The sequence below is a fragment of the Cupriavidus sp. CuC1 genome (assembly GCF_044627735.1).
Lineage (GTDB): Bacteria > Pseudomonadota > Gammaproteobacteria > Burkholderiales > Burkholderiaceae > Cupriavidus > Cupriavidus ulmosensis.
Map to the genome: position 1 here is coordinate 1 of NZ_JBIUHC010000068.1, position 54367 is coordinate 54367.

At 62.3% G+C, this 54367-nt stretch carries 47 protein-coding genes and 6 pseudogenes; 27 read left to right on the plus strand and 26 right to left on the minus strand.

Going from position 1 to position 54367, the window contains the following annotated elements:
- From ACGLHR_RS26560 to ACGLHR_RS26570, 3 genes are all read left to right on the plus strand, one after another.
- A partial coding sequence (locus ACGLHR_RS26560) for an HAD-IA family hydrolase (protein WP_400097095.1) occupies positions 1–480 on the plus strand: 480 nt, incomplete at its 5' end.
- Between the two features lie 30 nt (positions 481–510).
- A complete protein-coding gene (locus ACGLHR_RS26565; protein WP_318234375.1) occupies positions 511–1800 on the plus strand; it encodes an FAD-binding oxidoreductase in 1290 nt (429 codons plus the stop codon).
- Between the two features lie 75 nt (positions 1801–1875).
- A complete protein-coding gene (locus ACGLHR_RS26570) occupies positions 1876–3495 on the plus strand; it encodes an ABC transporter substrate-binding protein (RefSeq protein ID WP_400097097.1) in 1620 nt (539 codons plus the stop codon).
- A gap of 223 nt (positions 3496–3718) precedes the next feature.
- On the opposite strand, the pseudogene ACGLHR_RS26575 reads toward ACGLHR_RS26570, so the two are convergent.
- Positions 3719–4015, minus strand: a pseudogene (locus tag ACGLHR_RS26575) (ABC transporter); the annotation flags it as partial.
- 254 nt (positions 4016–4269) lie between these two features.
- Here ACGLHR_RS26575 and ACGLHR_RS26580 point away from each other — a divergent pair.
- From ACGLHR_RS26580 to ACGLHR_RS26595, 4 genes are all read left to right on the plus strand, one after another.
- Positions 4270–4926 carry a response regulator gene (locus ACGLHR_RS26580; protein WP_400097098.1) on the plus strand — a complete coding sequence of 219 codons (657 nt, stop codon included), beginning with the start codon at positions 4270–4272 and terminating at the stop codon, positions 4924–4926.
- A 322-nt stretch (positions 4927–5248) separates the two neighbouring features.
- Positions 5249–6364: a porin gene (locus ACGLHR_RS26585; protein WP_400097100.1), complete on the plus strand. Its 1116-nt coding sequence runs from the start codon at positions 5249–5251 to the stop codon at positions 6362–6364.
- A 443-nt stretch (positions 6365–6807) separates the two neighbouring features.
- Positions 6808–8790, plus strand: coding sequence for an acetate--CoA ligase (gene acs, locus ACGLHR_RS26590; RefSeq protein WP_400097102.1), 1983 nt, complete (start codon positions 6808–6810; stop codon positions 8788–8790).
- 221 nt (positions 8791–9011) lie between these two features.
- Positions 9012–9308 (plus strand): hypothetical protein, encoded by a 297-nt coding sequence (locus tag ACGLHR_RS26595; protein WP_400097171.1) that lies wholly within the window; start codon positions 9012–9014, stop codon positions 9306–9308.
- Here the strand turns inward: ACGLHR_RS26595 and ACGLHR_RS26600 are convergent.
- The 3 genes from ACGLHR_RS26600 to ACGLHR_RS26610 all read right to left on the minus strand — a co-directional run bounded on the left by ACGLHR_RS26600 (position 9196) and on the right by ACGLHR_RS26610 (position 11069).
- Entirely contained in the window at positions 9196–9522 is a 327-nt protein-coding gene (locus ACGLHR_RS26600; protein ID WP_400097104.1) for an alanine racemase C-terminal domain-containing protein, read from the minus strand. The genes ACGLHR_RS26595 and ACGLHR_RS26600 overlap by 113 nt on opposite strands.
- A 215-nt stretch (positions 9523–9737) precedes the next feature.
- Positions 9738–10553 (minus strand): GNAT family N-acetyltransferase, encoded by an 816-nt coding sequence (locus ACGLHR_RS26605; protein ID WP_400097106.1) that lies wholly within the window; start codon positions 10551–10553, stop codon positions 9738–9740.
- A gap of 297 nt (positions 10554–10850) precedes the next feature.
- Positions 10851–11069 (minus strand): hypothetical protein, encoded by a 219-nt coding sequence (locus ACGLHR_RS26610; RefSeq protein ID WP_400097108.1) that lies wholly within the window; start codon positions 11067–11069, stop codon positions 10851–10853.
- A gap of 35 nt (positions 11070–11104) precedes the next feature.
- Here ACGLHR_RS26610 and ACGLHR_RS26615 point away from each other — a divergent pair, with 35 nt between their 5' ends.
- The 3 genes from ACGLHR_RS26615 to ACGLHR_RS26625 all read left to right on the plus strand — a co-directional run bounded on the left by ACGLHR_RS26615 (position 11105) and on the right by ACGLHR_RS26625 (position 13120).
- Positions 11105–11857: a cupin domain-containing protein gene (locus ACGLHR_RS26615; RefSeq protein WP_400097110.1), complete on the plus strand. Its 753-nt coding sequence runs from the start codon at positions 11105–11107 to the stop codon at positions 11855–11857.
- Between the two features lie 117 nt (positions 11858–11974).
- Positions 11975–12676 (plus strand): HAD-IA family hydrolase, encoded by a 702-nt coding sequence (locus tag ACGLHR_RS26620; protein WP_400097112.1) that lies wholly within the window; start codon positions 11975–11977, stop codon positions 12674–12676.
- A 99-nt stretch (positions 12677–12775) separates the two neighbouring features.
- On the plus strand, positions 12776–13120 hold the full coding sequence (locus ACGLHR_RS26625) for a cupin domain-containing protein (protein WP_400097168.1): 345 nt from the start codon (positions 12776–12778) through the stop codon (positions 13118–13120).
- Positions 13121–13272: 152 nt separating this feature from the next.
- Here the strand turns inward: ACGLHR_RS26625 and ACGLHR_RS26630 are convergent, their stop codons facing one another.
- From ACGLHR_RS26630 to ACGLHR_RS26650, 5 genes are all read right to left on the minus strand, one after another.
- On the minus strand, positions 13273–14439 hold the full coding sequence (locus tag ACGLHR_RS26630; protein ID WP_400097114.1) for an NAD(P)/FAD-dependent oxidoreductase: 1167 nt from the start codon (positions 14437–14439) through the stop codon (positions 13273–13275).
- Positions 14436–15836: an FAD-dependent oxidoreductase gene (locus ACGLHR_RS26635; protein WP_400097115.1), complete on the minus strand. Its 1401-nt coding sequence runs from the start codon at positions 15834–15836 to the stop codon at positions 14436–14438. The genes ACGLHR_RS26630 and ACGLHR_RS26635 overlap by 4 nt, the downstream gene beginning before the upstream one ends.
- Complete coding sequence (locus ACGLHR_RS26640; protein WP_318234364.1) at positions 15833–16207, minus strand: (2Fe-2S)-binding protein; 375 nt, start codon at positions 16205–16207, stop codon at positions 15833–15835. The genes ACGLHR_RS26635 and ACGLHR_RS26640 overlap by 4 nt, the downstream gene beginning before the upstream one ends.
- A 51-nt stretch (positions 16208–16258) precedes the next feature.
- The gene (locus tag ACGLHR_RS26645) at positions 16259–17662 is read right to left on the minus strand and encodes an aspartate aminotransferase family protein (protein ID WP_400097117.1); all 1404 of its coding nucleotides are present in this window, start codon (positions 17660–17662) and stop codon (positions 16259–16261) included.
- A gap of 193 nt (positions 17663–17855) precedes the next feature.
- Positions 17856–18746: a GNAT family N-acetyltransferase gene (locus ACGLHR_RS26650; protein ID WP_400097119.1), complete on the minus strand. Its 891-nt coding sequence runs from the start codon at positions 18744–18746 to the stop codon at positions 17856–17858.
- A 267-nt stretch (positions 18747–19013) separates the two neighbouring features.
- Between ACGLHR_RS26650 and ACGLHR_RS26655 the strand changes: the two genes are divergently transcribed.
- The gene (locus tag ACGLHR_RS26655; protein ID WP_400097121.1) at positions 19014–20633 is read left to right on the plus strand and encodes an ABC transporter substrate-binding protein; all 1620 of its coding nucleotides are present in this window, start codon (positions 19014–19016) and stop codon (positions 20631–20633) included.
- A 167-nt stretch (positions 20634–20800) separates the two neighbouring features.
- Here the strand turns inward: ACGLHR_RS26655 and ACGLHR_RS26660 are convergent.
- The 5 genes and pseudogenes from ACGLHR_RS26660 to ACGLHR_RS26680 all read right to left on the minus strand — a co-directional run.
- Positions 20801–20981: pseudogene (locus ACGLHR_RS26660) on the minus strand (aminotransferase class III-fold pyridoxal phosphate-dependent enzyme); the annotation flags it as partial.
- A 138-nt stretch (positions 20982–21119) separates the two neighbouring features.
- Positions 21120–22601, minus strand: coding sequence for an NAD-dependent succinate-semialdehyde dehydrogenase (locus tag ACGLHR_RS26665; RefSeq protein WP_400097123.1), 1482 nt, complete (start codon positions 22599–22601; stop codon positions 21120–21122).
- A gap of 25 nt (positions 22602–22626) precedes the next feature.
- Entirely contained in the window at positions 22627–24270 is a 1644-nt protein-coding gene (locus ACGLHR_RS26670) for an ABC transporter ATP-binding protein (protein WP_400097125.1), read from the minus strand.
- Positions 24270–25154, minus strand: a complete 885-nt coding sequence (locus ACGLHR_RS26675; protein ID WP_400097127.1) for an ABC transporter permease — start codon at positions 25152–25154, stop codon at positions 24270–24272. The genes ACGLHR_RS26670 and ACGLHR_RS26675 overlap by 1 nt, the downstream gene beginning before the upstream one ends.
- 31 nt (positions 25155–25185) lie before the next feature.
- Positions 25186–26142 carry an ABC transporter permease gene (locus tag ACGLHR_RS26680; RefSeq protein WP_400097128.1) on the minus strand — a complete coding sequence of 319 codons (957 nt, stop codon included), beginning with the start codon at positions 26140–26142 and terminating at the stop codon, positions 25186–25188.
- Positions 26143–26957: 815 nt separating this feature from the next.
- Here ACGLHR_RS26680 and ACGLHR_RS26685 point away from each other — a divergent pair.
- The 3 genes from ACGLHR_RS26685 to ACGLHR_RS26695 all read left to right on the plus strand — a co-directional run bounded on the left by ACGLHR_RS26685 (position 26958) and on the right by ACGLHR_RS26695 (position 29369).
- Positions 26958–27836 (plus strand): GNAT family N-acetyltransferase, encoded by an 879-nt coding sequence (locus ACGLHR_RS26685; RefSeq protein WP_400097130.1) that lies wholly within the window; start codon positions 26958–26960, stop codon positions 27834–27836.
- 5 nt (positions 27837–27841) lie between these two features.
- Positions 27842–28780 carry a 2-hydroxyacid dehydrogenase gene (locus tag ACGLHR_RS26690; protein WP_400097170.1) on the plus strand — a complete coding sequence of 313 codons (939 nt, stop codon included), beginning with the start codon at positions 27842–27844 and terminating at the stop codon, positions 28778–28780.
- A 94-nt stretch (positions 28781–28874) separates the two neighbouring features.
- Positions 28875–29369: an Lrp/AsnC family transcriptional regulator gene (locus ACGLHR_RS26695; RefSeq protein WP_400097132.1), complete on the plus strand. Its 495-nt coding sequence runs from the start codon at positions 28875–28877 to the stop codon at positions 29367–29369.
- Here the strand turns inward: ACGLHR_RS26695 and ACGLHR_RS26700 are convergent.
- The 3 genes from ACGLHR_RS26700 to glaH form a co-directional block, all read right to left on the minus strand.
- Positions 29333–29926: a helix-turn-helix domain-containing protein gene (locus ACGLHR_RS26700; RefSeq protein ID WP_400097133.1), complete on the minus strand. Its 594-nt coding sequence runs from the start codon at positions 29924–29926 to the stop codon at positions 29333–29335. The genes ACGLHR_RS26695 and ACGLHR_RS26700 overlap by 37 nt on opposite strands.
- Before the next feature lie 926 nt (positions 29927–30852).
- The gene (locus ACGLHR_RS26705) at positions 30853–32091 is read right to left on the minus strand and encodes an alpha-hydroxy acid oxidase (RefSeq protein ID WP_400097135.1); all 1239 of its coding nucleotides are present in this window, start codon (positions 32089–32091) and stop codon (positions 30853–30855) included.
- A 66-nt stretch (positions 32092–32157) separates the two neighbouring features.
- Complete coding sequence (gene glaH / locus ACGLHR_RS26710) at positions 32158–33087, minus strand: glutarate dioxygenase GlaH (protein WP_400097137.1); 930 nt, start codon at positions 33085–33087, stop codon at positions 32158–32160.
- 51 nt (positions 33088–33138) lie between these two features.
- On the opposite strand from glaH, the gene ACGLHR_RS26715 reads away from it, so the two are divergent.
- Complete coding sequence (locus tag ACGLHR_RS26715; protein ID WP_400097139.1) at positions 33139–34095, plus strand: LysR family transcriptional regulator; 957 nt, start codon at positions 33139–33141, stop codon at positions 34093–34095.
- Between the two features lie 189 nt (positions 34096–34284).
- Here ACGLHR_RS26715 and ACGLHR_RS26720 read toward each other — a convergent pair whose 3' ends face one another.
- Positions 34285–35580 carry an MFS transporter gene (locus ACGLHR_RS26720; RefSeq protein ID WP_400097140.1) on the minus strand — a complete coding sequence of 432 codons (1296 nt, stop codon included), beginning with the start codon at positions 35578–35580 and terminating at the stop codon, positions 34285–34287.
- Positions 35581–35980: 400 nt separating this feature from the next.
- On the opposite strand from ACGLHR_RS26720, the gene ACGLHR_RS26725 reads away from it, so the two are divergent.
- The gene (locus ACGLHR_RS26725; RefSeq protein WP_400097142.1) at positions 35981–36196 is read left to right on the plus strand and encodes a hypothetical protein; all 216 of its coding nucleotides are present in this window, start codon (positions 35981–35983) and stop codon (positions 36194–36196) included.
- A 196-nt stretch (positions 36197–36392) separates the two neighbouring features.
- Here the strand turns inward: ACGLHR_RS26725 and ACGLHR_RS26730 are convergent.
- A pseudogene (locus ACGLHR_RS26730) lies at positions 36393–36509 on the minus strand (transposase domain-containing protein); the annotation flags it as partial.
- 391 nt (positions 36510–36900) lie between these two features.
- Here ACGLHR_RS26730 and ACGLHR_RS26735 point away from each other — a divergent pair.
- A complete protein-coding gene (locus tag ACGLHR_RS26735; RefSeq protein ID WP_400097144.1) occupies positions 36901–37896 on the plus strand; it encodes a Bug family tripartite tricarboxylate transporter substrate binding protein in 996 nt (331 codons plus the stop codon).
- 242 nt (positions 37897–38138) lie between these two features.
- On the opposite strand, the gene ACGLHR_RS26740 is transcribed toward ACGLHR_RS26735, so the two are convergent.
- Together ACGLHR_RS26740 and ACGLHR_RS26745 are read right to left on the minus strand one after the other, a co-directional pair.
- Complete coding sequence (locus tag ACGLHR_RS26740; RefSeq protein ID WP_400097146.1) at positions 38139–38699, minus strand: RBBP9/YdeN family alpha/beta hydrolase; 561 nt, start codon at positions 38697–38699, stop codon at positions 38139–38141.
- Between the two features lie 9 nt (positions 38700–38708).
- Positions 38709–39620 (minus strand): TauD/TfdA dioxygenase family protein, encoded by a 912-nt coding sequence (locus ACGLHR_RS26745; RefSeq protein ID WP_400097148.1) that lies wholly within the window; start codon positions 39618–39620, stop codon positions 38709–38711.
- A 131-nt stretch (positions 39621–39751) separates the two neighbouring features.
- Between ACGLHR_RS26745 and ACGLHR_RS26750 the strand changes: the two genes are divergently transcribed.
- On the plus strand, positions 39752–40795 hold the full coding sequence (locus tag ACGLHR_RS26750; RefSeq protein WP_400097149.1) for an AraC family transcriptional regulator ligand-binding domain-containing protein: 1044 nt from the start codon (positions 39752–39754) through the stop codon (positions 40793–40795).
- Between the two features lie 114 nt (positions 40796–40909).
- Here the strand turns inward: ACGLHR_RS26750 and ACGLHR_RS26755 are convergent.
- Positions 40910–41005: pseudogene (locus ACGLHR_RS26755) on the minus strand (DDE-type integrase/transposase/recombinase); the annotation flags it as partial.
- Between the two features lie 217 nt (positions 41006–41222).
- Between ACGLHR_RS26755 and ACGLHR_RS26760 the strand changes: the two are divergent.
- The 3 genes and pseudogenes from ACGLHR_RS26760 to ACGLHR_RS26770 form a co-directional block, all read left to right on the plus strand.
- Positions 41223–42203, plus strand: coding sequence for a quinone oxidoreductase family protein (locus ACGLHR_RS26760; protein ID WP_400097151.1), 981 nt, complete (start codon positions 41223–41225; stop codon positions 42201–42203).
- Between the two features lie 223 nt (positions 42204–42426).
- A complete protein-coding gene (locus tag ACGLHR_RS26765; protein WP_400097153.1) occupies positions 42427–43419 on the plus strand; it encodes a Bug family tripartite tricarboxylate transporter substrate binding protein in 993 nt (330 codons plus the stop codon).
- A gap of 33 nt (positions 43420–43452) precedes the next feature.
- A pseudogene (locus ACGLHR_RS26770) lies at positions 43453–43605 on the plus strand (DDE-type integrase/transposase/recombinase); the annotation flags it as partial.
- 209 nt (positions 43606–43814) lie between these two features.
- Here the strand turns inward: ACGLHR_RS26770 and ACGLHR_RS26775 are convergent.
- Positions 43815–44003 carry a transposase DNA-binding-containing protein gene (locus tag ACGLHR_RS26775; RefSeq protein ID WP_400097155.1) on the minus strand — a complete coding sequence of 63 codons (189 nt, stop codon included), beginning with the start codon at positions 44001–44003 and terminating at the stop codon, positions 43815–43817.
- 390 nt (positions 44004–44393) lie between these two features.
- Here ACGLHR_RS26775 and ACGLHR_RS26780 point away from each other — a divergent pair, with 390 nt between their 5' ends.
- From ACGLHR_RS26780 to ACGLHR_RS26790, 3 genes and pseudogenes are all read left to right on the plus strand, one after another.
- Positions 44394–45449, plus strand: coding sequence for a 3-keto-5-aminohexanoate cleavage protein (locus ACGLHR_RS26780; RefSeq protein ID WP_318233728.1), 1056 nt, complete (start codon positions 44394–44396; stop codon positions 45447–45449).
- A gap of 188 nt (positions 45450–45637) precedes the next feature.
- Positions 45638–45793: pseudogene (locus tag ACGLHR_RS26785) on the plus strand (alcohol dehydrogenase); the annotation flags it as partial.
- A 363-nt stretch (positions 45794–46156) separates the two neighbouring features.
- The gene (locus ACGLHR_RS26790; protein WP_400097157.1) at positions 46157–47362 is read left to right on the plus strand and encodes a porin; all 1206 of its coding nucleotides are present in this window, start codon (positions 46157–46159) and stop codon (positions 47360–47362) included.
- Between the two features lie 290 nt (positions 47363–47652).
- Here ACGLHR_RS26790 and ACGLHR_RS26795 read toward each other — a convergent pair whose 3' ends face one another.
- From ACGLHR_RS26795 to ACGLHR_RS26805, 3 genes are read right to left on the minus strand one after another with little or no spacing between them, the layout of a single operon-like run.
- Entirely contained in the window at positions 47653–48303 is a 651-nt protein-coding gene (locus tag ACGLHR_RS26795) for a TetR/AcrR family transcriptional regulator (RefSeq protein WP_400097159.1), read from the minus strand.
- 12 nt (positions 48304–48315) lie between these two features.
- Positions 48316–49302, minus strand: coding sequence for a Bug family tripartite tricarboxylate transporter substrate binding protein (locus tag ACGLHR_RS26800; protein ID WP_400097161.1), 987 nt, complete (start codon positions 49300–49302; stop codon positions 48316–48318).
- Positions 49303–49350: 48 nt separating this feature from the next.
- The gene (locus ACGLHR_RS26805; protein WP_400097163.1) at positions 49351–50919 is read right to left on the minus strand and encodes a class I adenylate-forming enzyme family protein; all 1569 of its coding nucleotides are present in this window, start codon (positions 50917–50919) and stop codon (positions 49351–49353) included.
- Positions 50920–51111: 192 nt separating this feature from the next.
- Between ACGLHR_RS26805 and ACGLHR_RS26810 the strand changes: the two genes are divergently transcribed.
- The 3 genes from ACGLHR_RS26810 to ACGLHR_RS26820 are packed head-to-tail and all read left to right on the plus strand — an operon-like array spanning position 51112 to position 54175.
- The gene (locus ACGLHR_RS26810) at positions 51112–51840 is read left to right on the plus strand and encodes an SDR family oxidoreductase (RefSeq protein WP_267602711.1); all 729 of its coding nucleotides are present in this window, start codon (positions 51112–51114) and stop codon (positions 51838–51840) included.
- A 7-nt stretch (positions 51841–51847) separates the two neighbouring features.
- The gene (locus tag ACGLHR_RS26815; RefSeq protein WP_400097165.1) at positions 51848–53044 is read left to right on the plus strand and encodes an acyl-CoA dehydrogenase family protein; all 1197 of its coding nucleotides are present in this window, start codon (positions 51848–51850) and stop codon (positions 53042–53044) included.
- Positions 53045–53053: 9 nt separating this feature from the next.
- Positions 53054–54175, plus strand: a complete 1122-nt coding sequence (locus ACGLHR_RS26820) for an acyl-CoA dehydrogenase family protein (RefSeq protein ID WP_400097167.1) — start codon at positions 53054–53056, stop codon at positions 54173–54175.
- Positions 54176–54367 lie beyond the last annotated feature (192 nt).

A 54367-nucleotide genomic window follows, 5' to 3' on the forward strand; every position in this document is an offset into this window, starting at 1 on the left:
TTCGGATATGGCACCCCTCATCCGGGCGCCAGAGGGACTTCAACCCTCCTGAACAACGCGCTGCTCAGCGCACACTATGACGCCGTGCCGACGTGGGGCCCGCATGAGGATGTGCCCGCCGGCCTAGCCAAGGTGGCCAAGGAGATTCCGCTGGTGATCCTGTCGAACGCTGCTGACGCCCAGATCCAGAAGAATGTGGCCATGCTCGGCGCGCCGTTCCACCGCGTCTACACCGCGCAGCAGGCCCAGGCCTACAAGCCACGGCTGAAGGCGTTCGAGTACATGCTCGATTCGCTGGGCTGCAATCCCGAAGACGTGCTGCACGTATCGTCGAGCCTGCGCTACGACCTGATGTCGGCCGACGACATCGGCATCGTCAACAAGGTATTCGTGAACCGCGGCCATGGCCCGGGCAACGCGGCGTACCGCTACATCGAAATCCAGGATATCGGCGGCCTGCCCGGCGTCGTCGGCCTTTGAATTGAGCCTCCACAGTTCCGTCCCCACACCATGAAGCTTGATTCCTACTGGAACGATTCGGTGCCGACCCTGGCACTGGATGCGCACGACCTGCCGCCGCAGGTCGATGTGGCCATCGTCGGCGGCGGCTTCACCGGGCTTTCGGCGGCGCTGGCGCTGGCCCGGCGTGGGGCCAGCGTGGTGGTGCTGGAAGCCGGGGCCACCGTGGCGCCCGAGGCCTCCGGGCGCAATGGCGGCCATGTGAACAACGGGCTGGCGGTGGACTACGCGGAGCTGGCTGCCAGGGTGGGCGTGGAACGCGCCCGCAGCTGGTACCACGCCTATGACGACGCCGTCGATACCGTGGCGCGCATCGTGCGCGACGAGGGCATTGCCTGCGACTTCCTGCGCAATGGCAAACTCAAGCTCGCCACCCGGGCGCACCAGATGGAAGCGCTACGGCGCAGCGCCGAGCGCCTGGTCGCCGACGGCGTGGACACCGACGTGGAAATTCTCAGCGCGGCGCGCGTGCGTTCCGAGGTGCAGAGCGAGCGCTTCCATGGTGGCCTGCTGTACAAGCGCAGCGGCCAGATGCATATGGGCCGCTTCGCGCAAGGCCTGGCCGTGGCCGCAGAGCGCCACGGCGCACAGATCCACACTGGCACCTGCGTGAGCCGCATTGAACGCGTGCAGGGGCAGGTGCACCGCCTGCACACCGCGCGCGGCACGGTGCTGGCCCGGCAGGTGCTGCTCGCCACCGGGGCTTCGCGCCACGGTGGCTACGGCAGCTTCGGCTGGCTGCGCCGGCGCATCGTGCCGATCGGCAGCTTCATCGTGACCACGGAGCCGCTGGGCGCCAAGCGTGCTAATGCACTGCTGGCCAGGCGCCGCACCTATGTCACGGTGGCGAACATTCATCATTACTTCCGGCTCACGCCCGACCACCGCCTGGTGTTCGGCGGCAGGGCGCGCTTTGCCATTTCCAGTCCGCAGCAGGATGCAGCCAGCGGAGAGATCCTGCGCGCCGGCCTGGCCGAGATCTTCCCGCAGCTCGGCCAGGTCAGGCTTGACTATTGCTGGGGCGGACTGGTCGACATGACGCAGGACCGCCTGCCGCATGCGGGCGAGCGCGACGGCCTGTTCTACTCCATGGGCTACAGCGGCCACGGCACGCAGATGTCGGTGCACATGGGCGAGCGCATGGCCGCGGTGATGGCCGGCGACGCGGCAGCCAATCCATGGCGCGACCGGGACTGGCCCGCCATTCCCGGGCACTTCGGCCCGCCGTGGTTCCTGCCGGCGGTGGGGCTGTACTACCAGCTCAAGGACCGGCTTGCCTGAGCTTTGCGCACCAACCGTCTTTTACGCCGCGAGCACCTTGTTTCCCTCTCAGATTAATCAGGAGCACAACCAACCATGAACGATAGCGGTAACGAGTGCGAGAACCTTGTCGGCCCCTGCGAGAGCCTTCGTGTGATGGATCTGCTCAAGCGCGGCGCGACGCGGCGTGACGTGCTGGCGATGTTGCTGGCGGGCGGCATGCAAGCCACGCTGGCCGGCAGCCTGGCCGGTGTGGCCGTCAACGCGCATGCGCAGACGCCGAAGCGTGGCGGACGTATCCGCGTGGCAGTCGCCACGGCAGCAGCCTCCGATACGCTCGATCCGGCCAAGCAATCGAACCAGAACGACTACGTGCGCTGCAATATGGTCTACAACGGGCTGACCTCGCTCGATAGAAGCCTGACGCCGCGGGCTGCCCTCGCCGAGTCGTTCAACACGACCGATGCCAAGACCTGGGTCTTCACGCTGCGCAAGGACGTGACCTTCCACGACGGTAAAGCGTTGTCTCCGGCCGACGTGGTCTATTCGATCATGCGCCACAAGGATCCCGCCACCGTTTCCAAGGCCAAGGTCCTGGCCGAGCAGATCGAGAGCGTGAAAGCCACCGGCCCGAACGAGGTCACGGTGGTGCTCACCAGCCCCAATGCCGACCTGCCGGTGATTCTGGGCACCTTTCACTTCCTCATCGTCAAGGACGGCACCACCGACTTCAGTGCCGGCATCGGTACTGGACCCTACAAGATCAAGGAATTCAAGCCGGGCGTGCGCACGCTCGTGGTGCGCAACAGCGCCTACTGGAAGCCCGGCAAGCCCTATCTCGATGAAATCGAGTTCGTTGGCATCGCAGATGACAGTGCGCGTGTCAACGCGCTGCTGTCGGGCGGCATGGACCTAGTGGCCTCGGTCAACCCGCGCTCCGTGGCCCGCGTCAAGGGTACGCCTGGCTTCGGCGTCCTCGTCACGCAATCGGGACAATACTCAGACCTGATCATGCGCAAGGACGTGGGTCCTGGCGTGAGCCCGGACTTCTTGATGGGAATGAAGTACCTGCAGGACCGCGAGCAGATGAAAAAGGCGATCGCGCTCGACTATGCGGTGGTCGGCAACGACCAGCCGATTGACCCCACCAATCGGTTCTTCTTCAAGGAACTGCCGCAGCGACCCTTCGACCCGGAAAAGGCGAAGTTTCATTTCCGCAAAGCGGGCGTGACGGGCAAGGTGCCGGTGGTGACCTCGCCGGCCGCCATGTATTCGGTGGAGATCGCGATGGTGATGCAGCAGACTGCGCAGCGTGTGGGCCTGGAACTCGACATCAAGCGCATGCCTGCTGACGGCTACTGGTCGAACCACTGGCTCAACAGCCCCGTGGGCTTCGGCAACGTCAACCCGCGCCCCAGCGCCGATACCATCCTCACGCAGTTCTTCAAGTCCGATGCGCCCTGGAACGAATCGCGCTGGAAGAGCCCCAAGTTCGACCAGCTGCTGCTGGAGGCGCGGGCTGAGACCGATGCCGGTAAACGCAGGCAGTTGTATGCCGACATGCAGACCATGATTCATGCGGAAGCCGGCGTCGGTATCCCGTTGTTCCTGGCCAGCATCGACGGACATTCGTCGAAGCTCAAGGGCTTGTCGCCGATTCCGCTGGGTGGGCTGATGGGCTATTCGTTTGCGGAGAACGTCTGGCTGGATGCCTGATCTTGGAGGGGGCCTTGCTGCCCCTCTCACGCTTGGGGGAGAGGGAGCACACAAGCGGTGAGGTAAAGGTCGTGGATTTGCCTCGCTACTTCTTAGCGCCTTTCAGAGATTTGTCAGCTTTGGGCCGGCGCAAGCCGGCCGCTTTGCATTGTAAAAGCCCCTGCGGCAAGCCCGTCATCTGTTCCCGGCCGGCGCCTGCTGGCACCGCGCCGGCCGGCCGGCGCTATCGCGAAGCCGCGATCCCGCCTCTGCTATGCAGATCGACTTCATCGATCCAGCCGCGGCGCAACTCGGGCACCGAGCGCGCCAGCAGCGCGTAGTAGGGGCGGTGCGGCCCGCGGTCGTAGTCCGCGTGCGCGACCTGGGTCAGCTTGCGGCCATGCTGCATCACCACGATCTCGTCGCAGATTGAGCGCACGGTGTGCAAGTCGTGGCTGATGAAGAGGTATGAGACGCCGAACTCCTTGCGCAGCACTGCCATCAGGTCCAGGATGGCCGCGCCGACCACGGTATCTAGCGCCTATAGCTGCGTCCCGGATGCAGCAATTTTGTCCTATCGGACGCTGGCGAATCATCGCATCATGATTTTCTCTTTTCGCCCGGCACTGCTACGACTGCAATGACATACGCGACGACCCTGCACGATGTTGACGACACGCCAGCCCTGGCCGTCCTGGACAATCTGAGCGGTGGCGAGCGCGGCGAACCGCTCGTCGGCCTTGTGGACCGTGCAAAAGGATGCTGAAAGATTTGAGGGCGCCTGGTCTGCCGGCAATGAGCACCAAAACTACCGCCGTGATTGCCGACGATCATCCTGTGGTGCTCGCCGGACTGGCGCCGTACTTGGCCCGTCAAAGCATTGACGTCATCGCCATCGCGGATAGCGGCCATGGGCTTCTCGAGGAACTGAAGAAGCATGCACAACGACTGCCGGATATCGTCATTACCGGCTATGACTATGGTGGAGAGATCGACGGGTTGCGCTTGATAGAACGGCTACATCGGCTGTACCCGGAGGTGAAGATCGTAGTCTTCACAGGGGCGCGTCCAAATGGTCTGGTTCATGAATTGCTGGCGAAAGGTGCCGACGCGTTTGTCGCAAAATCGATGTGTCTGCAGTTCGTGGCGGATGCATGCCAAACGGTCCTCTCAGGCGCCAAATACATCGACCCGACTACCGAGGGATTGTTGGTTGTCGCAACCCACCATTGCGATGACCCGTGCGACGATCGTCTCAGCCCACGCGAACGTGAGGTTTTTCGCTTGCTGGCGCAAGGCTATCCGCTGCAGGAGATCGCACGGAAATTCCGGCGCAGCGTCAAGACGATCAGCGTTCAGAAGTGCTCGGCCATGAGCAAGCTCGGGCTGCGAAATGAGATAGAACTGGCTTTGTATCTGGTCAAGCACAGACGGGAGACGACCCCGTCCTGACGACAGCGCTGCGGCTAGCAACCGTTGCTGTGAAAAAAAGGGAGCTGCCCAAGAGCAGCCCCCGGAGGGCTCTACCGCAAAACCATGGAAAGTGTCGATATGTGCTGATGAACATACACGCGACAGCAGAGCGCCCTCACATCTTAAGTGGATAGTTGAATGATGGAAATAGGCGACGGCCTAAAAGAAAATTTAGATCGAATACCAACATCCTAGTTCAACTAGGGATTGTGAATTGTTTAAAAAACGATGCAGAATTTGCGTCGCCACAATTCGAGCCAATGCGAATGGGCTACTTACCCTTCTTCGAGGAAATAATCTCATGAAATTCAAACTGTCGGCCCTTGCGACCGCCTTGCTGGTGGTTCCCAGCGCGTATGCGCAATCGAACGTCACGCTGTATGGTGTTGCCGATGTGGGCATTGAATACCTGAACAAGGCCATTGCTTCAACGGGTACCGTACCTGCCAGCGCCCAGGGCAACAATCTATGGGCCTTGCAATCGGGCAACCAATCCGGATCGCGCTGGGGGTTGCGCGGCGTAGAAGACCTGGGTGGCGGTCTGAAGGGCCTCTTTCTGCTGGAGAGCGGATTCAACCTCGATACCGGCACCTCGGGGCAGGGTGGTCGTCTCTTTGGACGCGGCGCCTATGTTGGCCTGCAGAACCAGTGGGGCCAGCTTACGCTAGGTCGGCACACGACGCCGTTCTATGACTTTGGCGTTACCTACGACCCGATGTCGATCGCGAGTCGCTATTCCATCGGTGCACAAGACCCGTTCATGGGCGGCGCGCGTGCCGACAACTCTGCCAAGTATATGGGGACGTTCGGCGGCCTGAGCGTGACTGCCCTCTATAGCTTCAACAGCAGCAACCAGGAAGTCGCCGGCAATTTCACCAACGGGCGTGAGTACTCGTTTGCTGTGAACTATGCCGCAGGCGGATTCGCCGTTGGCGCCATTTACGACCAGTCGAACCGGTCGGCAGCCACGGTTCTGTCGACCAATAGTCTGATCACACGGACCGCAGTCGCCGGGACATACACTTTCGGTCCTGCCAAGCTCTACGGCGGTTACCGATATGCTCACGCGTTCAACGGTGCCACCCTGCCTGGCGTTGCGCTGACCAACACAGTGTCGAACCTCGGTTGGGTTGGCGTTGGCTACCAGGTATCGCCAGCGCTGTCGGTCAGTGGTTCCGCCTACTATCAGAACCTGCGTCAGTCGAACGCCGGCAACCCGTGGCAGTTCGTTGCGTTGGTTGACTATGCACTATCGAAGCGCACGGACCTTTACACCACGTTGGCGTATGCACTGAATCGCGGCAAGTCGAACCTGGGGGTGAATGGGTTCAATGACCAGCTGGGTGCGAGCAGCGAAGCCGTGCAGCCGGGTGCAAACCAGTTTGGCGCTGTTGTTGGCATCCGCCACAAATTCTAAGCTTATAAGTCCGTCCGTGCAGACCCGGGGCACGTCCGGGTTTCTGATGCAAATCCGTCCTGGCTCAGGGTTGCCAGGCCTGGAGCACCATCCATCCCGGGACGGTTTCGCATTGGCCGCCTGCCTCCGCATCATGTCAGACACAGAGGCGCAGCGCCAGGCGGCCAACGGCGGGCGAGAAAGCACCGGAAATTGCAAGTTCCAAGCGTATTCGGCAGGTTCTGCCAGAGCTGCGATGCGATACTTCATCCCGATCGCAAGCCTGCTCTCGCTCTTCATATCGAGGGGATACAAAGTACGTACCGCCGTAGCCGACAGTCATCACTATCGTGCGCCGCGCCGATCCGCTCGTCGCCATGATTCCCTTTAGACATCGCTACTGGTGATACCAGATCCTCTGGATCATCGGTTGAAATTTTTCTAAAACGCTCAGAGAAACAGCCATGTCCGACATCGCCCACCCGAAACAGGAACCCGAGCTTTTCAACCCGTCTGCGCTGTTTGTCAACAACGCGAACATTTCCGGCATGGAAGGCTACCGGGCGATATGCGCCGCAGCCGAAGAAAATTACGAAGGTTTCTGGGCTCGGCATGCGCGCGACCACATCAGCTGGCATAAGCCGTTCACCAAGACGCTGAACGAGGAGCAAGCTCCGTTCTATCGTTGGTTCGAGGACGGTGAGCTCAACGTTTCGTACAACTGCCTGGACCGGAATCTCACGAACGGCAATGCCGAAAAGACGGCGATCCTCTTTGAAGCCGACGACGGCCACGCCACGCGAATCACGTATGCGCAGCTGCACGCAAGGGTCTGTCAGTTGGCTAACGGTTTGCGGGCACTTGGCATCGGCAAGGGCGATCGCGTGGTCATCTACATGCCGATGTCCGTCGAAGGCATTGCCGCCATGCAGGCGTGCGCGCGCATCGGTGCGGTGCATTCCGTAGTCTTTGCCGGCTTCTCGGCCAAATCCCTGCACGAACGGATCATCGATGCCGGCGCGGTGGTGGTGATCACCGCCGACGAGCAGGTGCGCGGAGGCAAGCATCTGCCGTTGAAGTCGATTGTCGACGAAGCCCTCGACTTGGGCGGTTGCGACAGTATTAGCAACGTTATCGTTTACAAGCGCACCGGCGCCAGCATCGCTCTCGTCCCCGGACGTGACCTCTGGCTAGATGCGCTGATCGCCGACCAGAGCACGACCTGCGAGCCGGAATGGGTCGATGCCGAGCATCCGCTGTTCATCCTCTACACCTCAGGTTCTACCGGGAAGCCCAAAGGGGTGCAGCATGCATGCGGTGGCTATCTGCTGTGGGCGATGCTGACGATGAAGTGGACGTTCGACATCAAGCCTTCCGACGTATTCTGGTGCACAGCCGACATCGGCTGGATCACCGGCCACACCTACATCGCCTACGGGCCGCTTGCGGGGGGCGCGACCCAAGTGGTTTTCGAAGGTGTGCCGACCTACCCTAATGCCGGTCGCTTCTGGGACATGGTCCGCAAGCATCGAACCACGATCTTCTATACCGCCCCGACGGCGATCCGCGCGCTGATCAAGGCTTGCGACAGGGACCCGGCGCTGCATCCGAAGCTGTACGATCTGTCCAGCCTGCGCCTGCTCGGCACAGTAGGGGAGCCGATCAACCCGGAGGCGTGGATGTGGTACTTCGACAACGTTGGCAATAGAAAATGCCCCATCGTCGACACCTTCTGGCAAACCGAAACCGGCGGGCACATGATCAGCCCGTTGCCTGGCGTGACGCCGTTGCTGCCAGGCTCCTGCACGCTGCCGTTGCCGGGAATCATGGCCGCAGTGGTCGATGAAGTTGGCAACGAACTGCCGCACGGGCAAGGCGGCATCCTGGTTTTCAAGCGCCCGTGGCCGTCCATGATTCGTACGGTCTGGGGCGATCCGGAGCGGTTCAAGGCAAGCTATTTCCCGCAGGAGCTGGGCGGCAAGCTTTACCTGGCAGGTGACGGCGCGGTACGCAGTGAATCGACCGGCTACTTCAGCATTACCGGTCGCATCGACGACGTGCTCAACGTTTCCGGGCACCGCATGTGCACCATGGAGATCGAATCGGTGCTGGTCGCTAACCCGCACGTCGCCGAGGCCGCGGTGGTGGGCAAGCCGGACGATACCACCGGCGAGGCCATCTGCGCCTATGTCATGCTGAAGGGCGCCCGGCCCCAGGGCGACGAAGCGCAGCGGATCGCCAGGGAGTTGCGCGACTGGGTCGCCAGGCAGATCAGTCCGATCGCCAAGCCCAAGGAAATCCGTTTTGCCGACAACCTGCCCAAGACCCGCTCGGGCAAGGTGATGCGCCGGCTGCTGCGCGCAATCGCCAAGGGCGAACCGATCACGCAGGACCTGTCGACCCTTGAGGATCCTGCGATCCTGGAGCAACTCAGGCAAGCGCAGTAATCGGGCAATTCGACCGGCGATCCGCACACTGTGCGAGGCTGCCTGTCAATGCACATTTTTTAGAAGGCGACTATACAAGGGGGCTCAGGAGTTGATGATGGAGTTTACGATCAAGGTCGGGCACTGCAACCATGATCTGAAAGTAGTTGAAATGCTGAACACTGGAAAAATCGAGCCCGACACGGAGGTCTGCAATGTCGCCTAAGCGACGATGGACGGCAATGCAGCAGCGCTACCCTTTGCTCGGTGAATTCGGGTACATCGACATGATGCTCAATTCATCCATGCATCCCAGGACTCAGCATCGCGTCCTGGACTGCGTCGAGGAACAGCGCGTATGGGAGCAGCCGGGATCGCCGGGCATCGGTATCACCCGTTTCGGTCGCTTCGAGCACTCTTGCTGCGTCACGTTCGCAGGCAGCCGCCATCACGCCATGTACTACGTGTGCCAGAATAGCCGCTATCGCATGGAAGAAGCGCCGACATTTGTATCAGAGTTCCATGCAGGCGATGAGTAGCCCACCTCATGCTGCCGGCAAGGCTGACAGACCCGGGTGCAACGATGCCGATGCGCCGCGTGTCCGGCGCAACGTAGCGGGAGCCATAGCTCATCGATTGGCCGGCTCGTAGTTTCTGCACGGCCAGGATCTTGCTCTGCAATGTCATCGCCGCCTGCAGTCCCTGGCCCTGCACGTCCTGCCAGCTACCCGAGGGGGACGCGCCATAGAGCATGACTGCAGCGCGCACCTATTCCATGCGGCTGTCAGCATGCCAAAGCGTGCCGGCAGAATTCGCCACGCTGATCTCCCCTGGCAGGCCGCGCGTCGTTGTGCGAAAAACCTCCAACTGCGTCGCTGATGCCCGTAGCGCCGTCAGCGTCCGAGAAGTGGGTCATGTGTGTAATCGAACGAACCGCCTCGATGGCCCTGCGCATGCGTCGACGTAGCTCAGCAGAGCGCCTGGCTGATGATGGCAAACTGCTTGAGCGCGCTATCCGCCGTCGGTACGCCATGACGCGCCATCGCCACGACGATATCCACCTGCACCAGTCCCGCCTGCGCGAGCCAGTCCTGCAGGGCGCTCGTTCCCGTGACATCCACGCGCACGAAAGACCCGGTGTAGGCGCTAGACCAGCAGGCAATCAAGGCTTTCGCGCGTTCGCTATCGGAGGCCACCACCGGCCCGATTGCATTGCCCCGCCCGAAGCGGCGCATGACCGAGAATCCGACCGCTTCCCCATTGCGCTCCAGCACCATCGTCTCACCCACGGCGAGCAATGACTTCAGCACTTCGCCGCGCGACATGCCAGTTGCGCGATTCCCGAGTTCGACGATCGTCTCGATATCGCCTGGCTCGAGCGGACGCAGCGATTCTCCTGCGGCCAGTGCCACCGGGTCGACGGCATTCATCGTGCCCTGATGCTGATTGATGGTGCCGGTCGCGACGAAGCCGAGGCGCTCATACAGCGGCTGTCCGGCGGGGGTTGCGTTCAGCAGTGTGCAGCGGTCGCCAAGCGCTTCCAGCACCAGGCGCATCAACCCGCTGCCGACGCCCTTGCCTTGATGCGACGGCGACACGATGATCATCCCAAGCGATGCTTGCTGTCCCTGCTTCCAGCAAAGCCCGGTGCCGATCACCACCCCGGCTTCCTCCGCGACGAAGCCAGTACCTAGACGAAGGACAAATTGCCAGTCTTCAGCACGATGCGGCCAGCGCAAGGATTGCGACAGTTCATATGCGGCGGGCACGTCCTCTTCGCTCATGGCGCGGTAGGTGACTGGAGCATGGATAGCGTGGCTTGGCATGGTGTCTTCCTTTAAAGTAAGCCGAATCTTCAATACGTCTGGCAGGACTACTGACTGAAGCCATCTTGCCACAGTGTCCTTCCCGCTTTACGGCGCCAATGCGATTCCACAGGATCGTCTGGCAGCCGCTTTGTCGCGCGGCGCTTATGCCGTTCGGCCGGCGCCAGACCGCAGAAGTTGCTACGCCCGCGCTCCTGCAAAGGGCTTACGGGATGCAGTCCGCGGATCCCCCCCCAGGGCATCGGCCGGCGCCTATCACAGCAGCGAACTGTTCGGGATGCAGCAAGTTATGCTGAACGGCACGTTCAATGCCGCTGTTTCTATGCTTTGACACTGTCCAAACGCAATACTCCCGAGGCTCGATAGTGCTGTAATGCTGTTCAGGGCGTAGGCGACGCCAGCGCGGACACGATCCATGTCGGGCAACGCCTGCGCCGAGAGAGTTTTTCCTTTTTGAGGGCTTGCGCGGCTCATGGCAGCGTAATCCTCGTTTCATCGCGAGAACAGTCATGTCAAGTTTGCAGCAGGGCATCACCGAGCGCGCCACGCCGGCTACATTTGTCGATTTGCGTGCGTTTGCGCAGGACCATTCCCTCGGTGTTCCCTTCACCGACGCTTCCGGGGAAGACGACTTCCTTTCCCGGCGTCGCATGCTGGACTTGCCACCGGGACCGGTAACGGTCGGCGTTATCACGCTGGACGGCGGGAGCGGGCTGGTCAAGGCACAGCCGGCGGATGAGTTCATCATCGTCTGCGAGGGCAAGCTGACACTTACCCAGCAGGATCGCACGATCGTGCTGGGTCCGGACAACAGCGCCGTGCTGTTGCATGATGCCGAATTCGTCTGGTCCGCTGAATGCCCGGTGTCGATCCTGTTCGTGCGCTACCAGTACAGCAGTCCTGGTGCGCGCGCGCTGCTGCCGATCGCGGAAGGGCCGGTACTGGAACCGTCCAGCGCGCCTGCGGCCGAGTTGCTGCTCACGCCGACTCCCGCTTGTCGCAACTACACGGACTATCGTTCTGAGGACGGTCAGTTCGTCTGCGGCACCTGGGATTCGACACCCTACCATCGCCGCGCGATGTTCTATCCCCACTACGAACTGATGTACCTGTTGGAGGGCAGCGTGACGTTTGAAGATGAAACCGGCCGTAGCGGAACGTTCTCGCGCGGCGATATCTTTCTGGTCGAACAGCATGCGCGGTGCAGTTGGGATAGCCGCGAGCAGGTGGCCAAGGTTTATGTGATGTTCCGTCCGGCGTAGTTCGTACTGCGGGCCGTTGACGTTCACTGGTGGTCTCCGCTTCACCGTGAAGCTTTGCCCGCAGGCAGTCATGCCTGTGGGCTTTTTTTGTCTCTTTCTTACTAGCAGAGGTTCTTCATGGCACTCAAAGACTTCAAAGTACTTACATTTGACGTGGTTGGCACGCTGATTGACTTCGAGGGCGGGATGCTGGACTACTTTCGTCGCGCTGTTCCCGACAGCGCCATCAGCGATGAGGATTTCCTCGCCGCCTATCGCCGCACGCGCGCCGCTGACAAGACGATGTGGTATCCCGATGACCTGGAACGTTGCTGGCACCTGATGGCGCAGAGCCTGGGCTTGCCCGATTCCGACGAACTCGCACGCGGACTGCGGGACTCCGTGGTCCACTGGAAGGCGTTCCCGGATTCGGTCGAGGCACTGAAGCGACTGCGCAAGCATTTCAAGCTGGTGGCGATGACCAACGCGCAGCGCTGGGCGCTGTCCCACTTCGAGAGGACGCTGGACTTCCCGTTCGACGACACCGTCACCTGTGACGATGCCCTGACGGAAAAGCCCGACCCGCAGTACTTCGCCTATGCGCGTGGCCGCTATGACGCCAAATGGGGTTACAAGCAACAGGACAACCTGCACGTGGCGCAGAGCCAATACCATGACATCGGCGTTGCCAGAAAGCTCGGCCTGAAGACCTGCTGGATCGAACGCCGTCATGCGCAACCGGGTTTTGGCGGCACCATGGAAGTGCCGGAGCTGACCAGGCCGGACTACCACTTCCATTCGCTGGCGCAACTGGCGGATGCGGTCGAGGGCAGCGAGTAACGCGTTCTCGCGCCGGGGCGGTGTGCAAGTCGCACCGCCCTTGTCCATCGCTTATCTTTCCCGCCCCGTTTCCGCTCTCACTCTTCTGACCTCCATCCCATCACCATCATTCCGCATTCCGCCTCTTGCGGCGACTTCACCGACGACGGCCCTGTCGGCAGACCGCTAAGCCAACCGCCGTGCCATGCCCGCAGCTTCGAAGTTGATCTGGAGGGAGTCGGACAAAACCGGACCGGCTTGTGGGAATGCACAGTCGGCTCCTACGAGCGGCAAGTAGCGCAAGCCGAAGTCATGCACATCCTTGCGGGTGAATGCCTGTTTACACCGACGGGCGGCACGCCGATCCGGATCAAGACCGGAGACACGCTGTTCTTCCCGGCCAACACGACCGGCATCTGGGAGATTCTGGAACCCCTGCGCAAGGTCTATGTGATCTTGCAGTGATCGGCACGCGAGCGAGGATCCGGTGTCTATGAAAATCGCTGGGTCCCCGCTTTCGCGGGGACGTCGCAGGCATAACTGAACGGCATTGCTCCGTCGTTCCCGCACAAGCGGGAATCCGATGACTTTCACAGGCGCCTCGCTTTCGGTGCGGGTCAGACTACCTCCTGCAACACCTGCGCACGGGCAAAGCGCCCTATGGCATAGGGCTCCAGCGGAATCGAGGTACTTCCCGTGGCGATCAGTTCGGCCATGGTTTCGCCCACGCCGGGGCTGATCGCAAAGCCCTCGCCATTGAAGCCGAAGGCGTAATGCAGGCCAGGCACCGTGGCGCTGGGGCCCATCACCGGCTGCCAGTCGGTGGTATAGCCTTCGATACCGCTCCACACGCGAATCAGCTGCACATGCTCGAAGGCCGGCACGAAACGGCGCAGCTCGCGCAGCTGGCGCAGCACGTTGTCGGGCTTCACGTAGGCGCGAATGCTGTCGGTATACGCCGGCCCCTTGAGGCCGCCGCCGAAGACGATGTTGCCGCGTGAGATCTGGCGGAAGTACAGGCTCTCATGCTCGATCGGCGTCGAAACGCCGATGGAAGGGCCGATGGCATAGGGTAGGGGCTCGGTCACGCCCATCTGCGGGCCGCGCGCGTCCATTGGCACGGCTTCGCCGAACTGCTCGGCCATGCGGTTGGACCAGGCGCCGCAGGCCACCAGTATCTGCGGCGCGCGAAAGCGCCGACCATCGGCGGTGTGGGCAACAAAGCCATTGGCGTCGCGCTCCACCCGCATCACCTCGGCATGCTCGACGATCTGTGCGCCGGCGCGACGCGCGGCGCGCGCGAAGGCCGGGCCGGCCAGGCGCGGGTTGGCATGGCCGTCCTGCGGCGAATACGATCCCGCCACCACGCCGGGCGCGAAGATGCCCCAGCGCTGGCGCAACTGCTCGGCGCTGAAGAGCTGCAGGTCTAGCCCGAGCGGCTTCACGTCGCGCGCGTGTTGCTCGATTATGGCGGCCTGCTGTTCGGTGTAGCACACGCGCAAGTGGCCGTACGGGACGAACTCGAGGTCCTCGCCCAGCAGTTCCTTCACACGCCCCCAGACGGCGCGCGCGCGGTTGGCCAGTGGCATCTGGTGCAGCGCGCGTCCCTGGCGGCGCACATTGCCGAAGTTGGTGCCGCTGGCCTGGCGCCCGACCAGCTCACGCTCCAGCAGCACGACCGAGAGGCCATGCTGGCGCAGGAAGAAGGCGGTGGTCGTGCCCATCAGGCCGCCCCCGAGCACCAGCACATCGGCGTCGTGCGTCTTGGTTGCCGTGCTGCTCATGGCTGCACCTCACGTGTATTCATCATCAGTGGCTTGACCGGCGCCTGCGAACGCAGGCGACCGACTTGTTCGATCGGGATGGCGCAGGCCTGCGCCACGATCTCGGCCGCGGCATGGCCGCAGAAGCGGCCCTGGCAGCGGCCCATGCCAACGCGGCTGAAGGCCTTGGCCCGATTGACTTCCTGGGTGTCCAGTTCGGTCACGCAGCGGCGCAACTCGCCCACGGTCACGGCTTCGCAGCGGCATACCACCGCGGCATCGGGCAGTGCGGCGGCCTGCGCGTGCGGCCACGGGAAGGCGCGCGCCAGTCCTTGGCGGAAGCGGTCCATCTGGTCGAGGGTGCGGCGCAGCGCAGCCGACTCCGCGGCGTATAGCGAGCGACCCCGCTCATGCCCCAGGTCGGCCAGCGCCGCCAGCGCCGCGAGCCGGCCCGCGGCCTCGGCGCCATCGGCACCGAGGATGCGGGCGCCGTCGCCGGCCAGGTAGACGCCGCGCGTGCTGCTGCGGCCGTCCACGTCGATGCGCGGCAGCCACTGGCGGCTCACGGGTTCGAAGGCGAATTCGCAGCGCGCGAGGTCGGCGAGTTGGGTCTCGGCGCGCAGGTGCCAGCCCAGGCCCACGGCGTCGCACGCAAAGCGCTGCTCGCGCCCGCGCGCATCGCGCACGGCCACGGCTTGCACGCCAAGGCGGTCGTCCCCGTCGATGACCAGCGGCGTCACACCCTGCAGCACCGGTACGCCGGCCGCCTTGAGCGCGCGGATCAGTCCGAGCCCGCGCAGCGCGAGGCGCGGGCGTGCCAGCAGCCCGGCGACGGCACCCCAGGATTTATTGGCGGGGGACGTGTCAAGTACGGCCGCCACGCGCGCGCCAGCCTGCATGTACTGCGAGGCCACCAGGTAGAGCAGCGGCCCGCTGCCCAGGAAGACGACCTGCGCTCCGATGGCACAGGCCTGGGCCTTCAGCGCGATCTGCGAAGCGCCCAGGCTGTAGCAGCCGGCGCGGTGCCAGCCGGGCACCGGCATGAGCCGGTCGGTCGCGCCCGAGCACACCAGCAGTGCGTCGAAGGGCAGCGTCTGCGGCTCGTCCCCGCACACGACATGCAGTTCACCCTCGGTCAGGTTCCACGCCAGCGTGTTAGGCCGGTAGTCGATCCGCGCGCGCAGTGCGTCGAAATCGCGGTGCAGCGCCTGGGCCTTGTCGGCCTCGCTGCCGTAGAGCTTGGCGTAGGAGCGTTTGAAGCCCTCGGGCTGCCGGCGATAGATCTGGCCGCCGTCGCGCCGGCCTTCATCGACCACGGTAGGGCGCAGCCCGGCCTGCACCAGTGCCTGGGCCGCGCGTACGCCGGCGGGGCCTGTGCCGACCACGACGATGCGGGGCAATGCTGACGGCGCGCTCATGTGGCGGCTCCTGGCGCGTGGCGCGCGAGCGATTCCTGCAGGTCTTGTGTCACGGGCCAGTGGTGCGCGGCCGGTCGGGTCAGCACCTCCATGCCGGCCTCGGCAAGCGTGGAACAAGCGCGCAGGCGCTCGCCGGCAGGCGTCCATACCCAGCAGTCCTGGCAGGCGCCCATCAGGCAGAACCCCGCGCGCGGGCCGTCACCGAACTCGCTGTCGCGTAGGCGCCGGCCATTCAGCAGCAGCGCGACCAGAAGGGTGTCGCCCGCCAGTGCGGTGGCACTGTGGCCATCGATGTGCAGTGTGATGGTGGGACGGTCGGATTCTGCCAGCCGCATGAATCGCGCGGGCAGTGGGGGAGCGTTGTCGGGCATGGGGCGGCGGCTCGGCGTTGGTTTGGAAACAATGGTCTGGCTGCTGCAATCTCAGCTCGCAAGCGCGGCACGCACTTCGGGCAAGGCCAGTACGTCGTCGAGCGTCTTCTTTACGCGCGCGAACATCAGCTCGAATTCGTCTTCGGTGTACGTCAGCGCCGGGGCAAAGCCGAGGATATTGTCGCCGAAGGCGCGGAACACGACGCCGTTGCGGTAGGCGGTAGCGGCAATGCGATCTGACAGGCCCAGCGATGCGTCGAAGCCGCGCTTGCTGGCCTTGTCGCTGACCAGCTCCAGCGCACCCAGCAGGCCGCGATGGCGCGAGTCGCCCACCAGCGGATGGTTGCGCAGCGCATCCAGCCCGGCTGCGAAGGTGGCCGCGCGACGCTGACCGTTGACCAGGATGCCCCCTTCCTCATACAGGCGCAGGACTTCCAGGGCCACTGCCGCACTGACGGGGTGGGCCGAATACGTGGCGCCGTGACCGATGGGCGCTGCGCCGGGTGCGCCGTCGGCGATGCCAGCATAGACCTGGTCGGAGAGCAGTGTCGCGCCCATGGGGACGTAGCCGGCGGTGAGGCCCTTGGCCAGGGTCATGATGTCCGGGTCGACGTCTTCGGCCTCGCAGGCAAACATGGGGCCGGTGCGGCCGAAGCCGGTGATAACCTCGTCGACCACAAAGAGAATGTCCAGTTCGCGCGCTGCGTCCCGCATGGCCTTGAGCCAGCCCTTGGGCGGTACGATCACGCCGCCCGAGCCCTGAATGGGTTCGCAGAAGAACGCGGCCACATTGTCCGCGCCGAGCTCGGCGACTTTTGCGCGCAGTGCCGCCACCGAGGCGTCGATGATGCCTTGCCCATCGGTGGGATCCACAGCGCGGTAGGGATTGGGCGAGGGGATGTAGTGCTGCGTCGGCAGCGGCAGGTCAAAGCCGCGGTGGAACGCGGGCAGGGCAGTGAGACCCGCGCCCGTCGACGAGGAGCCATGATAGCCGCGCTCCAGCGAGATAAAGTGCTTCTTCGACGGGCGTCCGGTGGCGTTGAAGTACTGCGTGATGAAACGCACGGCCGTATCGACCGCCTCGGAGCCGCCGAGCGTGAGATACACGTGGTTCAGCGAGCGGGGCGTGATCTGCACCAGCTTGTCAGCGAGGCGAATCGCCGGCTCGCTGCTGAAATGAAAGTAGCCGGTGGCGTAGGGCAAGCGGCGCATCTGCTCGGCGGCGGCCTGCACCACACTTTCCTGGCCGTAGCCGACGTTGACGCACCACAAGCCGGCGAAGGCGTCGAGCACTTCGTGGCCGGTGGCGTCGGTCAGCCACGCGCCCCGGCCCGACGACAGCACGGTGGGGCCGCGCTGCTCGTGCGTGCGCCAGGGCGACACAGGGTGGATCAGGTGTGCGCGATCGGCAGCGTCAAGCGCGGCGAGCTGGGGCAGGTCGGTGAGTTGGGTCATGGCAGGGTCCGTTCGCGTCCGTCATTTTCGTCTAATCATGCGCCAGCACAACTGGCTGGCCTTTGCATGAAGCTTAGGGCCGGTGGCACATGGCGTGGTGCTGCATTGAGGGGGCTGAACGAAGTACGCTGCTGTTATGCGGGCCGTGGCAGCAGATTGTTTGGCAGTGCGCTTTCCGCGGCCTGGCGCGGCTTCAGCCCATGGCCTGGGTGACGAGCGCGAACAGCGCCGCGGCGCCCGGCCGCGTGACCAGCGGCGGCGCACCTCGCACCATGGTCGTGGGAACATCCACGCGCGGCAGGCCAATGCTCTCCAGCCATTCGCCCAGGCCGCTGGCGCAGTCGATGTCGATGCGCGTGAAGTTGCCTGCATTTTGGCCGGCCAGGTACGCGACCAGCGCCTTGGCGCCCTTGGCGTCGGGGGCTACCACGGGGCCGATGACATGGCCGCGCCCGAAGCGGCGCACCATGGCGAAGCCGCGCGGCTCGCTCTCCAAGTCCAGCACCACGCAGGCCTCGGCGCTGGTCAGCAGGTCGTCGACCAATGCCTTGCGGGGCATGCCGCGCGCCTGGGTGTCTAGCCGGTGCAGTGCGGCGGCCTCGTTGCGACCCGCGGGGCGCAGGCGCCAGCCGTCGGGCAGGGCGATCAGCGGGGCAGGCTGGGCCGTACCCTGGTGCTGGCAGACCTCGCCAGTGCGCGCAAAGCCCAGTCGCTCGTACAGGCCGCGGCCGTCGGCCGTGGCGTGCAGCAGCACGGTGCAGTCGTCCAGGCCTTCAAGCAGCGCGCGCATCAGCCGGTAGCCGATGCGCCGGCCCTGGCATGCCGGCGTGACAATCACCATGCCGATGGTGGCGTGGCGCTTGCCCCAGCGCCAGCGCAGGGCGGTGGCGATGAGCTGGCCATCGAGTTCGGCCACGATGCCCTCGGCGTGCGCGAACATCTGCTTCCAGTCGGTCAGGCGATGGGGCCAGCGCTGTTCCTGCGACAGGGCGTGGGCCCGCGTCAGGTCGTCGGCGGTCATCGGGCGCAGCACCACGTCGTCGTCGGCAATGGTGTCCCGGGCATGAGGTAGCGGGGAAAACATGGGCGTTGTCCTCGTGGCAAAAGGTTGGCTCCGGCATTTATCTTGGACGACATCGGGCGGTCCAGCCAGAACGAGTTGGGGTTTATCCGAAACTTGCAAGATTCGTCTGCGGGAGGTGCCGGTTTTGCAATTCAATGCGGTAGCGCAGGCGGTAACAGAGAGAAATGCTGAGCTATCATGACTAGCATAAATGACCTGCAGCCATTTGCGGTGTGTCATGACAAGTCCGCGCCTGCCGGCCTTTCCAGACCAACCAGGAGCACTACGATGAGCGAAAGCCGTAAAGAGTTCGAGAACCTTGTTGGCCCGGGCGAGAGCCTTCGTGTGATGGATCTGCTCAAGCACGGCGCGACGCGGCGTGACGTGCTGGCGATGTTGCTGGCGGGCGGCATGCAAGCCACGCTGGCCGGCAGCCTCGCCGGCCTGTCCGTCAAGGCCCATGCGCAGACGCCGAAGCGTGGCGGACGCATCCGCGTGGCGGCCGCCACGGCAGCTGCCTCCGATACGCTCGATCCGGCCAAGCAATCGAACCAGAACGACTACGTGCGCTGCAGCATGGTCTACAACGGCCTGACCTCGCTCGATGGCAGCCTGACGCCGCGGCCGGCGTTGGCCGAATCGTTCAACACCACCGATGCCAAGACCTGGATCTTCACGCTGCGCAAAGGTGTCGCCTTTCACGACGGCAAGGCGTTGTCTCCGGTCGACGTGGTGTACTCGATCATGCGCCACAAGGACCCCGCCACCGCTTCCAAGGCCAAGGTGCTGGCGGAGCAGATCGAGAGCGTGAAAGGCACCGGTCCTAACGAGGTCACGGTGGTGCTTACCAGCCCCAATGCCGACCTGCCGGTGATCCTGGGCACCTTTCACTTTCTCATCGTCAAGGACGGCACCACCGACTTCAACGCGGGCATCGGTACGGGGCCCTACAAGATCAAGGAGTTCAGGCCGGGCGTGCGCACGGTGGTGGTGCGCAACGATGCATACTGGAGGCAGGGAAGGCCCTACCTGGACGAGATCGAGTTCGTCGGTATCGGCGACGAGAGCGCGCGCGTCAACGCGCTGCTGTCCGGCGGCATGGACCTGGTGGCCTCTGTCAACCCGCGCTCCGTGGCCCGCGTCAAGGGTACGCCGGGCTTCGGCGTCCTCGTCACGCAATCGGGGCAGTACACAGACCTGATCCTGCGCAAGGACGCGGGTCCTGGCATGAACCCGGACTTTGTGATGGGGATGAAGTACCTGCAGGACCGCGCGCAGATGAAGAAGGCTATCGCGCTTGACTATGCGGTGCTCGGCAACGACCAGCCGATCGACCCCACCAACCGCTTCTATTTCAAGGGCCTGCCTCAGCGCGCCTTCGACCTCGACAAAGCTAAGTACCATTTGGGCAAGTCCGGCGTGACAGGCAAGGTGCCGGTGGTAACCTCGCCTGCTGCCCTGTATTCGGTCGAGATGGCGACCGTGCTGCAGCAGACTGCGCAACGTGTGGGCCTGGTCCTTGACATCAAGCGCATGCCTGCCGACGGCTACTGGTCGAACCACTGGCTCAACAGTCCCGTTGGCTTCGGCAACGTCAACCCGCGCCCCAGCGCCGACACCATCCTCACGCAGTTCTTTAAGTCCGATGCGCCCTGGAACGAGTCACGCTGGAAAGACCCCAAGTTCGACCAGCTGCTGCTGGCGGCGCGGGCCGAAACCGATACCGCCAAACGCAGCCAAATGTATGCCGACATGCAGTCCATGATCCACGAGGACGCCGGCATCGGTATCCCGCTGTTCTTGGCCAGCATCGACGGACATTCATCGAAGCTCAAGGGCTTGTCACCGATCCCGCTGGGTGGGCTGATGGGCTATTCGTTTGCGGAGCATGTCTGGCTCGAGGCCTGATGGGACAGGGCTGTGCCCTTCTTCGCAAGCGTTCGCTCCTGCGCCCTGGCGGTCAGGCCGGCCATACTTGCCCAAAGTCTCCCGGCCCACTTCAAGTAGCCGGGGGCCGGTTCGCCGGTCCCGGTGAACGCGGGCCTGGTTGCCGGTCAGGGCAATCGCCGCGCGCAATCTTCCTCGAACAGGTCGAGAACCGCCAGCGCGGCGGCGCAGGCCAGCGGATTGCCCCCATATGTACCGCCCAGGCCGCCAGGCGCGGGCAGGGCCATGATCTCGGCGCCCGACCACGCCGGACAGCGGCATGCCGCCGGCCAGGCTCTTCGCCGCCGTGACCAGGTCAGGCTGGATGCCCGCATGCAGGAAGCCGAACATCTTTGTGGCGGGAGGAACAGCAGTTCCTTCGATGGGATGGATGAGGCCTTTGCCGGCAAGCCGCGAAATGCAAACCGGCCGGCTTGCGCCGGCCGCTCGAGAGGAAGAGGAGCGTTATCAGTCCAGCAGCCCCTGGCAGACGTACTTGATATGCATATACTCTTCGAGGCCATGGCGCGACCCTTCGCGGCCGTAGCCGGAGTCCTTCACGCCGCCGAAGGGCGCCGCTTCCGCGGCTAGCGCACCCTCGTTGATACCGACAATGCCCGACTCAAGCGCGTCGGCAAGGCGCCAGATCCGCCGCACATCATTCGAGTAGAAATACGCCGCCAGCCCGAACGGTGTGGCGTTAGCCGCCGCGACCACATCCGCCTCGCTACTGAAGCGCGTAACCGGCGCCACTGGGCCGAAGGTCTCCTCGCAGGAGCAGTCCATCGACGCATCCACATTGACCAGCACCGTGGGCGCATAGTAGTTCGGCCCCGGACACTGCTCGTTGCAGATGCGTTCGCCGCCGACGACCACGCGGGCACCGCGGCTGATCGCGTTCTTGACATGGCGTTCAATCTTGTCGACCGCCCGCGCGTTGATCATCGGGCCGATCTGCGCGGCCGGGTTCGTGGCAGGGGCGACGACCAGTGCGCCGACGCGCGCGGCAAGTTTTTCGACAAAGGCGTCATGCACCTTGTCCTGGACGTAAATGCGGTTCGGGCACACGCAAGTCTGTCCACCGTTGCGGAATTTGGCGGCCATCAAACCATCGACGGCGGCATCGAGATCGGCGTCGTCGAAAACGATAAACGGTGCATTGCCGCCCAGTTCCAGAGACAGCTTTTTCAGCGTATCGGCGGAGCGGCGCGCCAGGTGCTTGCCCACTGGCGTCGAGCCGGTAAAGGTGATCTTGCGCACCCGGGCATCGTCCAGCCATACGTCGACGACTTCGGCCGCCCGTTCGCGAGAGGTGATGACGATATTCAGAACGCCGGGCGGCACGCCCGCCTGTTCGGCGAGCCTCACTAGCGCGAGTGAGGTCAGCGGCGTATCCTCGGCGGGCTTGCACACCACCGTGCAGCCAGCGGCTAGCGCTGGCGCGATCTTGCGCGCGATCATCGCGGCGGGGAAGTTCCACGGCGTGATCGCGGCGATGACGCCAACGGGCTCGCGCAGTGCCAGCATGCGCCGGCCGGGAACAGGCGCGGCGATCACGTCGCCATCGGCGCGCGTGGCTTCTTCGGCAAACCATTCGACATAGCTCGCGGCATAGAGCACCTCGCCTTTGCCTTCGGCCAATGGCTTGCCCTGCTCGCGCGAGATCAGGCGACCAAGGTCTTCCATGTGGCTGACGATCAGGTCGTTCCAGCGCTTGATGATCTGCGCGCGTTGCTTGGCAGGGGTCTTGCGCCAGCCCGGAAAGGCCGCGTGCGCGACATCGACGGCGCGGAGTGCGTCGGCCGCGCCGCTGTCCGGCACAAGGGCAAAGACTTCGTTGGTGGCGGGGTCCGCCACGGACAAGGTGCGGTCGTCGGCGGCGCCACACCATTCGCCGCCGATAAAGTTGCGGCCGGGAAGCAAGGTCTGGTTCTGGAGGGACAAAGGCATGGACAAACTCTCCTTAAGAATGGGATCAGGCGGTGGCAACGGCGCGCACCGCGCCCTCGGTATGCAGATCGACTTCATCGATCCAGCCGCGGCGCAACTCGGGCACCGAGCGCGCCAGCAGCGCGTAGTAGGGGTGGTGCGGCCCGCGGTCGTAGTCCGCGTGCGCGACCTGGGTCAGCTTGCGGCCATGCTGCATCACCACGATCTCGTCGCAGATTGAGCGCACGGTGTGCAGGTCGTGGCTGATGAAGAGGTACGAGACGCCGAGCTCCTTGCGCAGCTCTGCCATCAGGTCCAGGATGGCCGCGCCGACCACGGTATCTAGCGCCGAGGTGATCTCGTCGCACAGGATCAGCTCCGGCTCGGCCGCCAGCGCCCGGGCCAGGTTCACGCGCTGCTTCTGCCCGCCGGATAGGCCGCCAGGCGTGCGCTGCGCCACGCCGGCCGGCAGCCGCACCAGATCGAGCAACTGGCGAATCCGTGCCCGTTTCGCTTCGCCGCGCAGGCCATGGAAGAACTGCAGCGGCCGCGCCAGGATCTCCTCCACGGTGCGTGCAGGATTGAGCGCGGTATCGGCCATCTGGAACACGATCTGGATGCGCCGCAGCTCGTCGTGGCTGCGTTTGGCCACCGTCGGTTTCAGTGGGCGGCCGTCGAACGCGATGCTGCCGCGGCAGGGCGCCACCAGCCCGGCGATCGCGCGCGCCAGCGTGGTCTTGCCCGAACCCGATTCGCCGATGACGCCGATCGCCTGGCCCCGGTACAGCTTCAGGTCCACACCTTCCAGGATCTTCGAGGCCGGCTGGCCATGCGCATCGATGACGCCATAGCCGGCGGACAGATCGCGGACCTCGAGCAGCAGGGGGCTCTTGTCCGGGTCTACCGGTGCGCCCGGACGTTCCGTCGGCCGGGCAGCCGCCAGCAGGCAGCGCGTGTAGTCGTCGGCCGGCTGGTACAGGATCTGGTCGGTCTCGCCCAGCTCGCGCATCTTGCCGTCGCGCAGCACCAGGATATGATCCGCGACCTGCGCCACCACGGCCAGGTCGTGGCTGACATAGACCGCGGTGGTGCGGCGCTCCTGCACCGCGCGGCGGAACACGCGCAGCACTTCGACCTGCGTGGTGACGTCCAGCGCCGTGGTCGGCTCGTCCAGGATCACCAGGTCGGGATCGGTGATCAGGGCCATTGCCGCCATCAGGCGCTGCAACTGGCCCCCGGAGACCTGATGGGGATAGCGCTCGCCAATGGACTCGGGATCGGGCAGCGCCAGCTCGCGGAACAGCGCGACCGCCTTCTTCTCGGCGGCTTTGCGATCCATAAGCCGGTGGATCAGCGCCGGTTCGACCACCTGGTCCATGATGGTGCGCGACGGGTTGAACGAGGCCGCCGCGCTCTGTGCGATATAGGTGATCTCGCGCCCGCGCAGCCGGCGCTGGTCGCCTGGCGACAGGTGCAGCACGTCGGTAGCGCCGACGCGGATGCTGCCCGAGATCTCACAGCCGTGGCGTGCAAAGCCCATCAGCGCCAGCGCGGTGGTGGTCTTGCCCGAGCCGGACTCGCCGATCAGTGCCAGCACCTTGCCGGGTTCGATCTCGAAGTCCACACCATCCACCAACGTCGCCTGGCCTGCGGTGATGCGCAGATTGCTGACCTTTACGGACGTGCCCATTATTTGACTCCGGTACGTGCCGAGCGACCCGGCAGATTGTCGATGACGAGGTTGACGGCGAGGGTCAGGCTGGCGATGGCCAGCGCCGGCGCCACCACGGCCATGCTGCCGTCGGATAGCGCGCCGATGTTCTCGCGCACCAGCGAACCCCAGTCGGCATCGGGCGGCTGGATGCCCAGGCCCAGGAAGCTGAGGCTGGCGAGCAGCAGCACGACGTAGACGAAGCGCAGCCCCAGGTCGGTCAGCATGGGCCCGAGGATGTTCGGCAGGATCTCCTGGCGCATGATGTAGGCGGTGCCTTCGCCGCGGGTGCGGGCAACCGTCACGTAGTCCATCGCATTGATGTTGACCGCCAGCGAGCGCGCGATGCGATACGCACCCGGGACGTAGATGATCGCCGCCGTGACGGCGAGCATCCACACCGACGAGCCGAAGGCCGCGACCATGATCAGCGCGAACATCTTGCTGGGGATCGCCGTGAGCGTATCGAGGCCGCGGCTCAGGCCGGCATCGATCCAGCGGCCGCTGACGGTGGCGAGCAATGCCAGCGTGATGCCGATGCCGCTGGCGCACAGGGTCGAGACCAGCGCCACGCAGACGGTATAGCGCGCGCCCACGATCACGCGCGTCAGCATGTCGCGTCCCAGGTAGTCGGTGCCAAGCCAGTGCTGGGCGCTGATCGAGCCGAAGACCTGGATCTCGCCCGTGGGCGTGCTGTCATGGTTGATCAGGATCGGGCCGAGAATGGCGGCGAGCAGCCAACCGATGAGGATCAGGCAGCCGATCCAGCCGGTGATGCCCAGGCGGGGCAGGCGCGGGCGGCGACAGCCTGGTTCGGGGGCGCTCACGGCGGCGGTGGCTTGCGTGTTGGAGGTAGTGGACATGAATTGCGGCTCCTGCATGGCATTCAAGGCATCAGCGGTGGCGCAGACGCGGATTGGCGACGATGCCGCACACATCGGCAAGCGTGACGAGAGTGAGGTACGCAGCACAGAAGATCATGGCGCACACCTGCACCACGGGCATGTCGCGCTGGGCGACACTGTCCACCATCAGCTTGGCGATCCCCGGGTAGTTGAAGATGGTTTCGATGATGATGACGCCACCAAGCAGGTAAGACAGGCTCAGCGCGACGGCATTGGCGATCGGGCCGATGGCGTTGGGCAGGGCGTGGAACAGCACCATGCGGGTGGAGGTGGCGCCCTTGAGCCGCACCATCTCGATATAAGGCGCGTTGAGCTGGTCGATCACCGCGGCGCGGGTCATGCGCAGCATCTGCGCGACAATCACGCAGCACAGGCTCAGCACGGGCATGGCCAGCGAACGCAGGATCTTGTCCCACGAATCGTCGTTGCCGATATAGGCGAGCGCGGGCAGCCAGCGCAGTTGTACCGCGAACAGCAAGACCGCCAGCGTGGCGATCAGGAACTCCGGCACGGAGACCACCGCCACCGCGCCCAGGCTGACGCTGCGGTCAAACCAGGTCCCGCGGTAGACCGCCGCCAAGATGCCGAGGCCGAGTGCTACCGGCACCGAGATCAGCGCAGTCAGGCCGGCCAACAGCAGCGATTGGGGCAGCCGGCTGCCGATGGCCTCCGACACTGGCATGCGGGTGACCAGCGACTCGCCGGCATTGCCGGTCACCATGCCGCCCAGCCAGTGCGCATAGCGCACCGGCGCGGGGACATCGAGGCCCATCTGGGTACGCAGCGCGGCCAGGGCTTCGGGTGTGGCGTCCTGGCCGAGCTGTTCCTGCGCGGCATCGCCGGGTAATACCGCGGTGATGGCGAAGACGATGGCCGAGACGGCCAGCAATGAGATCAGCGCCAGTCCGACGCGACGCGCCAGCAGACGCAAGATGAAGGGGTTCACGGTGTCTCCTTTCTAGTTCGGTTCAGGCCGGCAGCCAGAGATGCTCGGCGAACGAGTAGCCGATTTTTAGCGCGCGAGGCAAGCAGCAGCGCATCGAACTTGGGGTCCTTGTAGCGCGACTCGTTCCACGCCGCGTCGGACTTGAAGAACTGCGTGAGCGGCGCGTCGGCACTGGCGCTCGGCAGCACCGTGCGGAAGTCGATCGCGCGGGTGACGCATTATCGCTGCCTAAGCGGATGCGACCGCCTCGGCGTGTTTGCGCATGCGCCGACACGGCCGCGCCAGCTAGGCTGCCGGCAAGGTCTAGCTGCATGCCGGCGGCAGCCAGGATCCTCAGGACGTCGCACCTGCTGGCGCCATGGTGCAGGGCGCTCATGATCCGGGTGGATTCGGCAGGGCCGATGAGGCCGTCGAGCAGCTTCTTCTCTGACATTGCAATAGTTCCTGATGGGGACGGGAGTTCGGGGATCGCGAAAGTGGAAATTCATGACCATGCGGCGCGGGGCAGTCTCTTGCTGTGGCAGCACGGGCGCGCAGCGTGTCATCTCCCTGCCATTGAAGCATGTGCGACCGATGGTTTTGTGGGGTATTGCAAGCCGTGGCGGTAAAACCTGCGGTTTCGCGTGGGCGGTTTGGCATTGCCTGCCATGTGCACTGAGTGCGTGCATGTGCACTGCAACAATCCTCGGGATTACCCTAGGCCTGGCACAGCGTCGGTGCGTCGTCGGACGCAGCAAATATTTCCTATCCGGGCCTTGCCTGTTCATCGCATCATCATGGCTCTCTGTTTTCGTCCGACGCTGGCCCTTACTGCAATGAACTTCGCGCAGCTACCACTCCATGCAAGCGATGGACCGCCCGCCATCCGCGTGATGGCACAGTCCGATCTGCCAGTCGCGCTTTCGCTTTCCGAAGATGTACGCTGGCCGCATCGCCCCAGCGACTGGAAGCGGCTGTTCCAGATGGGCGAGGGCCGCGTCGCCGAAGTCGGCGGGGCGGTTGTCGGTGTCGGCATGCGCTGGCTATGGGACGAGCGCGACGCGTCGGTCGGGCTGCTTATCGTAGCCCCGGCTTTCCGCGAACGAGGGATTGGCAGCATGTTGCTGGAGGCGCTGTGTGCCGGCCTGGAAGACCGCACCGTGCTGCTTCACGCCCCCGGGAAGCTGCATCGCTTCTATGCGCGCAGGGGGTTCGAGCGCATCGGTGAGGTGCATCAATACGAGGGTAAAGCGTTGCCGGCGCCGTTGATGGCGCTGCCTGAAGGCTGCCGCCTGCGGCCTGGCGGACGCAATGACCTGCAACTGCTGGTCGGGATGGAGGAGGGGGCCCGCGGTGTTGCACGCCCGTCGCTGATCCAGGCCTGGCTGCGCCAGTCGATCGGCACGGTGGTGCTCGATCACCCCGACGGGCCCCGCGGCTTCGCGATCATTCGGCGCTTCGGCCGCGGCGCGATGGTTGGCCCCGTGGTCGCACCCTGTGCGATGTCGGCCAAGGCCATGATCGCGCACCTGGCCGGCCTGGTGACCGGACGGGTGCTGCGCCTGGACGTCCACGCCGATGGCGAATTCGAGGACTGGCTGGGCTGCCTGGGCCTGGCGCACGTCGCCGACGCGACTGTGCTGGCCCGCGGCTCCCCGGCTTCGCCAACGGCACCATTTCTTCACTTTGCACTGGCCGACAAGGCCCTCGGATAAAGATGATGCATCAAGACACGACATTTCTGTACAAAGCGGATCCCGCGCGCGGCCGGGACTGGGCCCGGGTCTTTGCGCGCGAGGCGCCTGGCATCGATTTCCGCATCTGGCCTGATATCGGCGATGTCGAGAAGGTCCGATACCTGGCAGCCTGGGAGGCGCCGGACCGCATTGCAGATCGGTTCCCGAACCTGCAGGTACTGTTTTCGACGGGGGCCGGCATCGACCAGTTCGACCTGGATGCGCTGCCTGCGCACGTACCGCTGGTGCGGATGATCGAGCCCGGCATCGTCGACGGGATGGTCGAGTACGTCGTGTTCTCGGTGCTTGCCCTGCATCGCGACATGCCGGCGTACCGGCGGCAGCAGGCGCAGGAAGCGTGGCAGCCCCTGCAGGTGCGTCCGGCAATCGAGCGCCGCGTGGGCGTGCTCGGCCTCGGCTCGCTGGGCCAGGCGGTGCTGGAGCGGCTGCGGCTGTTCGGCTTCGATTGCGCCGGCTGGGCAAGGTCGCCGCGCAGTCTGGAAGGGGTGCAGTGCTATGCCGGCCCGCAGACCCTGGATGCGTTCCTCGCGCGCACCGATATCCTGGTTTGCCTGCTGCCGCTGACCGACGAAACACGTGGCGTATTGAGCGCTCGCGTGTTTGACGCCTTGCCACATGGGGCAGGGCTGGTGCATGTCGGGCGCGGGCAGCACCTGGACGATGCCGACCTGCTGGCCGCGCTGGATGCGGGGCAGATCGGCGATGCCATTCTCGACGTCACGCACCCCGAGCCGCTGCCTGCCGGCCACCCGCTGTGGCGCCACCCTAAAGTCTGGCTCACGCCCCATATTGCAAGCATGACGCAGCCAGGTACGGCGGCGAGGGTCGTACTCGACAATTTGCGCCGCCTGCAACGGGGCGAGCCACTAATCGGGCTGGTGGACCGTGCGAAAGGGTACTGAAAGGCGATGCGGCGCCTACATTTTCGACACCCGGATTGCTCTCGCCGACCCATGCGGGGACAATGTGATTCAGTCATTCCAGCCTTGAAAGCCCATGTACGCCCCCATCAAACTTGACCGACTCGATCTACGCATCCTCGCTCAACTGCAAAAGAACGGACGCATGACCAACGTAGACCTCGCCGATGCGGTGGGTCTGTCTGCCAGCCCGTGCCTGATCCGCGTCAAGCGGCTGGAGCAGGCCGGCTATATCGGCGGGTACAGCGCCCAGATCCGGATGGACAAACTGGGCGATATCCTCACGGTATTCACGGAGATTACGCTGGAGGACCACCATCGCGAGGACTTTGCGCGCTTCGAGAAGGCGGTGTGCGCGGTGGACGAGATCATCGAATGCCACCTTGTCAGCGGCGGCTATGACTACTTGCTCAAGTTCATAACTCGTGGCGTGAACCACTACCAGGAACTGATGGAAAGCCTGCTGGAGCGCGATATCGGCATCGAGAAGTACTTCAGTTTTATCGTGATCAAGTCGCCTTTCATAAAGACGCACTATCCGATAGAACGGCTGTTCCCATCGACCACCTGAGCCAGGGGCATGGGCAGGCTGCAGCCGGCATTGGCGGGGAGCGGAGCGCTCGCCGTCTGGAACTGCCGTGGCGTCATGCCGCAAACGCTCTTCAGACAGCGCGTCAGGTGGCTCTGGTCATAGAAGCCACACTCGTGGGCGGTCAGTGCCGGGGAGTGGCCCTGCCCGAGCAGCCACTGCGCGCGATGGATTCGTTTCAAGCTGATGTAGCGATGCGGGGTCATGCCAACTGTAAGCCGGAAGACAGTCACGAAACGCCCAACGCTCAGTTGGGCAAGGCTTGCAAGCAGCGGCAGCGGAAGGGGCTCGCCCAAGTGCCGGTGAATATACGTGAGCGCTGCCTCCAGGCGAGGGTTAGCGTGGTCGTTCGCCATGGTGGCTGCGTCGCGCAAGGATGCATCGGTCGTGCTCATGCTATGCAGCATAAGAGGAAGCCGGCCGTGGAATTCGCTGATTTTGCCGCCGCTATCCACATCGAATTGCGTACTGCATTGCCGGAAACACAGAATCTGCGGTAGCGGGATGCACCGCGGCGACTCGCGAGCGGGTTTTTTCAAGTGCTTGTTCTCAGTGAGTCGCGGCAGACCCGCTGGCCTCGGTGCCGATTTACCACGATCCACTGCTCAGCGTGCTGCCACACTTGTTGACTTCACAATGGGTTGCGAACTGTTCCGGTCCAAACCATCATCCCAAATAGTAGCGTTGGGTTCTCCCACTTCGAAAGCCGATGGCCCGGTGGGACTTGAAAATCAATGCCGAGATGAACCGCTGAAGGACGGAGCCGTAGCTGTATCGAGTGACTGTGAATTTGATGACTTGCGGCCAGAGCAGGACAGCGATGCAGGTAAAACTGTACTCACGCTCGAACTTTTCGAACATTACCTCGTTGTTCTATCGGGGTGTCGGCCGCGCAATCTCCGGTGGGGTCAAGTAAAAGTTCTGATGACTTCGGGGCGGGGCCGGATTGCCCCGGTCTGCTGTTGCTCGAGTTGCGATCATGCTGCAATGGGGCGCATCGGGTGACTTTAATTGGCCGGGAAGCGACCTACACTGACTGATCCTGCCGGGACATTCTGCTTTGCAGATTAAGCTTGCGGACCAAGGCGCCCAAGCAATGAACATACGAGGGCGCCACGCTGATCCCGGGAGACGGTCGAGCCGCCATCGTCAAATCGGCATTTCTCGTGGAGGGGGGAGAAAATCACCAGGGTCGGCCACAAGGGCGATATGACGCTGCCAAAAGGCGCGGCACGCGTCGACCTCTCAGGAAAGACGGTGATGCCGACCCTGGTGAATGCCCATTCCCACCCTGGATACCAGAATTCACAACGGAACTACAGCTACGAGAATTACCTGGCGGACCTGAATCGATCGCTAAGCTTCCCCGCTTCCGATAGGCAGCAAGGTCGGTCGGAACGTCGCACACACCTGCGCATTGGAGCGAGTTGGCTTACCCAGACGCAATTCGGCCGGTTCTGTTGCCCTAGACGATGACGGTGTTGTTCACGTCCGCGATGGTTTTCGCGCCAAGCATGGCCATGTTTCGATCGACTTCATCGCGCAAGAGGGTTATGGCGTGGCGAACGCCCTCGGCTCCCCCAATGGCCGCAGCGTAAATAAAAGGTCGCCCCAGGAAGACGAAGCGGGCTCCTAGTGCCAGCGCTTTCAGAACATCACCGCCTCGCCGCACACCGCTGTCCATCATGACGGTTGTCTTGTGTGCGACAGCCTCACAAATCTCCGGCAAAACAGCAAGCGGTTCCACGGCACCGTCCAATTGGCGCCCACCGTGATTCGAGACAATGATGCCGTCCGCGCCCAAAGCGACGGCGCGTTCGGCGTCGGATGTATGCAAAATGCCTTTTATGACCAAGTTGCCGCGCCATCTTTGCCGGATTCGCTCGATATCCGTCCAGCTCAGGTGATCGCGCCCCGTCGTATCGCGAATAGCGGAGGCCGACAAGATCGGTGCGCCGCGAGACGCAAAAGAATTCTCAAAATGCGGCATCCCACTGGAAATGAGCGTTCTGGCGAACGTCCCGGCCAGCCAGCGCGGCCGAGATATGCCATCGAATGCCAAACGGACAGATGGTCGCAAAGGCAAGGAGAAGCCGGTACGGACGTTATTCTCCCGGTTGGCCCAGACGGGAATATCAACCGTAAGGACGAGTGTAGCGAACCCGGCCGCTTCAATCCGCTCAATCAGGGCGTCCCTGCGTGTGGCGTCACCTGGCAGGTATGCCTGAAACCACGTGCCTGGTGCGGCCGCGTGAACGGCTTCCATCGGAATCAAGGACGTGCCGCTCATGATTGCAGGTATCTGCTCTTCCCGCGCCGTTCGCGCGAGGACCACATCGCCGCGGTAAGCGGCAATCGCACTGATTCCAACGGGCGCCACGCCAAAGGGAGAAGCGTAGCGTTGCCCAAAGATCTCAGTCGCTTGCGACCTTCCCGACACGTCGACAAGGACTTTGGGACGAAACTTGACCTCGTCGAACGCCGTCCTGTTTGCGGCGAGCGACTTTCCATCCTCCGCGGCGCCGGCAATATAGCCAAAGATCGGGCGCGGAAGCCCCCTCTTTGCCGCGAATTCAAAATCGGCAAGCGAGAGGATCGGGCGCAGTCGTCGGTGAATCCGACGGTTGGCGCCATAGGCAGGCTTGGCGGGCATTCCGGCGCTCGGAACGGCCTGGATTTCCGCAACTTCTGTTTGAGATGTCATCTTGATTTGGAACGTCTATCAGGCCCAACCGTTGTCACTATCAGCCACGCCGGATCACATCGATAATCAGGCGAACGTGCCTCGCTGGCGCATCAACTCACGGAACAGCGCCACATTTTTCTCGAACGGCGCGCGTCCATGGAGGTAGAAATAGTTGTTCAGGACAACCAGATCGCCGACGGGCAGCGACACTTCCTTTGTTCCCGGCGACGCCTCCATGGAAGTCGACAGGTCGTTGAGGAATGCAGCCTCCTCGCGATTGCGAGGCTGTACGAACTGATCGATGAAGGACATCGACAACCCAAACGCATTCTGGAAGAAGAGCGGGCGCTCGACATCATCGCTGACATTCTTGGACCCCGGCGCCTTGTAGAGGAAAGGCTGCGTCCCGAGACGGTGACTGACAAACCGGTCACGCCCCTCCCAATCGTCCAGATGCAAGAATCGGGACTCGCCGCCAATTGCATTCTGTTCGGCAAACTTCATCATCAACAGCCAGTCCGTCGCTTCGGTAACGAAGGTGCCGTCGGTGTGCATCGTGAAGAGTCGATAGGCTTGGCGCAAATAGGAGTCGCTATCGTCCGTGTGCTTGACCACGAAGCGAGCATAGTAAGTGCCCGACATTGCATCGTGGTTGCTGGGGCCCAAGAGGTGCCCAATGGCGGTGCCGAAGCGAACGAAATCGTCGGCGTCCGTCGTCAGTCCCTGGAGGCCTACCGTAAAGCCACCGTGCCGCCGATCCTTCACAATGCCGTTGATGGTTGTAGCGAAGTCCTCGCCGACATGCTTCGCGAGTACATCCGCGAGATCGTAGCGCATGAAGGGAACATACTCGAGGTTCTGAACATCGACCCTGCGTACGTCATGCAGGAACCCAAGAAGGGCATCGCGCTCAACGGTCACATGCAGGATCCGATGGTGATCTGGGTGGGCAGACAATTGGAAACGGGACTCGTCATTGCTGGCAAGCACTGCCGCAGGAAGCGGGGCATTCATCGATAGCTCTCCGGGATGTTGTATGGCGCTATTTCATCTGGATTCTTTGATATGATCCAGATAGAAAACAGTAATCTTTGTTCCGAAATTGAGATTAAAACGATGATTGACGTTCGCCAGTTGCAGTGCTTCCTCGCCGTGGCGGAAGAACTTCACTTTGCGAAGGCGGCAGATCGCTTAGGTGTCGCACAATCAGGGCTCAGCACCCAGATCCAACGCCTTGAGCAAGATTTGGGAGTCACGCTCTTGAACCGCAACAAAAGGAAGCCGGTGTCACTTACCGACGCGGGGCACCTGTTCCATGCCGAGGCTGTCGCTGCGTTGCGGCACATTGAGCGAGCCGACCAGGTGGGACGCTTGGCTGCCCGAGGGCTGGCTGGCGTCATCCGTGTCGGCTATGTGGCATCTGGCGCAAGCAGCGGCCTTTTGTCCATGATGCTGGGCGAGTTTCGGAAATCACATGAGATGGTCCGGATCGAAGTCGTGCCAATGGAAACTCCAAGGCAGCTCGAAGCGCTCAGCGATGGCCAGATTGATGTGGGAATTGTCAGGCCCAGACGGCTCTATCCGGCTGGCGTAATCGCGAAGGTCGTACAGACTGAACGTCTACTGGTTGCAATGACAGGAAGCCATCCCCTTGCAAGGCGAGGGACAGTTCCAGCGCGTGCGCTAGCCGATCAATCGTTCATCGTCCCTCAGTTTGCAGACGAGGAAGGATTCGGGTCTGCGTTATCCGCCCTGGGTAAAGCCGGAGGGTTCACGCCGCATCTGGAGTATCGCGTCCAGGATTTCATCTCCGCAATTTGCCTCGCGTCTGCGGGATACGGAGTGGCCATCGTGCCAGAGTCAATGCAGAACTTCTCCCAGCCAGGTATCTTCTACACACAGATCGCCGACTTTAAACTCTCAGTGCACCTGGCGCTAGCGCATAGGCGTCGGGAAATATCTCCAGCGGTACGAGCATTTGTGCAACTCGGAACTGAGGCATTCAAAGGCCGTGCATCCTAGACTCGTAAGCGTCCCGTTCACCCACCTTGAATCGATCGACGGGATCCTGCATCGTCCCCGCAATGGCGGGGCGTGGGGACGATGGATTGAATGCCGACAGCAATTGAGCGGCCGCGCCGCGGAGAGTACAACCGCGGCAGGAGGCCCGCTACATGGACATTCATGAGGGTCGCCACACCGGCAGCGCGCTCAGCAGCGTCGCGCTTCGGCGACAGAACACCATCTGCCAATGAGGAACACGGTGAAGGGCAGAACTGCCGCGAGCGGTAGCCAGCGCAAGGCGACTTGAAGACCAACCGCGTCCGCCACCATACCGGTGATAAAGGGGCCTGCTGCGAGGCCTAGTATATTGTTAAACAACGTCAGTGTGGCAAATGCCGAGCCATGAATAGCCGGCGGTGTGGCCCCAGCAATGATCGCGCTGCATGTGCCGAACGAGCTCGCAAGGAAGAATACCCCGGGCGCAAGGAGCGCGAGTTGCAGATTACCCTGTGGCAAGCGGAACGCGATCCCCAGCAGAGTGCCTAACACGAGGCAATAGCCAATGGCCATGTTCCACCTCTTAAGCGACGAATCCCCGCTGATCCGATCGGTCATCACACCGCACATGAGTTGGCCAAGGCCGCTGACAAGGACAAGGCCGGCCGCCATTACGGCCGCTTGGCTGACAGGCATGCCCCAATAGCGATTCAGGTAGCTGGGCAGCCACACGAAAAGCGTGCCCTGAACGAAGATCTGCAGGGCGCAGCCGAGGTACGCACAAAAGACGGAACGGGACGGAAACAGGCCAGAGAAAAACGCACGCGGTGTCAGTTTCACATGCCCGTACGCCAGAGTTCCGTTGGCATTGTCCGGTTGCGCACTTGCGATCTTTTTTTCCGTGACCACGAAGTGGTACATGATCACCAGCACAAAGCCAACGATCGCCATCAGACCCATGGACCAGCGCCAGCCAAAGTGCGACGCAATGATGCCGGAAAGCGAAACACCGAGCACGGAACCAAAAGCAGCGGCAGACGTAAAGCCGCCGGCAATGGTAGACCGCATATGCCTTGGGAAGATACTCACGAGCATAGCGAATCCGACACTTCCGTAGGCAGCCTCGCCGACACCAACGAACAAGCGCGCGACGAACATCTCGTGGTAGGTGCTGGCAATGGCGCACCCGAGCGTGGCAACACTCCACACCGCAACCATCAGTGCAATGCTTTTGACACGTCCCCAGCGGTCCGCGATTATGGAAAATGGGAGGGTCAGCACGCCTACCGTCAACGGCACCACGCTGCTAATCGAACCAAGTTGTGTATCGGAAATCTGCCACTGCACTTTCAAGAGTGGAAACAAGGCATTGATCGCCTGCCGCGACATGTAGTCAGACAGTAACAGGCAAAACATCAATGCAAATACTACCCACGCGTAGGGTCGGGCACCCGTGGTAGCCGCAGCCGACTCAGCCGGCATCGCGTTACTCGTATACAGGTTCAATTTTGTCTCCTCTAATGATTCTCGAAACTCATGGCTAATGGTGGCGCATGCGGTTGTGTGGCCGGTGTAAAGCAAGGCCTTTAGGCTAGGGCCGGCAGCGGTTCCTGCTGGCCGTCAGCATCGCGGGGCGCTTTCTTTGTTTCGCTGTGCCCGCTTTGGAATTCGACGCTCATTTCAAGCATCTCAATGACTTGTGTGGGGACGTTGAAGTTGACTCGTTTTGCCCCTCGATCAGAATCGGGTGTTCACGGAAAACCGATGTTCGCTGCGGCCTAGCCGGCGAATGCGTTGTACCTTGACACCGCTAGTCGGATTCACCGCGCGGGAGATCATCGATCTATGACCAGAACACACGGAACGAAGGCGGGCACTAACATGATGAACCTCAGCATGAGAGGCCGTGGTTGCTGATGTCAGCTGCCGCGTCGTGGCTCGTCGTCTCGATTTCGTCGGGCATCGGCGCACAATTGCGGAACCAACTTCACGGGTCTGCTTGCGCGGACAAACGCGGGTAACCTGCCGACCCGTGCGTGAACAGATCGACGCCCACGAGCAAGGTTGCATCACGTTCGACGACACGATCCTCGATAAGGACTTCTCGCAGCGGATCATCTAGCCTGGCGCTACTTCCCGCTTTACCTTGCACGCCATGAACTTGGCCATTTATGACAGTCATCCGCTGACACAGGGAGCACTGGATCACCATAAGCGCCAGATTCAGCACATCTCGAGGAGTCGGTGGTTACCCGTAACGTTCCAGCACGGTGTGTTGCCGGATAACGCTGATGAGGGAGTGCACGGTGGCGCAGACATCAGCACAGCGCACGCTGCGGCAGCTCGGTGAGCAAGTGGTGCAGGTACGCATATGGCTCGACGTCACAGGCGCGGCACGTAAGCATCAGACCTGAAAGGAGCCATGCCTGGTGACTATGGCGCTCACTATGTCTTGGCAGGGTTTTCCCTCTGTTTTCGCGAATTGCAAACAACTTGTCGTGATCGGCCAAGCAGGTTGACCCGGTGCGATCCGAGAATAGACAAAGGGTGAATGTATCGCAAAGCACTGCTGCAGCGCACTTCAAGGGAATAGCATTGGCGCAAGCAATCAGATTTGAGCAGACAGGGGTGCCGGAGGTCCTGCGCATGTGGAATGTCAGCCTCGCGCAGTGGCAAGCGCGAGAACTATGAAAACACCTTTCACGCCGATGGCCGGTGGCATGAAACGCCGCCCACGGGGAGCTGCGCCGCGCTGAATGCGGCATCGAGCTCATCGGCGACAAACCTTTCCTAACACGCAAAGCGTAGCAATCAAAAGGGATAGACATGAAGAAGCAGACCAATAATTTCTGGTGGCGCGGTTACGCCTTGGCGATTGGTGTTGGTGTCGCCGGCGGGATGCCCATGGCTCAGGCCCAGGAGGCTTGGCCGAGCAAGCCGATCCGTCTGGTGGTGGCGGGGCCTGCCGGCGGCAGTGCCGACGCGTTGGCGCGGTTGCTGGCGGAAGGCCTGCAGCAAAAATTGAGCAAGCCGGTCATCGTAGAAAACAAGCCCGGTGCCGCCGGCGCGCTGGCGATCAGCGATTTGCAGTCCACCGGCAAGGATGGCCACACCCTCCTGGTCATCCAGGGCGGCGTCGTGAGCGAAGCTCCGTTGGCCTACAAGGTCCATTACAAACCCTTTGAGGACCTGAAGCCTCTGGCCCAGATCAGTCGCACGGGGTTAGTGCTGGTTGCCAACAAGGATGTGCCCGTCTCCAACCTGAAGCAGTTGGTGGACTACGGCAAATCGCGAAAGGACGGGCTCATTTTCGCTTCTTACGCTGCGGGATTGAAGGGCCACACTTCGGGCATGCTGCTCGGGCAACTCACGCATGTGCAAATGCGGCATGTGGGCTACAAAGGCTCTCCCCCGGCATTGAACGACCTGATGGGCGGCCATGTGCCCCTGATGTTCGATGGGGTGACTACCTCTTTGCCGCTGATCAAAGCGGGAAAGATCAAAGCGATTGCGGTGAACTATCCGACGCGGATTGCCGGATTGCCGGATGTGCCTACTTTCAAGGAGCTCGGTTACCCGCAACTGGCGGAAGCAGGCTGGTTCGCCGTGTGGTCCCGCCCGGATGTCGCTCCGGCAGTCCAGCAAAAAATCCGCGAGGTGACGCAGGCATATTTCAAGCAACCCGCAGTGCAGAACCGCGTCAAGGACATGGGCATGGAGCAGGGCGGGGGTGCCACCTCGGAAGAGTTGATGGCGGACCTGAAGCAGGCATACCAGCAACAGTCCGCGCTGCTGAAGTCCATTAACTACCAGCCGGAGTAAATAAGAAGATACTTTGAGCGAACTCGCCCACGGCACCACCGATGAGCTTTGCGCAATCATCGGTCAGCGGATGCAGCATTGCCGATCCGGCGAGTTCCTCTTATCGGGGGAGGGGGCGGGCTTTCGTCCCGGCTGACTTCTGGCGGATACCAGCTCAGCCGGGTCGTCCGTGGGGCCTGTCGACTGGAATTGCACCAGGCCCCTTTGTTTCTCCCGGCCGGTGGCGCCCGACCGGGTGTCGATCACGAGAGTTCGCGAATGAACGCTTCGGCCTGCGGCCACTCGCCATAACCTGAAGCGGGATTCAGATGCCCGACCTCGCCGAGTTCGACGAAGCGACTGCCCCACGCCTGCGCCAGGTCACGGGCGCGATCGAGAGGCGTCAGAGCATCGTTGCTGCTTGCCGCAACGATGCTCGGAAACGGCAATGTGCCGCGAGGGATCGGCAGCCATCCGTGGTCGCTCAGTGTGTCGGTTGTCGGATAGCCTGCCGGCATGGGCGTCTCGAGGTCCGCGGGCGCTGCAAGCAGTGCGCCGAGGATCCCGCGTGTGGCGCCTCGCGCCGCCCAATGGGCGACCATCATCGCGCCTGCGCTGTGCGCCACGATGATCACCGGCCCCTCGATGGTGGCCAGAGCGCGATCGATCGCGTCGACGCGGGCAGCGCAACTCAGCTTGTCTTGCTCAAGCGGGGCGACGCTGACTACGCGAGGCAGCTTCGCCGCCAGCAGGGTCTGCCAGTGTTCCGGCACATGGTCACGCAGGCCAGGGATGATGAGAACGGTCGGTGTCGCAGAGGCCATATCGATCTTTCAGTAAGGCGCGTCACCGATGATCGCGGTGCGCTCCATCTTTCGGTGGCACGGCGGGTAATCCATCACTGCGTAGTGCTGGGTTGAACGGTTGTCCCAGAACGCGACACTGTTTTTCTTCCATCGAAAACGCACCTGGTATTCGGGGATAGTGGCCTGGCTGACCAGGTAGTTAAGCAAATTGCTGGCGCCCGGCGCCTTGTCGAGCCCGAAGCGCACGTTGGCCGGCACATTGTAATTGGTGAAGTGCGTCGTAAAACTCCCGTTGACGAATAGCACTTTCTCTCCGGTTTCGGGATGGGTGCGCACAACCGGGTGCTCGGCGTCGGGGTACTGAGCCTTCAGTGCAAGACGCTTCTCGATCGGCATCGCGGCGCCGAAGCTCGCCTCGATGCTGTGGCGCGCGCGCAACGGGGCGATCTTCGTCTTGATATCCTCGGGCAACTGGTTGTACGCCTCGACCATGTTGACCCACATCGTGTCTCCACCCACAGGCGGGCATTCGATACAGCGCAGCACGCAGCCTAACGGAGGCTTTTCGCGCCAGGTGGCATCGGTATGCCAGGAATTCTCGTTGCGTTCGGGAGGACTGTCCGGGGTTTTGTAGATCTGAACCAGTCCGGGGTAATCGGGATGGCTGCCCACGACTGGATGGTCCTCCAGCTCGCCAAAGCGGCGCGCAAAAGCCACGTGCTGTGCGCGAGTGATGTCCTGGTCGCGGAAGAACAGCACGCGATACTTTAAGAGCAAGGCCCGGATTTCTGCCATCAGTTGGTCGTCCTCGGCAGCCGCGCCCAGGTTGACGTTGCTGAGCTCCGCACCGATCGTGCAAGTGACTGGCTCGACCCGGATCGAGTTGCCCAGAGAGGTTGCGCGGACCACTGCGGGTGCCGCATTGAGGCGTTGAATCATGAACGTTTGTCTCCCATTGCCGATTAGCCCGTTCGATCATGGGGAGTTTGGGCGTCGCGGGCTTCTCCCGCTTGACAATACATGACAGGCACTTATCATTCTATGTCGATCTTCTACGTCAGCTCCCCCCGATGTCGTTACTTGTCCGCGCTGCGGCCCTCACCAATTTCAGCGAGGTCGCTCGTGCCGCCGGGCTGGATCCGGTGCGGATGCTCTTTGACGCAGGGATAAGTCCGAGCGTACTGCGCGAGCCGGACCTCATGATTCCAGTCGAGCGTTTCGGACGCCTGCTCCAGGCGTCCGCAACCATGTCAGGCAACGAGAGTTTCGGTCTGTGCATGGCCGAGTCGCGCCTATTGTCCAATCTTGGGGCGGTAGGATTACTGATCCGCGACCAGGCAACGCTGCGCGACTCGCTTAGCATGCTGATGCGCTACCAAGCGATGCTCAATGGTGCGCTGTCGCTGGCGGTCGAGGAATGCGGCGAAGTGGTCATTATTCGCGAGGCGGTAATAGCTGGGAACGCACATCAGCCAACACGCCAAAGGGTTGAACTGGCGCTAGGGGTCATGGTGCGGTTGATACGCCAGCTCCTCAAGCCCGACTGGGAGCCGCGGCGCGTATGCTTCGAGCACCCAGCGCCGCGCGACCTTAGTGTGCACCAACGGTTTTTTGGCCCTCACGTCGAGTTCGACTACGACTTCAACTGCATCATCTGCGCGAAGGCCGATCTCGATGCACGCAACCCGTCGGCCGATCCGGCCATGGTGCGCTATGCACAGCAGTTGATAGACGCGTCTGCCATGTCGCAGCAGGCGACAATGCTTGAGGACGTGCGGCGCACGATCCTGCTTCTGTTGCCCAGTGGGCGCTGCAGCATCGAACAGGTTGCCGAGCATCTGGGCGTGGTGTGCCGCACGGTCCAGCGCCGGCTGGCGGAACAGGGGCAGAGCTTCTCGTCGATCGTCAACGACATCCGCATGGAACTTGCGACGCGTCATGTCATCGAGAGCGATCGTCCGTTGACCGAGGTGGCGACCCTACTTGGTTTTTCCGCGCCAAGCGGATTCTCGCGCTGGTATCACGCGCAATTCGGCTGCAGCCCCAAGGAGAGCAGGGCTGCTCGCGGCGCCGTGCACCGACAGACAGCACCTCAGCGGGCGAGCAGTGCATAAACCTTCATAAGGCTGATGTGGGGTTGCGCGAAGATGTCGCGCAACCCTGAACGGATGCGCTGCGCTGGCCAGCCTTCTACGTGGGCTGACCCCTGGCGATCATATGCATCAGTTCGATGCCACCCGGAAGGACCTGGCACGCAACAGAAAATCAACGGTATCGCCATGCTTGTCCACCGCGCGATAGCGATATTTCCACTCGCCTCTCAAGACCGCTACATTCCGCCGAACGCTTACAGCGACAGAGCCCTCCTGCGTCAGCGGATGACTGTCATGAAAAGGCAAGTTCAGGGCGTGCAAGGTAAAGCGGGAAGTGGCGCCAGGCCAGATGATGGCTTAAGCATTACTGCCAACCGGGAGAGGCCACAGGCGGCATTCTCAAGCCGCCTGTGGCAATTGTGATATTTGATACAGAACAGGAGACAACATGGCGAAAGTCGTTAAATTTTATGAAACGGGCGGGCCCGAGGTCCTTCGTTTTGAGGACGTTGGCGTTGGTGAACCGGGCCCGGGAGAGGTCCGCGTCCGCCACGTGGCCGTGGGTCTGAATTTTGCTGACACCTACTTCCGCGGCGGTACTTATCAGGTTCCGCTGCCCAGCGGCCTCGGCAACGAGGCCGCCGGCGTAGTCGAGGCCGTCGGTGCCGGGGTAACCCATCTGGCGGTCGGCGACCGTGTGACCTATACGGGCTTCATCAACACGCTGGGCGCCTACAGCACTGAGCGGCTGATCTCTGCCGCACCGCTGATCAAGCTGCCTGAGGCAATCAGTTGCGAAGCCGCGGCGGCCATGACCATGCGGGGCCTGTCCGCCGCCTACCTGGTGCGCCGGATCTACCCCTTCAAGGCGGGCGACGCCGTGCTGCTGCATGCCGCGGCAGGTGGTGTCGGCCTTATCGTTTCGCAATGGGCCAAACTGCTGGGGCTGACGGTGATCGGCACGGTTTCTACCGATGCCAAGGCCGAAGTGGCGCGCGCCCACGGCTGCGATCACACGATCAACTACAGCCATGAGGACGTGGCCAAGCGCGTGCGGGAGCTGACGGACGGAGTGGGTGTGTCCGTGGTCTTCGACAGCGTGGGCAAGGCCACCTTCATGTCCTCGCTGGACTCCCTCAAGCGCCGGGGCCTAATGGTCTGCGTGGGCACCGCTTCCGGCACGATCCCGCCGTTCGATCCGCAAATTCTGGCCCGCAAGGGCTCGCTGTACCTGACCCGCCCGGGCCTGGCCGACTATATCGCCGATCCTGCCGAAAAGGCCGAACTGATCGATGAGCTGTTCGGCCATGTGGCGGCAGGCCGCATCCGCATCGAGATCAATCAGCGCTATGCCCTGGCGGATGCGGTGCAGGCACATCGGGACCTGGAGGCTCGAAAGACCACCGGCTCGTCCATTTTCGTGATTTGAGTCTTCCCCTCGAGCCGTGTCGCAGAAGAGCGCCGCGATCTTACGAACGGTAGCGGTGGTGGTGATCGCCTTGCGGTCGCCGATCCGCGCTTCGGAAAAATGACACCACTATGACCGTGCTCTCGATAGCCTGAGCCGGTGGAAATTCCTTGTCGCACAGTTGGTTGGCGAGGCAGACAACAAGTAGCAGGCTGGCTAATAGTTAAAGTACATGGGGACGACAATGTCATTACTGAAAAAACTGGTCGCAGTCACGGTGTGCGCCGAGGCAATCATTGCCTTGTGCGCGCCAGGTCCGGTGCAAGCACAGGCAGCCTGGCCCGCGCGCCCGATTCAAATGATCGTGCCGTCGTCTCCCGGATCGGGAACCGACGCGCTGGCGCGGGTCATGGCGCAGCGTCTTTCCGAATCGCTGAAGCAGGCTGTGGTCGTGGAGAACCGGCCGGGCGGCAGCGGGGTGATCGGGACTAACGCCGTCCTCAAGGCGGCACCGGATGGCTACACGATTCTCTACACAACGGCAAGCAACATGGTGGTTGCGCCGGCCGTCATGAAGTCCATTTCCCAGGAGGCGAGAAAGAGCCTCGTGCCGATCGCGCAGACAGCTGTGGGTGGGGTGTTGCTGCTAGTGAGCCCGGATCTGCCGGTGCACGATTTGCCTGGACTCATCCAGTATGTGAAGGCGAATCCGGATAAGTACAGCTATGGCAGCTGGGCCACCGGGTCGTCCGCGCATTTGACGATGGAGTGGCTGAAGAATCAGACCGGCATGAAGACCGAACACGTCGCATATCGGACATCCAGTCAACTACTCACCGAGCTTTCCTCGGGTGTGCTGAAGATCGGCTGGACCGATCCCAGCGTGGCGGTTCCTTTCCTGCGTTCCGGGAAGGTGCGCGGCATTGCCATTGTGGGCAACGTGCGGTCTCCCCAGCTTCCCAACGTCAAGACGTTGGCGGAACAGGGCTACAAGTTCAATACGGTGGGATGGTTCGGCATGTTCGCGCCGGCCGGAACTAATCCGGCGATCGTGAAGCGGCTGTCCGATGAGGTCAACAAGGTGCAGGCCTTGCCGGAGATCGCGGACCTGATGAAGAAACTGAACTTCGAGCCGCCCCCGGTAAAGTCCTCCGCGCAGTTGGCCGAGGTCGTCAAGCACGATCTGCAAGTCTGGACGACGATCGCCAACGACGCAGGGATCAAAGTCGAAGAATGAAATGTGTCGTGCGCGGCCTTGCGGCCTGCTAGGGAATATCGTTATCGCGCGGTGGACAAGCATGGCGATACGGTTGATTTTCTGTTGCGTGCCACCCGGGACTACGCCGCCGCACGGCGCTTCTTCGACAAGGCGATTGACCAGAACGGCGCCCCCGAGACGGTGATCATCGATGGCAGCACCGCCAGAGAGGGGCACTGCGTCCGCCGCTCAGCAATTCTTCGCGCTGGACGCATGAGCAAGACCAATCCCGCCAAGTTTCGACCGCCTACGCACCCTTATCGCGACAATTCCGTCGCAGCTCGGGATAGCGCCTTTGCTCACCGATGGGCGGCAAGACCTTGATCCGACGATACCGGATTTCGAGTAGTGCCTCAACGGGACGGCCCTTCGAATCACGCAATTCGACACGATGCAGCCCTTGACTTGAACCTGTGCCACTTTTCAGCATTAGTGCTGGCCCAATCCTCGCAAGCGAAGGGAATAATTTCACCCATTCGCCGCCATAGTCGGCCAAGCAAGGTCCGGAAGCGCTTGTGAAGCCGAAAGTCCCGGAAGTTGCTGTCGGCAACCTCGCCATCCAACCAGGTTCATCGTCCACCAGCCGGTTCTTCTGCATTCCGTCCAGTCTCAGTCCAAGGTCATGGAAAGTTAACGGAAACCGGATCGAAGGATGTGGGTAATCGCAAGATTGGCCGGTCGCTTGCAGCGCAAGCATCATGCAGACAAGCTTGCGCGCACAGTACTTCGGGCACGGCGTGTCGGGGAGGGAAGGTGGCTCCCTTCCATTTTTGCTCGCGTACGTCGTCTTCCAGGTTGACGGGCGTATGTGCCTTGACGGTGGCTCACCGGACAGGGCGCCGCGTTGTTGTCATGAAGAGTCAAGTTCGAGACATCCAATGTAAAGCGGGAAGTGGCGCGAGGACAGATGATTCACACGTTGTATTCGCATTTCAACTTGGAGATCCATCATCATGAACTTCCTTGACGGCCACCTGTATCCCGAGAACCAGCAGCCGCTGATCATCACAGCCGCTCCCTATGCGCCGGGCTGGATTCCCTCAGACTTCCCGGAAGATATCCCTATCACCATGGAGGAGCAGATCCAGAAGGCGGTGGATTGCTACGAAGCCGGTGCGAGAGTGCTGCATCTGCATGTGCGTGAGCCCGACGGCAGGGGCAGCAAGCGCTTGTCCATGTTCAATGAGCTGATCGCCGGGGTGCGCGCCGCCGTGCCAGAAATGGTCATCCAAGTGGGGGGCTCTATCAGCTTCGCGCCGGAAGAAGGCCAGGGTGCCAAATGGCTTAGCGATGATACGCGGCATATGCTGGCGGAACTCGATCCGAAGCCCGACCAGGTGACGGTGACCGTCAACACCACGCAGATGAATGTGACGGAGCATGCTGGGCTGGATGACTTCAAGGGAGTTTCGCGGGGATTCCCGCACCTCTACAACACCTACAGGGACATGATCGTGCCCTCGAATCCCAGCTGGGCCGAGGAGCACATCCGACGTTTGACAGCCGCTGGAATCCAAAGTGAGTTTCAGTGCTACAACATCAATAGCTTTGAAACAATTGAGCGGATGATTCGCCGCGGCGTTTACAAGGGGCCACTGGTGATGAACTGGGTGGCTATCAGCGGCGGCATGGATCAAGCGAACATCTACAACCTGGCAAACTTCCTGCGTGCTGCGCCGGACGGAGCCGTGATTACGGTGGAGAGTTCGGTGCTAAATGTGCTGCCCGTGAATATGATCGGCATGGCCTTGGGCCTGCACGTGCGGTGCGGCATCGAGGATGTACTTTGGAACCAGACCCGCACGGGAAAGATGAGCTCCGTCGAGCAGATCAAGCAATTGGTGCGTATCGCCGGCGAATTCGGTCGCCCCATAGCGACAGCGAAGCAGACGCGAGAGATCTTGAAGCTTGGGGTCTTCTACGACACCGTGGAAGAAACGCTTCAAGCCAATGGCTTCGCACCCAATCGTAACGGTGGCAACCAAGGATTCCTGCGTAAGCCAGACTAAAGCCTTTGGGGGGAAATGACAGCATATGCTGTATGAGGCGACCAGCATTTTCTAGAGACGGACTCAAGCTGAAGTTGAAGTTTCCACCATCGAACGGACTCCGAACATTTCTCGATAAAGGAGTCCGTCATGATCCAGAAGCAAGCAAACTCCCTCCTGAGGTTAGCCAACGAAGCGTAGGGCCCCGTGGCGGCGCGCATCATGCCTTCGCGGCGATCGGCCTGAAGCAGACCACCGAACAGGCGTTCGCGATACTCGGTCGGGGCGGCACCCCGACTGTGATCGGAATGATCCCGCCCGGCGTCAAGATCGAACTCAAGGGAACGGACTTCCTGGCCGAGAAGCTCGAAGCGAGGAGACAACTCTTTGAACATGCGGAGCTTATTCGGACGACGCGGCCAGGCGCTGCGGCGTGAACCCGCGAGCACCAGGTAGGTGGGCGATGCAGCGTACGAAGGTCATCGCGGTCGCGGTGATCGAGTGCAAAGTGGATTTCGTACCAGCATCCGGCTTGGGCCGGTTCAAACGCGAGACGAGCGAGCTGCTGCAACAGCTTCAGAGGTGAGGTCGAGCAGTTTGTCGGTGCGGTTGCTGTTGGGGGAAGCCGTTAAAAAAGCCTGGGATGTACTTTGCCATGGCCACGACACGCGTGGCTGATGGCATCGTTCGTGACAGGTGTACAAAAATGAACTAGAGGAGAAGAGCCAATGAGATCATTCAGCAAACTGAGCAAACTTAATCATGCACTCATCGCTGCGGGCGCAATCTGCGCCGGCAGCGCACACGGACAGAGCAGTGTGACGCTGTATGGCGTGGCGGATATGAACGTTGAGTTCGCCAACCATGTCGGCGCCGTTCCCAGCGCAGCCAACAAGTTCAATGCGGGCCCATCCAACAATGTCTACCGCATGAACTCCGGCGGCCTGTCCGGCTCGCGTTGGGGCTTGCGCGGCGCGGAAGATCTAGGCAACGGCCTGAAATCCGTTTTTGTACTGGAAAGCGGCTTTAACCTGGATACCGGCACGTCGCAGCAAGGCGGCCGCCTGTTCGGTCGCCAGGCCTACGTGGGCATCCAAAGCACGCAGTTTGGCCAGGTGACTTTCGGCCGTCAGTACACTTCGATGTTCGAGAGCATCGCGAACTTCGTGCCGGCCTCCTTTGCCACGCAATATGAACCGATCGTGATGCTGACCGGCGCGAACTTCCGCGAGGACAACACCATCAAATACTCCGGCCAGTTCGGGCCGGTGTCCGCACTGGCGCACTGGTCCTTCGGTACCGGCCTGGCGTTGCCGACGACGGTGGCCAACGGCCCGTTGCTCGGTGGCAACGGCGAAGTACCGGGCCAGTTCCGCCGCGACACCGCCTATGGCGCGGCTCTGACCTACATTTCCGGCCCTGTCGGTGTGGCCGTTGCTTACGACCAGTTCAACCCGACCATTTCCAACCCGTTATCTGCTGCTGCCCTCGGCAGCGGCAGCTTCAAGAAGGCGACGGTCGCGGCAAGCTATGCGTTCGGCCCGGCAAAGATCATGGGCGGCTATCGCTGGGGCCAGAACAAGGACCAGAATGGCAGCCTGATCGAGCGCGACGACTTCTACTGGATCGGTGCCAACTACCAGGTGACGCCGGCGCTCGGCCTGACGCTTGAGTACAACTACGACAACGTCAAGAGCTTCTTCGCCAGCAAGTCGGTGCCGAACCCATGGCAAGTTGCGTTTATCGCGGACTACACGCTTTCCAAGCGGACTGATGTCTACCTGACCACGGCATATTCAAAGAATGCGGGTCTGGGACTGGATTCTGCGATGATCGGCTACGCGAACAGCCTTTCCCTTGGCAATAGCTACACGCTAGCCAGCGGCCAAAGCAATATGCTCGGTGTCGCCGCAGGTATTCGCCACAAGTTCTAAAGACAGTCCAACGGTATGTGACAAAGGCTTTCTTGCGCAGTGGTGCAGGCAGTCTTGTGGAATGCTCGCGTGCATGCATCATATGCTCGTTGTGCTGCCTCGGCGGCCTGCAACGCAAAGGCCCCGCCACCTTGGTGACGGGGCCTTTTTTCCCCTTGTTGATCGTCAAACTGCGGGATGCAGCCTCGCGCAGGCCGATGGTCGAGTTCGACCCAAAGGAGTTCAGTCATGATTGCAATATATTGTCACTACCTGCCACAAGGCATCGGCACGGCATGCCCGATGGCGGTTTAGATTCGAAGCGCCAGCTTCTTGCACAGGACCACACCGTTTCGTTCCAGAATCCGCTGGAACAAGCGCCCGCGAAACGAAACCGGTTCGCCGAGGAAGACGCAGTCGTGTTGAATGCCGAGCACGAAGCTGAAGATCTCGAAGGTCAACTGCTCGATATCGACGGTATCCGGGATCTGCCGGGTCGCCACCGAATCCCTGAGTTGCTCGGCCAAATAGGCCCGCCAGTTTGTCGTGACGCGGTGCACGGCCTGTCGGATGGGATCGGCGCCATATGTCGCACATTCGGTGGCGCCGCTCAGGATCAGGCAACCGCCGCGTTGCGCCACATGGTCACGAATCCAGAACTCGAGAATCCGCACCAGTCGCGCAAGTCCGATCGGTACTCCCAGCACGCTCGCCGCGGCATCGGATCGTAAACCGTCGAAGTATGCGAGCAACACCTCTTCGATCAGATGCGACCGGGAGTCGAAGCGTAGATAGAACGAACTCCGCGAGAGTCCCAGCTTGCCGGTGATCTCTCCGACGGTAATCGCCCGGATGCCGCGGCTACGCATCGTTGTCGTCGCCACGCGCATGAAGTTCTCTCTGGCAGAGCGCATCAGTCCTTTCTGCGATCGCGGATGATCCAGGCGCATTTTGATGCGCAAAGCGAACGCCACTCAGTCAAGGGACGCACCGGACTCCTTCACGACTGATTGCCATATCGGCAGCTGTTTCTGATACATGGCGGTAAATTCCGCCGGACCTGCGTAGTTGGCGACAAAGCCGAGATCGCCGATTCGCTTCCTGACGTCGGGGAGATTCGTTGCCAGCTTGACCTCGTCCGCCACGCGTTGAATCACCTGCTTGGGCGTGCCGGCAGGTGCGGCAATGGCGGACCAGCCCACGGTCTTGAATACATCGCTGTCGAAGCCTTGCTCCCCGAGAGTGGGCACATTGGGCAAGGTCGGCAGGCGGGACGTGCCGGTGACGCCGATGGCTTTCAGCTTTCCGCTCGGCAGGAACATGTTCGCTTGCAATCCCGTCGCGAAGGCAAGTTGAACGTTGCCGGCGATCAGGTCCTGCACCATTGGTACCTCGCCGCGATAGGAGACGTGCGTCATTTGCGCGCCGGTGACTTCATTGAGCTTGTTGGCGCTCAGATGGCCGACGGTTCCGACGCCCCAGGAGCCGTAGGAGAGCTTTCCCTGGTTGGCCTTCAGGTAGGCGCGGAGTTCCTTGGCGTCCTCGGCCGGGACCTTTTCGCCTACCAGCAGTACCAGCGGCGAGTCCGCAATCTTGGCCACAAGCGTGAAGTCCCGATTCGGGTTATAGGGCAGCTTCTTGTAGAGGAACTGATTGACCAGCAACTGGGAGCTTTGGGAGATGGACAGCGTATAGCCATCGGGGGCCGCCTTTGCCACGTTGTCCACGCCGATAATGCCGCCGGCGCCGGTTCGGTTGTCCACCACGACCGCCTGGCCCATATGGGAGGACATGCGCTCCGCCAACACTCTTGCCGTCGTATCGAGCGCGCCCCCCGCGGAGAACGGGACGACCAGGCGGATCGGCTTGGTGGGGTAGTTCTGGTCAGCGGCCAGCAGGGGATGCGAAAGGAGTCCGAGAACCGCGACGCCCAGTCCGTTGATACACGTTTTCCTGGTCACTGCATGTCTCCATGATTGCTTTATGTAATGCGAGGCGAGCGAACGCACTTAGCTAAGCGTGACTTGCCGCGCGTCCGTCGCCACCGCGGCCAGCTTCTTGATTTCGCCCTTGAGCAGTTTTCCCGTCGGCGCGGCCGGTAGCGGGCGCATGACGCGGATTTCCGCCGGCACCTTGTACGGCGACAGGCGGGCACGCAGAAAGCTCATCAACGCATCGCGGCTGACGGGCATGTCGGAAGCCAGCTCGATGAACGCGACGACTTCCTCGTTGCCTTCGACCTGCCGGCCGACAACCGCCGACTGGACAATGGACGGATGGCTGTTCAGGACTTGTTCGACTTCCACCGGATAGACGTTGAAGCCCGAGCGGATAATCAACTCCTTGGTCCTGCCGACGATGAACAGCGCGCCATCATCGGCCAGGCGCGCCATGTCGCCTGTGTTGAACCAGCCTTGCGCATTGACAGCGGCGCGCGTCAGATCCGGCGCCTTGTAGTAGCCCTTCATGAGGTTGGGGCCGCGGACCCATAGCTCGCCCGTTTCGCGTGGCTGGACGTCATTGCCAAGGTTATCCACGATGCGAATCTCCAGTCCGGGAATCGGCATGCCCGCAGCGCAGTCAGTGCGCGGCGCGTCCAGCGGGGTCTGCGCGACGGTCGGCGACAACTCCGTCAAGCCATAGCCGTTCTGCAGCGGTATGCCCAAAGCGGATTCCACGGCGTGTTTGAGGTCCGGCATTAACGGCGAGCCGGAAGCGCCAATGACCCTGAGCCGATGCCCGGCGAGCGACGCGCCTGTCTTCGCGCACCAGTCCAACAGGCGCGCGAACATGGCAGGCACCCCAAGAAAGACTGTGACGCCCTTCGCGCAGATCGCGGTGTGGAGAACCTCTGGCGAGAATCGTTCTTCCAGCAACAGCGTGCATCCGCACGACACCGATCCCAGCAGCTGCGAAGAGAGTCCCACCACGTGAGCCATCGGCAGGATGCCGTAGACGACGTCCTGGGGACTCAGGCGACGAAGCGTCGTCGCAAGTGACGCCATGTAGAGGAAGTTCGCATGCGTGAGCATGACGCCCTTCGGGCTGCCTGACGTTCCCGATGTGTAGATCATCGCCGCCACTTGCTGTCGGGGATCGCTGCTTACCGGTTCGACAGTTGCCGTCGGGTTCAGCGGGCCAACCGCGAGTTCCCCAAGGTAGGGGAACGTCTCCATGGTCGCCTGTACACGCTGGCCATGGTCCAGCGCTTCGCGCGAGACATTTGCGGCGTAGAACGCTCTGCGCGCATCCGAATGTTCCAGGAAGTTGTCGATCTCCCTGGGTGACAGGCGAGGATTGACGACGACCGCCCATGCATCGCAGGCGCTGCAGGCGAGCACCATCACCGCCAGCGCGACGCAATTCTCGGCAACCAGCATGACGCGATCTCCGGGGCGTACACCGAGGTTTCGCAGACGTTCCGCAACCGCGTCGATCGCCTGGGACAGTTCCGCATAGGTCAGCCTGATCCGGCTGTCCTGAAGTGCCAGGGCTTCCGACTGGGCATGCACCCACGGGCTGATGACCTCGTGGATCCGGTTCATCGTGCTGGAAGGTTGCGCGTGCTGTTTCGTCACATCCGGCTCCTTTGTCTCCTGAATTATGTGCTGCTATGCGGTCCATATTACTGCGTATCGGTTCTCAAATACAAGACGACCAGGCGACGTAGATCTAAAATTTCCGCAAAATGACGTTGACGATGACCATCTGCCGGACCATACTAAACCGCAATGCAGTACAGTGTTCCGCAAAATCAATAGGAGACTAGCATGTCGGAAAAGAAGGCGGTACTCGTGATCGGTGCCGGGGATGCCACCGGCGGCGCCATTGCGCGGCGGTTTGCGCGGGAGGGCTATATTGCGTGCATGACGCGCCGCAATGCGGAAAAGCTCGCCCCGCTGGTTGCGCAGATCGAGAGCGAAGGCGGTGCCGCGCACGCGTTTTCCTCGGATGCCCGCAAGGAGGAGGAAATGGTGGCGTTGATCCAGGAGATCGAAACCAAGATTGCGCCGATCGAGGTCGCCGTCTTCAATATCGGCGCCAACGTGCGCTTCGATATCCTCGAAACAACGTCACGCGTGTACTTCAAGGTCTGGGAGATGGCCTGCTTCGCCGGTTTCCTGATGGGGCGTGAAACGGCCCGGGTCATGGTGCCGCGCGAACGCGGGTCGATCTTCTTTACCGGGGCGACGGCCAGCTTGCGTGGCCGTGCCGGCTACGCGGCATTCTCCGGCGCCAAGCACGGCCTGCGCGCGCTGGCCCAGGCCATGGCAAAGGAACTCGCACCGAAAGGCATTCATGTGGCGCACCCGGTGATCGACGGGGCCATCGATACGGAATTTATCCGGGAGACGTTCCCGGAGCGCTATGCACTGAAGGAGCGCGACGGCATTCTCAACCCCGAGCACATTGCGGACATGTACTGGATGTTGCACCAGCAACCGAGGGATGCGTGGACGCACGAACTCGACCTGCGTCCGTGGATCGAGGCCTGGTAAACCCACCATGGAGCTGACCTATAGCAAGCAGGATCGGGCATACCGCGCGGAGGTCCAGGCGTTTCTGCGCGCGAATCTGCCGGATGACATCAGGCGGAAGGTAGTCGAGAACCGGCCGCTGACAAAGGACGACATTGTGCGCTGGACGAAGATCCTGGCAGCACAGGGCTGGAGTACGCCGAACTGGCCGGTCGAGTACGGCGGAACGGGATGGACGCCGGTGCAGAGCTATATCTTCGCCGAGGCATGCGCGCTCGCCGGAGCGCCCGAACCGATTGCGTTTGGCGTTCGCATGGTGGCGCCCGTGCTGCTCGCGTTTGGCACAGCCGAGCAGAAGGCACGCTATCTGCCGCGTATCCGAAGCGGCGACGACTGGTGGTGCCAGGGCTATTCGGAGCCGGGTGCGGGCTCGGATCTGGCGAGCCTGTCGACGAGCGCGCGGCTCGATGGCGACACGTTTGTCGTCAACGGCCAGAAGATATGGACAACATACGCGCAGCATGCGGACATGATGTTTTGTCTGGTCAGGACCGATTCCGATGCGAAGAAGCAGCAAGGCATTTCCTTCCTGCTGATCGACATGCGCTCGCCAGGCATTACCGTGCGACCGATTATCACGCTCGACGGAAAGCACGAAGTCAACGAAGTCTTCTTCGATGGGGTGCGTGTTCCGGCTTCGAATCTGGTAGGGGAGTTGCATCGCGGGTGGGATTGTGCCAAATACCTGCTCAGGCATGAGCGATTCAGCACGGGGATGATCGGGCAAATCCGGCGCAATCTCCGGCGACTGGTCGAATGCGCATCGACGCGCACCGGCCCCGATGGTTTGCTCGGCGATGATCTGAGCTTCTGCGAGCGGGTGGCACGTATCACGATCGAGGTGGACGCGCTCGAATACACGCTGCTTCGTGCGCTCTCCGAAGCCGATGCGGGCGGGGATGTGGGCACGAAAGCGTCGCTCTACCGGATTCGCAGTTGCCAGCTTGCGCAACAGGTATCGGAGCTCTATCTCGATGTATTGGGCTTTGACGCGCTGCCCTATCCTCGCGGGGCACGTGAGCTCGACTGGTCGGGCGGCGGATGGCTGCCCGATGACGCGCCGGCCCAGACCGCGAACTATCTCAACCTGCGCAAGCTCACGATCTATGGCGGTTCCGAGGAGATTCAGAAGAACATCCTCGCCAAGCTCGAATTGAATCTGTAAGGCGTCAATATGAACTTCGACCTGACTGAAGACCAGCGACTGGTGATTGACGCCGTTTCGCGATATCTGACCCGCGAATATAGCCTCGCGGAACGGGCGGCGGCAACCTCGGGGAATTCCAGGCATTGGCAAGCGCTTGCCGAGCAGGGCATGTTTGCATTGCCATTCGAGGAGCGATACGGCGGCGGGGGCGGTGGCTGGAATGACGTCGCCTTGGTGATGCAAGAGTTCGGCAAGGCGCTTCTCAATGAACCCTATCTGGCTTCGATCGTGTTTCCCGGCGCGCTGATCCAGGCCGGCGCAAGCGAGCTGCAGAAGCAGGAAATTCTCCCGCGAATCATTGATGGCTCGGTGCGCTTTGCGGTGGCCTATGAGGAGGTCAGCTCCGCCTACGACCCGACCAGGATCGATACCACTTTTTCCGAGGCGGAGGGCGAGGGCGGATACGTGCTCAACGGCCGCAAGAAGGGCATTCTGGCGGGCAATTTCGATGTATTGATCGTGCTGGCGCGGCGGGGTGACGACTTCCGGCTGTTCATGGTGCCGACCGGCTCGCCGGGAGTCGGACTGGTGACCCATCCGTCGGTGGATGGCGCGGCGGTTTCGGAGGCGACTTTCAGCAACGTCAGGGTGCCTGCCGGCGCGTTGCTGGGCGATGGCCGCGAGACGCTGAGGCATCTCGAACTGGCGCTGGACATTGCTCGCATTGGCCTGTGCGCCGAGGCCGTTGGCATTATGGAATCGATGATCCGGGACACCGCGGAATACGCGCGCACCCGAAAGCAGTTCGGCGTTCCCATCGGCAGCTTCCAGGCCCTGCAGCACAAGCTCGTCGACATGTTCGTGCATGCCGAGCAGGCGAAGTCTTCCGTCTGGCGCGCACTGGCGTTTGTCGACGACGAGGCCGGGCGCGCGCAGGCTTGCGCGTCGGCGAAAGCGCTTGTCGGTATCGGCGCACGATTCGTCGGACAGCAGGCCATCCAGATTCACGGCGGGATGGGCATGACGGAAGAAATGGGAATCTCGCATTTCTTCCGGCGGCTGACGGCCATCGAGCAGACCCTTGGCAACGCTGCCTACCATCTGCGGCGCGTCGCGAGACAGGTGTCGCGTGAACCGGCTCTGAGCTGAGGCGCCGAGAGGTATTGCGCGCCGACCCCGTCGGGGTCGGCGCGCACATCATTTCCGAATGTTATCTGGCCAGAACGCAATACTGTTCACTTCACAACCACTTTGGGGACGATTTGCTGATTCAGCGGCTCGGATCGCCGCCGGATTCGGAAATTCGACATCTTTCGTTTCACGCCGCGGGGATTGCGCTTG

Coding starts and splice junctions, on each gene's coding strand:
- ACGLHR_RS26565 (WP_318234375.1), top strand. CDS start 511: ATGAAGCTTGATTCCTACTGGAACGATTCGGTGCCGACCCTGGCACTG.
- ACGLHR_RS26570 (WP_400097097.1), top strand. CDS start 1,876: ATGAACGATAGCGGTAACGAGTGCGAGAACCTTGTCGGCCCCTGCGAG.
- ACGLHR_RS26580 (WP_400097098.1), top strand. CDS start 4,270: ATGAGCACCAAAACTACCGCCGTGATTGCCGACGATCATCCTGTGGTG.
- ACGLHR_RS26585 (WP_400097100.1), top strand. CDS start 5,249: ATGAAATTCAAACTGTCGGCCCTTGCGACCGCCTTGCTGGTGGTTCCC.
- acs (WP_400097102.1), top strand. CDS start 6,808: ATGTCCGACATCGCCCACCCGAAACAGGAACCCGAGCTTTTCAACCCG.
- ACGLHR_RS26595 (WP_400097171.1), top strand. CDS start 9,012: ATGCAGCAGCGCTACCCTTTGCTCGGTGAATTCGGGTACATCGACATG.
- ACGLHR_RS26600 (WP_400097104.1), bottom strand. CDS start 9,522: ATGCTCTATGGCGCGTCCCCCTCGGGTAGCTGGCAGGACGTGCAGGGC.
- ACGLHR_RS26605 (WP_400097106.1), bottom strand. CDS start 10,553: ATGAGCGAAGAGGACGTGCCCGCCGCATATGAACTGTCGCAATCCTTG.
- ACGLHR_RS26610 (WP_400097108.1), bottom strand. CDS start 11,069: ATGAGCCGCGCAAGCCCTCAAAAAGGAAAAACTCTCTCGGCGCAGGCG.
- ACGLHR_RS26615 (WP_400097110.1), top strand. CDS start 11,105: ATGTCAAGTTTGCAGCAGGGCATCACCGAGCGCGCCACGCCGGCTACA.
- ACGLHR_RS26620 (WP_400097112.1), top strand. CDS start 11,975: ATGGCACTCAAAGACTTCAAAGTACTTACATTTGACGTGGTTGGCACG.
- ACGLHR_RS26630 (WP_400097114.1), bottom strand. CDS start 14,439: ATGAGCAGCACGGCAACCAAGACGCACGACGCCGATGTGCTGGTGCTC.
- ACGLHR_RS26635 (WP_400097115.1), bottom strand. CDS start 15,836: ATGAGCGCGCCGTCAGCATTGCCCCGCATCGTCGTGGTCGGCACAGGC.
- ACGLHR_RS26640 (WP_318234364.1), bottom strand. CDS start 16,207: ATGCCCGACAACGCTCCCCCACTGCCCGCGCGATTCATGCGGCTGGCA.
- ACGLHR_RS26645 (WP_400097117.1), bottom strand. CDS start 17,662: ATGACCCAACTCACCGACCTGCCCCAGCTCGCCGCGCTTGACGCTGCC.
- ACGLHR_RS26650 (WP_400097119.1), bottom strand. CDS start 18,746: ATGTTTTCCCCGCTACCTCATGCCCGGGACACCATTGCCGACGACGAC.
- ACGLHR_RS26655 (WP_400097121.1), top strand. CDS start 19,014: ATGAGCGAAAGCCGTAAAGAGTTCGAGAACCTTGTTGGCCCGGGCGAG.
- ACGLHR_RS26665 (WP_400097123.1), bottom strand. CDS start 22,601: ATGCCTTTGTCCCTCCAGAACCAGACCTTGCTTCCCGGCCGCAACTTT.
- ACGLHR_RS26670 (WP_400097125.1), bottom strand. CDS start 24,270: ATGGGCACGTCCGTAAAGGTCAGCAATCTGCGCATCACCGCAGGCCAG.
- ACGLHR_RS26675 (WP_400097127.1), bottom strand. CDS start 25,154: ATGTCCACTACCTCCAACACGCAAGCCACCGCCGCCGTGAGCGCCCCC.
- ACGLHR_RS26685 (WP_400097130.1), top strand. CDS start 26,958: ATGAACTTCGCGCAGCTACCACTCCATGCAAGCGATGGACCGCCCGCC.
- ACGLHR_RS26690 (WP_400097170.1), top strand. CDS start 27,842: ATGCATCAAGACACGACATTTCTGTACAAAGCGGATCCCGCGCGCGGC.
- ACGLHR_RS26695 (WP_400097132.1), top strand. CDS start 28,875: ATGTACGCCCCCATCAAACTTGACCGACTCGATCTACGCATCCTCGCT.
- ACGLHR_RS26705 (WP_400097135.1), bottom strand. CDS start 32,091: ATGACATCTCAAACAGAAGTTGCGGAAATCCAGGCCGTTCCGAGCGCC.
- glaH (WP_400097137.1), bottom strand. CDS start 33,087: ATGAATGCCCCGCTTCCTGCGGCAGTGCTTGCCAGCAATGACGAGTCC.
- ACGLHR_RS26715 (WP_400097139.1), top strand. CDS start 33,139: ATGATCCAGATAGAAAACAGTAATCTTTGTTCCGAAATTGAGATTAAA.
- ACGLHR_RS26735 (WP_400097144.1), top strand. CDS start 36,901: ATGAAGAAGCAGACCAATAATTTCTGGTGGCGCGGTTACGCCTTGGCG.
- ACGLHR_RS26740 (WP_400097146.1), bottom strand. CDS start 38,699: ATGGCCTCTGCGACACCGACCGTTCTCATCATCCCTGGCCTGCGTGAC.
- ACGLHR_RS26745 (WP_400097148.1), bottom strand. CDS start 39,620: ATGATTCAACGCCTCAATGCGGCACCCGCAGTGGTCCGCGCAACCTCT.
- ACGLHR_RS26750 (WP_400097149.1), top strand. CDS start 39,752: ATGTCGTTACTTGTCCGCGCTGCGGCCCTCACCAATTTCAGCGAGGTC.
- ACGLHR_RS26760 (WP_400097151.1), top strand. CDS start 41,223: ATGGCGAAAGTCGTTAAATTTTATGAAACGGGCGGGCCCGAGGTCCTT.
- ACGLHR_RS26765 (WP_400097153.1), top strand. CDS start 42,427: ATGTCATTACTGAAAAAACTGGTCGCAGTCACGGTGTGCGCCGAGGCA.
- ACGLHR_RS26780 (WP_318233728.1), top strand. CDS start 44,394: ATGAACTTCCTTGACGGCCACCTGTATCCCGAGAACCAGCAGCCGCTG.
- ACGLHR_RS26790 (WP_400097157.1), top strand. CDS start 46,157: ATGAGATCATTCAGCAAACTGAGCAAACTTAATCATGCACTCATCGCT.
- ACGLHR_RS26810 (WP_267602711.1), top strand. CDS start 51,112: ATGTCGGAAAAGAAGGCGGTACTCGTGATCGGTGCCGGGGATGCCACC.
- ACGLHR_RS26815 (WP_400097165.1), top strand. CDS start 51,848: ATGGAGCTGACCTATAGCAAGCAGGATCGGGCATACCGCGCGGAGGTC.
- ACGLHR_RS26820 (WP_400097167.1), top strand. CDS start 53,054: ATGAACTTCGACCTGACTGAAGACCAGCGACTGGTGATTGACGCCGTT.